Consider the following 57,671-nt stretch of genomic DNA (forward strand, 5'->3'; position numbering starts at 1 on the left):
CCCCGCCTCTGAAGGACTGATCCCTGTCACACGTTATGGGTCAGTCCTGATTTTGAGGCGGGGATTTTTTAGATGCTGCTCGCATTTTGAGGCCAATGACTCCCCTAAGCTAGACAGCGGCTACTCTAGGCTAATTGCAATAACTCCTGAATGCTGGATTTAATACTGTCGATAGAGTCGGTAGGCTCAAAGCGACGCACGACACGGCCCTGCTGATCGACGAGAAATTTAGTGAAATTCCATTTGATCGCATCGCCAACCAGCCATTGCGGTGCTTTTTCGGTTACCATCATTTTCAGCAGCTTGGCATTGATATCACTCTCATCGAACCCCTGAAACGGAGCCGCCTTTTTTAAATAATCAAACAAAGGATGCGCCTGCTCCCCGTTCACTTCTACCTTGGCAAATATCGGGAACTTCACGCCATAATTAATTTGGCAAAAAGACTCTGCTTCTTCGTTCGTACCCGGCTCCTGCTCCGCAAATTGATTGCAGGGAAAGCCGATTACCTTGAGCCCATCCGCTTGGTACTGCTCATATAGCTTCTGCATATCATCGAACTGGGGCGTGAACTTGCATTTGCTCGCCGTATTCATAATTAGAACCGGGCTGCCCTCGAAATCGTATAAAGGAAACCGCTCACCACTTGGCTTGAGTACGTTAAAATCATAGATAGTCAACATGGATTTCTAGTCACCTCGACAGTTATGTAGTACTTTTTCACCATATAATAGTTTCTGAGGAAATGCAACAAAGCCACCCAGGACGAGTGGTAGAAAGTAGACACTATTCCTCCAGCCGATTTTCATGATTTCCTAGACAATTTTGCATAAGCCCTCGGCGATTTACCGATCACCGCTTTGAAGTCTTTGCTAAAATGAGCCTGATCGAAATATCCGAGTTCCAAGGATAATTCGGTGATATCCGCTCCTTTCTCGATTGATTCGCAAGCCTCGTGCATACGATATCGATTAATCACCCATTTTGGACTGACGCCAATGTATTGTTTGAACATGCGCTGTAAGGTGCGCGAGCTCATATTATATTCTCTCACTAGATCATCGACTCTCGTGATGCGACGATCTTCGACAATTTGATCAATCATCTTGTTCAATAAGTCCACGTTTGGATCGGGCTCAGGCAGGTTACGAGTTAATAACACTTCCAAACACGCAAGCTTCTGATCCATTCCCCCTTGTGAAAAAATCTCATTTTCGGCCCAGCTCGCATCAAAAGGAAAGATGTCGGATATGCTTGCTGTTCGATCAATAAAGTCAGTCATAGGCAGCCCGCCATAACAATGAAAAGCACCTGGACGGAACAATACTCCAATAATTTGCCCTTCTCCTTGAAGCAGGTATGTCGATTTTTTGCTTTCAATACCATGAATATGGGAATGCCCCTGTTGAAAAATGATATTAACCCCGGGGTGCTGCAGAACTTCCTGCCGATGCGTAAGTCCGCCATTCAAATTCCATTCGACAATCCAGTAATGCCGGATAAGAAAACGCAAGTGTTCAGAGGGGATGTGACGCGCTATGGTAAAATTTTTTTTTGCCTCTTCCAATCGGAGAATCCCTTTATTCAATTGATTCAAATCACTCATCGTGGTCACCCCTTCAGAAAATGGTCGCATTTTTACAAGAAACCTCAAGATAGAATCATTATATTATAACTAGAGTTTTGTATTAACAATAGTAGGAGGAATGAAGAATGAAATTGGAATACACGTTCTATATCGGAGCTAGTCCTGAACAAGTCTGGGATGTACTTATCGATCCGGAAAAATCATTCCATGCTTTTATGGGAGGAGTCATCCGATCAAGTATGCAAGTAGGGGAACCAATAGAGTTTGTCGGCCCTGGGGCGGAAGGAGAGCAAACCGTACATATTTACGGTCGGTTGTTAGCTTTCGAGAAGCACAAACTATTGAGTTACACGGATCACCCGGGACCCACCCATCACGATAGACACGCGGAACTGGAAAGTACAGTGACCCTAAGGCTAGACCAAGTTGGAGGCTGTACCCGACTCCACCTCGTAAACGATCAATGGACAGACAATAACCCGCAATTCGAGAAAGCGAATCCCCTCTGGTGGATGATCCTTAGTAATATTAAAACAATTGCGGAAACCGGTAAACCGCTCGATTTCGGTTATGGAGTATAAGTCAGCGGTTGTCAATAGCTTCAACCTCATAACTTAGCAGCCCTACTAGCGCGTAATGCACAAAAAGCTCCTCTTTCCCAAAAACTAGGAAGAGGAGCATGGGGCGCTTGTTGCTGATCGGCGATTGCCTTCTCCACAACGCTTGCGGCTAACCGATCAGTTGCCGCAGCTTGTCTAGGCTTAGCTCGGCCGTCGAGGCGAGCAGCAGGTCAGCGGCGCCGAGCTGGGCGGCGCTTCCAATGCCGACCGCCTTCATGCCTGCGGCGTGAATGGCGGCCACGCCTGCCTCGGCATCCTCGACGCCGAGGCAGTTCGCCGGATCTACGCCAAGCATTTCTGCGGCCAGCAGAAATAGTTCCGGATCCGGCTTGCCTTTGCGGGCGCTGCCAGGGTCAGCCACCGCCTGGAACCAGGAGCTGGCTCCTAGCCGCTCCAGGATAAACGGCGCATTGTGGCTGGCCGACGCCAACCCGACCGCAATCCCCTGCTCTTGCAGGCTGACGAACAGCTCGCGAATGCCCGGCAGCAGATCGGCAGGCGTAATATGCTCGATCATTCGCTTGTAGCTCTCGTTCTTCCGCTTAGCCAGCTCCGCCTTCTCTTCCGCGGTATAGCTCCGCTCACTATCCTCGAGGACGATCTCCAGCGACTCCATCCGGCTTACACCTTTCAGGCGTTCATTCTTAACGCGGTCGAACGGCAGGCCAAGCTCCTCGGCGAGCTCTTTCCAGGCAAGATAATGGTATTCAGCCGTATCCGTAATGACACCATCGAGATCGAAAATAACGGCCTCCAATTTTTTCACGAAGGGGATGGTTACCGGCTCGCCCAGCACTAAATTCACCGTATGCCCTTTATGCCTGATCTCCAGGCCCTCCGTGCCGTCGCCGTCGAGAAGCGTATACACTACGGCCTCGCGATGGACTGATACGTCGACCAACTGCCCGTGGTTCATCACCTTAAAGCGATAGCTATCCCACTGCTCCGGCAGCTTCGGATCAAAGCTGAGCACTCCGTCATAGGCGCGCATACCGCCAAAACCGTTCACGATGGACATCCAGGAGCCCGCCATAGCCGCCGTATGGAGGCCATCCTTCGCATTGCGGTTCACATCGTCGAGATCCATCCGCACCGTGCGGTCGAAATAAGTATACGCGCTCGCCAAATTTCCTATTTCGGCGGAGATGATGCTGTGAATGCATGTGGATAACGAAGAGTCATGCGTCGTAAGCGGTTCATAATAGTTGAAGTTGCGGATTTTGTCCGCCAAGGAGAAGCGATTCCCCAACAGGAACATGGCCAGAACAAGGTCAGCCTGCTTCAGCACCTGATGCCGATAGATAACTAACGGATGGTAGTGCAGCAGCAATGGATATTTGTCTTCGGGCGTATTTTCGAAATCCCATTTCTTCTTCGTTAAAAACGTATCATCCTGCGCATAGATGCCCAGTTCCTTATCAAACGGAATGAACATCTTCTCCGCCGCAACCAGCCATCCTTCGATCTCATCCTCCGTGATCTCAAGCTTTCGGCACAGCTGTTCATAGTGCTGCGGATACTGCTCACGCAGCATCGCTGCCGTCTCGTAAGTATAGATCAACTGTTCCTGAACCATCAGATTCGTATACGCATTGTTGTTGACGATCGCTGTATATTCGTCCGGTCCGGTGACCGCATCAATGCAGAACGCACCCCCACGCGCCGGGTTGTAATGACCGAGATCCGCCCAGAACCGGGACGTCTCGAACAGAATCTCCGCCCCCTTCGCCACGAGGAATTCCGTATCCCCTGTCGCCTGCACGTACTGCTTAATCCCATAAGCGATATCTGCATTAATGTGTGCCTGAGCTGTTCCTGCTGGGAAGTAAGCCGAGTTCTCGGCACCGTCGATCGTGCGCCAAGGATAGAGCGCGCCCTTCTGCGACATAACGGCTGCCCGTTCCCGTGCTTTATCCAGCGTGTTATAACGGAACTCCAACAGGGCTCTGCCGATTTCAGGCTGGGTATACGTAAAGAACGGCAAAATATACATTTCCGTATCCCAGAAATAATGACCTTCATAACCTTCTCCGGTAAGACCCTTCGCACCGATATTCGTGATGCCGTCACGACCTACAGATTGCAGCAGAGCAAAGGCATTGAAGCGAATCCCCTGCTGCAGCGCCACATCCCCGTTGATCTCCACGTCGGCATGATGCCAGTATCGCTCCAAATAAGCGATTTGCTCCCTAGCGAGCAGCTCAAACCCGCTGTCGTACGCATAACGTAGCACCTCGCTGCTCCGGCTGACCAGCTCTGCCTCCGCATAATCCCGTGTCGTGTGATACGAGATGTATTTCGTCAGCCGGGCCGTCTCGCCGCTTTTAAGTCGCAGCTTATACTTGGCCGACGTCCGCTGCTCATTCTGCTGGACGGACATTTCGTATCCCCAAGGAGCTTCAATGCGATGACTCATCGCGGTGAGCAGCGCAAACTCCGTATACCGAGTGCGATGCCTCATCCATAGCATCGCTTTCTCGTGCCCGTTCTCCTCCAGCAGCAAATTCGGTTCGGATCGGGTACCGCCAAGTCGAGGATCATCCGTCGCTTCCGGCTCGGCAATTTTACCTTCCATCGCGGATATCAGAGCCACATCACCCTCAAAGTTTAGCGCGGTCACCTCATAGTGAATCGCTGCCAAATGCTTGTGCTGCAAAGCGACCATCCGCTGGATACGAATCATCACGCGGTGTCCCGCCGGAGATTCCCATTCGATCTCGCGTTCCAAGATTCCCTTTTGCATATTCAATTGCCGCTTGGAGCGATGCAGCTTGCCCGCATGGAAATGAAACGGATGGCCTTCGACTCTCAGCTCGACGAGTTGTGCGTTCGGAACATTGAGCATCGACTGATTGCGCGTTGGATACCCGTAGGCTCCCTCGGGATAGACGATCGGCTCGGAGTCATAAAAGCCGTTCAAATAGTTGCCGATGACCGATTTTCCCTTCTTGCCATAATATCCTTCCTCAAAGTTGCCGCGCATGCCAATATATCCATTGCCTAAAGCGAAGATACTCTCATTTCTTTGATTGTTCTCTTCGTCATAGGACTCCTCGGTAACGCACCACTCCTGATAAGGATACAGCGCCCTCGGATGCACGTATGGTTTCATTTTCATCTCTACCCGGCCCCTCCAATTCCGTAATCGTTCTCTTGTTGATTGTTGTTACAGTGCTTATACTTAGCCCTTGACCGATCCACCCATAAGCCCTTTGACGAAATATTTCTGCAAGAGGAAGAAAATCGTCAGCGGCATCAGCATCGAAATAAAAGCGGCCGAAGTCAGCAAATGCCAGTCATTGCCCCGTGATCCGACAAGATCGGCGATCTTCATGGACATAACCTGTACGCCCGGCTGGTTGCCAATGAAGATGAGCGATACGAGATAATCGTTCCATACCCACAGGAACTGGAAGATCGCGATCGACGCCAAGGCCGGCACGGACAGCGGCAGGATCAGACGGCTGAAAATCGTAAAATGGCTCGCACCGTCAATGAATGCCGACTCGAACAAATCTTTCGGCAGCTGGCTGATAAAATTGTACATGAAGTACGTGACAAGCGGCAGACCGAACGCGGTATGCGCTAGCCAAATGCCCAGGTAGCTGCCGTTCAGGCCTAGCGCCGTGTAATCCTTCAGAATCGGAATCAGCGCGACCTGAATCGGAATGACGAGCATGGCGATAATAATGACAAATAGCGTTTTGCGGCCCGGAAATCGCAGCCAAGCAAAGGCGTATGCCGCAAACGAAGCGATCAGCACCGGAATGATCGTCGCCGGTACGGCAATGGTCAGCGTGTTCCAGAAGGCCTGGGACAGGCCGGTTCCTTTTTGCACCGTTTCGCTGCCGTCCCCGAGCTTCAGCTTGTATTCCTTCCCAGACAATACGTTCTTGTAGTTGTCCAGCGTAAAATTAGGTTTCACTTCCCAGCCTCGCTCCTGCATGTTGAGCGTACGGGCTCTGCGGTTCTCCCACACCAGGCGATGATCACCCTCGGCCACACCGGCTTTCAACTGATCATCCGTATAGGTTTTGCCATTAACCTCAATCGGCTCGCGAAGATCGACCTCTTTAGATAGCTGCAGGGTCTCTCCAGACTTCCATTCCTGATGAGGGAACACCTTCCACCAGCCAGTCTGAAGAATATCCGCCGCAGGCCTGAATGAGGAGATGAATAATCCCAGCGTCGGGAGCACCCAGATGAAGCAGATGATGCCGAGTACGACATTGACTACCGTCTTGCTTCCTTTTCTCTTTTTACGGCCGACCATTTAGAATCCCCCCTGCTTGCGGAACTGGCGCAAATTGATAATGATGACAGGCAAGACGGCGATTAGCAGCACGATAGCCAGCGTGGAGCCGTAACCGAAGTTGCGGTACATGAAAAACTGCCGGTAGAACTGCGTTGCAACAACCTCTGTATCGTATTGACCTCCCGTCATCACCATGACGACGTCAAATATTTTCAAAGTGAATACAATAATGGTCGTGGTGACCGTCAAAATCGTACTAGAGATATATGGAATCATAATGCCGAAGAAAATCTTCACTTCGCCCGCCCCATCTACGCGCGCCGCCTCTAGAATATCCTCGGGGACGCCCTTGATCGCCGCGGAGAAAATAACCATCGCAAATCCCGTTTGCATCCAAATGAGTATCAAGATCAAGAAAAAGTTATTCCATGGCTGGAGCATACTCGTCCAGGCCTGCGGCTCGCCGCCAAAAAATGTAACGATCGCGTTCAAAATCCCGATCTGCTCATCGCCCGGCTGATAATAGTAAACAAATTTCCAAATGACGCCGGCGGCCACAAAGGAAATCGCCATCGGCATGAAGATGATCGACTTGGCGATCTTCTCGTAGCTGCTGCGGTCGGCCAGAATTGCAATCAGCAGCCCCAAGCTTACGCAGGCCAGCGTTCCGACGAATACCCACAGCAGGTTGTTGCGCAGCGCCGTCGCGAGCAGACGATCAGTAAAAATAGCCGCATAGTTGGCCAGCCCGACGAACTTATCCGAGGAAGCATTGAAGAAGCTTAAGTAAAGCGTCCGCAATGCAGGCAGAACAAGCAGCCAGCCCAGGACGAGCGTTGCCGGGCCGACGAAGATGAAGGGCAGAACTTTCCGGCGGACATGCTCCGGGTACTGCTCGACAGCCCAGTTAAACGTATAGTAGATGAGATACACGCCGACGACTCCCCATAGCACGGCGAATACAGCCGTCAGGAGCGGGTTTAGCGTCGAATCGCGGAAAAAAACGAATATGGAACCGTGTACGGCGATATTGGCCAATAGTACAAGCAAGGATAAGAGCACGGCTTTCATGCTAATTGTTGGTTTTGCTTGTGCACTCATAATAGCTCCTCCTATAAGTTTTGCGGAGCAAAACTATCTTCGTAAGCATACACTTGTTTTGCGAAGCAAAACTATCTTCGTAAGCATACGCTTGTTTTGCGGAGCAAAACTATCTTCGTAAGCCTTGAATTACTTCGTGATCAAAAGTGGATAAGACAGGAAAAGAGGAGCAGCTACCATTTGAACTACAGTGCCCCTCTTTCCTGTTCATACCGTGCTAATAGAGATGATTTCGACCGATGAGACCGATGATTTTACAATATGTGGATTAGTTGTCCCAACCGGACTGAATTTGCTTCAATGCGTCATCCAAAGTTGCCGTACCACTCACGTAGTCAGTCATGCCTTTCCAGAACGTACCTGCGCCGACCTTACCCGGCATCAAGTCAGATCCGTCGAAGCGGAGTGTTGATGCGTCCTGCACAAGCTTCGCCATGCGGCGGTCGGATTCGGAGCTGTACCAGTCGAGAGATGCGTCATTCATTGGCGCGATTACGCCGCCGGATTGTACCCATGTCTTAATGGATTCGCCCGTCGTGAAGAATTCCATCACCGCGCGAACTTCCGGACGGTCATTAAACATCGCGTAAATGTCGCCTGCTACAAGTACTGGCTTGCCGTATTCTTCATCAATAGATGGCAGGTAGAACCAATCGTAGTCTTCATCCACTTTAACCGTTTCGGGGAAGAAGCTGGTAATAAAGTTCCCTTGACGGTGGAACCAGGCTTTCGGAGGATCCGTAAACATCGGAGCCGGGGCATCGCCAAAAGCTGTAGTAACGATCGATTTCGTCCCGCCGTACACATAATCTTTATTCATCCAAATGTCAGACATGAGTTCCACAGCACGCTTCACTTCAGGTGATGTGAACGGCAGCTCGCCGCTCACCCATTTATCGTAATTCTCTGGGGAAGTTGTGCGAAGCATAATATCTTCAACCCAGTCTGTCGCCGTCCAGCCCGTTGCTGCGCCACTTTCGATACCGATGGACCAAGCAGGATCACCGTCTTTTGCAATTTGCTCGGTCAAGGCCATAAGTTCATCCCATGTCTCCGGAATTTCATAACCTGCCTCTTCAAACTGCTTCTTCGGATACCACACCAAGCTCTTTACGTTGCTGCGGTTCCAGATCCCGGCCAAGATTGTGCCGTCTTTGCCGTCCATTGTCCCCATGTCAAGCCAGCTTTGGTTGTAGTTCGCTTTCAATTTGTCCTGGTCAAGAATGTTGGTCAAGTCGATGACCTTCCCCGTCTTCGCGATCGAAGCCAGCAGACCCGGCTGCGGGAAGTCGGCAATATCAGGGGCATTTCCGCCGTCAACGCGAATATTGATCGTAGCTTCGAACTCTTTGGAGCCTTCATATTGAATATCGATTCCGGTCTTTTCCTCAAACTCTTTAATGCTGTTCTCGAATTTTACTTGGTCAGCATCCACGAACGGACCGAACATCGTTACCTTCGTCCCTTTATACTCCCCTTTCAACGCAAGCTCCAGAGGCGAAAGATTCTCGTTGCTTCCTTCATTCACTGCTCCTTGGTTGTTGCTGCCGGTCTGGTTATTTGCTGGCGGCTCATTCTTCGCCGTACTTCCTCCTCCACAGGCGCTGAGTACCATCGTGAAAGATAGCAACAGTACTAGAAGCAATGACATTTTGCGTCCTACAGCGTTCTTCATCTCATGAACATCCCCTTTATTTTTTAAAATTTTGCGTCCCTGTTCAAGGGTCTTGCCTGTCTTCTTGACGTTCTTGGTTTTCTTCCCTGTCCGGCTTCTGACTGGCCGCCAAACATTCCTCTCCAGGATCACCCCCTTAAAAACATAAATAGTCGTTCTTTAGCTAAAATAATATCATGGCGCACCAGATTGTATGCGTTTACATTTTGCTGATTGCCCATTCAAATTTTTACGCTTTCCGAGGCTTGAAAAGCTTTTCAGATTCGGCAGAAAAATAAGTAAAACTTACTTTTCTTTACACGATTCTCTGACAATAAGCTCATGATCCATTTTTTCCCGCAAAATATCGATGCTTCCCGTCGTAACCAGTTCATGCACCTTCTCCGCCGCTCGATAACCCAATTCGTAGATCGGCTGTGCAATTGTCGTCAGCTTCGGAATATACATGCTCGCGACCCGAAGATTATCGAAGCCTATAACGGATACTTGATCCGGAACCCTAATGTTCCGTTCGTTCAAGTAAGATATCGTCCCCATCGCGAATTCGTCGGCTACACAGAATACCGCCGTGATTTCCGGATGCTCGTTAAACAACTCGTCTGCTGCATCATAGGCATGCTCAAAACGGTGATTCGCATATTTGACTTTCTTGATGTTATGCTCCAGACCGCATTCTGCAAGGGCTTGCACAAACCCTTCGTAACGAGGCGGGCCGGATATGGAATTCTCATGATTGAATCCAATCATCCCGATGTCTGTGTGGCCTAGCTCGATCAAATACTTGACCGCATCATAGGCTGCCGCCTTGTCGTCAATCTCCACGCTCGGAATGTCATACTCATAGGAGTGAGACGAGACCAGCACAAAAGGGATCCGGCTTCCAACCAACTTCTCATAATACTCCGGAAAAATCATGTCACTTGCAAAAACAATCCCATCCACCTGCTTCTCATGAAACGCGTCGATATAGGACAGCAGGCGATCCTTGTCACGGTCTGTATTGCAAATCATCAGACTGTAGCCAAGCTTGATGCAAGCATCCTGCATCCCCCGAATCATGCTGGAATAGTAGATATTCTCAATATCAGGGATAAGCAGGCCCAGCGTAAAAGACTTCCTATAGATCAGGCCGCGCGCGAAAGAGTTCGGCTGGTACTGCAGCTCCTCAATCGCTTCCAATACGCGCCCCCGTTTACTCTCAACCACTGTATCCGGTGCGTTCATAACCCGGGAAACAGTGCTGATGGATACTCCTGCCATCTTGGCAACATCCCGAATTGTAGGTTTCATTTTGTCTACATCCTTCTTTTGAAAAGCTTTTCAAGCTCATTATAGCAAGGCAGTTTTGTTTTGACAAGAACTTTTTTGAATGCGCTTTCAACGAGATGGATAAGTACAGCTAGGTGCTCGGTATTATGATGTTGAATTCCCGTAATGGATTCCGTTATCAGACTAAACAACAGCTCCTGATTATGCAATGTGAACTGGTTATTTATTGGTAGATAGTTGATTAATATATGAGGTGCACTCGACTATTAAAACGATGTGGGCAAGTAGGCATAATGTTTCGACGATCTCTGTTAGCGCTGGTACTGCTGTGCTTTTGCTGCGTTTGCTGCGTTTGCTGCGTTTGCTGTGTTTGCTGTTTCTGCTGCTTGCTAAGGTCTAAACTAAGATACGTGTACCAAGCTGTCGTGCACTAAATGGAATCCATGTATCTAATTATGCTCTAAACGAATGTTTCAAGGGATTAGATGGATTCGCTGCACCTAAAATCAATGGGCAATTTCCCTTCTTTTAATGACATCAAATCCATTTAATTTTTACCTTTTGCCTTGCCACAGAAATTAACTGCCATAAATCCATTTATCTAAGTTAAACTATTGAAATTCCTGTTTACAGTTCGTTTCTTCATGAGAACAAAAGTATGATTAGTTGAGCGGACATGCCTTGTTTAAACATGGATAACAAAAGCCGCTAAATATAAAAGAAAAGGGATCGGCCGCTGCCGATCCCTTCGTACAGCAGCCGCTATATTAGCGGTCGGTTTAGAGCTAGTATATTAGCCGGATTATGGCTCGATACCCCAGACTAGAGTTCCGTTGTTGTACAGTGTTACTTTGCTCCAGTCGGTATACGAGGTCTTGGTGGCATCAAAGGAGTAATCATTGTTTTCGTTAAGATTCGACCAGTCCGATTTAGACATCCGCAGTTGAATATCGCCGGTCTGACCGCCTGCTGGAATGGAACCTGCCGCTGCCGAAAAACTGATTTCGACATAGGTGTCCGCATTCGTACCCGATGTGCTGCCGAAGGCTGTTTGTACGCTGCTGGTTCCAAGCTGGGCCCAATCGACCCAAGCATTCATGTCAGCGCCGTCTTTCGTGAAATAGTAGCGAATTTTCAAATTGCTTAGGTTGACGGCACTGGTTCCGGTATTTTTTATATTAAAATACGGTTTGATTTGATTATCGGTCGCGTTCGTATCGCCAGCACGATATTGCAGCACCAGCGAGCCGGTCGGCGCTGGAATACCCTGCGGAGTGACGCTAGCCTGAGCAGAATCAGAGCTTGCCCCAGCACTGTTCACCGCGCTTACTACGTAATAATACGCGGTGCCGTTCGTCAACCCCGTATCCGTATAGTTGGCAGCCATTACATTGCTCGCTACAGTCGTGTAGGGTCCGCCGCTGACGGTTGCTCTTTTTACCGTATAACTTGTTGCTCCTGAGGAAGCATTCCAGCTTAACACTGCTTGGGCATCACCTGCTATAGCTGTTAGTCCCGTTGGAGCCGCAGGTGCAGTTGTCCCTGGGGGATTTCCGCCGCCGTTCTCCGGTACCGGCTGGTAGCCAGGGGTCGTGTAAATTCCGCTCAGTTGCGATGTGGCCAGCGTGCCATAAGTGCTGTTGACTATCGTTTTGCCCCAATCTGTTAGGCTTCCTGCTGGGCCTGTTGCCAGATCCAAGTACTCGACGCCTCCGCCGTTGCCGTACCAGGACCAGGCAAGCCAGCCTACGCCTTTTTGCTGAGTATAGCTCAGGATCGTAGCTTCATCCACATCTCCGCTGGAATGCTTATGACCGAATTCCCCAATGATGACGGGAATATTCAAGGCTAGAGCATTGTCGATATTGCTCTTCACTGTCGCTGCATCTCCACCCGCGTATTCATACATATGGATGGAGAAGATCATATTTTTCAGCGGATCAGTGTTCGCAACAGCCAATCCCTTCTCAAAAATAGAGTTCGGATATTGTCCCCAGCCTGCTGCATCCACAACGAGCATATTCTTAATTCCCGCATTGCGCAGGGCCGGGATTGCCGCCTGATAACCGCTAGCCCATCCATCCGAGCTCCACGACCCGAACCACTCATTCGCAATGTTAACGATGACGCGATCTTCTTTTCCAATTAACGCATCTTTAATGCTGATCCAATAGTCCACCGCACGATTCAGCGTGGAGGCCGAATCCGAGCCTGTCGCATCATGCACTTCGAGCATGGTAATGAGATTATATTGATCACATAAGGCGATAATATTCTCGACGGAAGCGACATCGTCCCTTGTCCACTGTCCCCCGTCCGACAGTACAATTCTAACGGTGTTGGAGCCCGTTGCAGCAATGGCCGGTATCGCAGCCGCTAAATCATTCTTGTACCAAGTATGGGCATGATTGACCCCTCTCATCACAAAAGGCTTGTCCGTGGCATCATAAATTGTGGTACCGCTTACATAAAATCCTTTGACAGGCGTAGCTGCTGCGGATGCTTTTCCACCGGGAACAATGGCGGCAGCTGCGATAACGGTCACAGCAAGAAGCATCGTGGCAAAAGATTTCAACAGTTTTCTACTCATAAATAAAACCCTCCAATTCATAGTTTGGATGACGAGCAAGTTGAAACCAGGTTCATTTAGTTACGTGCATGAGAAACCAGCCTTTAGGTAAGCGCTTACCTGAATAGCGTTACTTTCCCCCTTTCTTTGAAATTTGACGGTTGTGCTCCTACCTGTGATGACACTGCTAGCATTTAGTCCAGCTACTTGTAACAGGGTGCATAAATCAGAAGCAGAGGCACTCCCACAATCATACATTATTTGTAAATATATTTCTATAGTTTATTATATTTTGTTAGCAATAATTATATAACAAACTTCATTGGCGATAAAAAGAGGCGTCCTCCACTTTGGTTAGCTGGGACACCTCATGCTTATGTATGTATGCACTTGTTGATTATTCTGCCGGTACGGGTTCCTCCCCCTTATCGCGATTGCTTGCCAATTTCACAGGCAGCTGCCATGCTGTAACTATGGCTAATAATACAAAGATGATATCCATCCCACTGAACAAAGTGGAGAAAAACTGCGGAAACATGCGCATGACTTCCATTTGGAACATCGACATAATCCCTTCCGCTTCACCGATCAAGAAGTAGCCGTAAACAAAGTATTTTCCAAGCAAGATACCTAGCAAACTCGCCACGACAGCTAATATCTGGTGAACTGGAGTAATCTTCTTCGCAGAGAAAGATACTGCTAAAGCGGCTAGCCCTCCTATTGCCCAAGCCACAATCCCCACTTCATACTCCGTTACCACAACAATCAGTGCCCAAACGACACCGCCAATGATTGCAGCAAGCAGCGCTGCTAACATCGGCATAACATTTTTACTCCCGTTCATCCTTCTACTCCCATCAAATCATATTAGCATTCCATAATTAGATATGCCGGTACATATTATTCTACAAAGAGTCATAAAATCCCTTTATTCGACAATATTATGTTAAAAAGGAATTATTACTCCTTGCTTGCATTACAGTTACACCATAGATCCGAATCCCCTGAATCTTTTTGAGCTGCAAGTTGTTATGCCTTATACTCTTTTCCCCAAACCTTCATCAGATTAATAATCGGAATGAGCGTTCTGCCGAATTCGGTCAAGGAGTATTCAACCTTACTTCAAAATTGCTGAGTTATGCACTAATATAATCTTATGCACGAAATATAGTAAAATCGTGTAATTCAAACCAATACTTAGGAGTAAGGAGAGTGCTCCATGGATACTTTGACAAATAACAAAAGTGAGATTCTGTCTGCTTATCAGTTCAGACATGCAACGAAAGAATTCGACAGCAGCAAAAAAATCAGTGCGGAAGATTTTCAATTTATTCTGGAAACCGGACGCCTATCACCCAGTTCATTTGGGTTTGAGCCGTGGCGATTTGTTGTCGTACAAAACTCGGGAATCCGGGAGAAGCTTCTCCCATATACCTGGGGAGCACAGAAGCAGCTTCCGACAGCCAGCCATTTTGTTCTCATTCTGTCCAGACAACCTAAAGATATGGCCGCAGACTCCGAATATATTCAAGCGATGATGAAGAACGTGCAGCAGTTGCCCCCACAAGTGATAGAAATGAAAACCAAGCTCTATGATAAATTTTTGAAATCTGATTTCAAGTTGCAGGACAATGAACGAGCCACGTTCGAGTGGGGAGCCCGCCAGACCTATTTGGCCCTCGGCAATATGATGACATCCGCTGCCCAAATCGGGGTCGATTCCTGCCCTATCGAGGGTTTCGACAAAGCTGAAGTCGAGCGCATCCTGGCAGAAGAAGGCATCCTGGATCTTGAACATTTCGGCATCGCCTGTATGGTCGCCTTCGGCTATCGTCTCAACGCTCCACGGGAGAAAACACGACGTAACACAGAGCAAGTGGTTCAGTGGGTAGAGTAGCATTTTTGGGATATAGAATTGTGAACAACTACTCAAAGTTCCTTTCGATCATGTAATGAAAAGAAGGCTATAGTCACCCTTTCGGTGCTATAGCCTTTTCAATATTACAACGGAATCGTATAGAAAACACGCTTGCCTTTTTGATCCGCAAACCAAACAATCTTATCTTCTATAATGATCGGATCGCAATCGGAGAGTACAAATTTAGGAATACTCTTGATTTCACCAACCATATTACCGCTGCCGTCAGCTTCTACGTACTTCACACCAAGCGGCATACGCTGCTGATCAAATTCCTGCCACAAAACTACAAAACGATCATCGTCCACTTTTACTAATTTGGGGACAGAGCCAATATGATCCGTACCTGATGTATATTTCGCTATAGTTACGTTATTAACTGCACTTCCGCTCAAATTAGAACGAGGTACTACAGCAAGCATAATATCGCGAACATCCTTATCGAGCCCGACCATCTCGAAATTTGTAAATGATCGCACCTTAGAGTGGTTCACTTTATTATAGGCAGTTAGATAGTGGGTAGAAGATATCTCCATTCCTCCAAGGGAAACCCCCGTCATATTGGCTCCAGTATTGCCCGGAATACGAAGCAAATCTACTTCTTTATACTGTGATCCGTTCCCCTTATGAAGCACAATCGATCGAGGATACGCGTCGCCATGATCCACCAGGACATGTTCTTTCCCATCGTATCTAACAAACTGGTCAAAGGAATGGCTGACATGGTTCTTTTGAAATTCTCCTGTATCGTTGGTTATGCTCATATTAGACGTATCCATGATTAAAGTAAGCTGGGACTGATGATTCTTACCATCTGATGTTGCATATCTCAATCGTGATGTATGCAATACAAGTTCATCGCCATTTTCAGCCATCCTGGGGGCTGCTGAACGAAACGGCTCAACTGTAAAACTCTTTCCACCCGTGAGTGAGACACTATCGATCCTATTAAAACTTTTATCGTAGCGTACAACTCGAATTACTTCCTTGCTGTCGTTCTCTTCCTTATTATCCTGTCCATAAGCAATAAAGTTGTATTTCTCCCCACTATAAAAAGCTCCATAGTATTGCAATTCAAGCGGAAGCTCTTTGCTTGATGTCACTTCATAGTTCTTATTGTATGAGACGATTCGTACATGCTCCTCATCGGCAGTTATACTGCTGAACGTACCGTCGCTATTGTTTATTAAATGAGAACGAATCGGGTCGCTCCATCTTGAGAAGTAAGACTCAACAATATTATCTTTGCCCACCCCTGTACCTATCGCTTGATATGCATCTTCAGGCAGGTACGGATTGACAACAATACTATTGGTTCCTGGATCAAACGAAACATCAAATTTCAATACTTGAGCCAGATCCCTGAGCTGAAAATAGGTGTTGTCCTCAATATTGTACGCTTGTATAGAATGAACCTCTCCGTCAATAATTATCTTTGCTGTCGATAGCTTGGCTTCATACAATTTTCCAGAACTATAGTAAGGGGTATGGAATGACTCCTTGGCTGAATAAGCCTTATCTGTAGTTATTTCAATCGCATTCTGGGCATTGTTCCAGGTAATATCGAATTGACTATCCGATCCTGATAAATGACTTGCCAAATCACGTAAACGAAAATAATTGTAATTCTGAATATTAAAGCCGTTGCTGCGAACAATCTTCCCATCAATGATGACTTGACTATCACTCACCGTGGCTTTGATATTTCCTTCTGCATAACTCGCTGATGCCTCTATGAATATAAAGAGACATAGCGCTAACAACAATGTACAAATCTTTCTCATCTTAGCCTCCACTTTTAAGCTGTCGTACTACTCACTATGTAATCAATCGCAGATTTTCTGCTCACCAGTTCTATATTCCCCCCCTCAGTCTCTTAGACCTATTCTGATTTAGTTCTATCATATCACTATGTTATGGATGAATCTGCTTATTTTCGACAAGTAAGCTCAAAAAAAAACCAAGTGTTAGTACACTTGGTCTTCTTTCACGTATTCGCTTAATGGTTATCATAGCTGCTACTAAATTCCTCTACAATATATACCTAAAGTTTTTAAACAATATAGATTTTCTAGCAACGTCCTTTGATTTCGAAAATACAGCGCAACAGCCTTAATCCCCTATTTTTCTATGCTCTCTCCGTTCAAAATGTACATGCAGCCGGAATTTACAAATATCCTCAGTCCATGTATGTAATATCACTTTGTCCTGTTCCCTCACCTCGAACGCAAGCGAGAACACACCGTTTTGGAACCGGGTCATACTCCCCTTGGCTCCAGCCCATTTACTCATAGGCATGTCAGCAATTAGCTTAGATAGCTTGTGCTGCGTTGTCTCATTATGTTCCCATAATTTACGTGAGTCTTTATCAGAGAAATCAATACGGCGTCGATATTCCTTTTCCATCAAATAACTGTAGAAGAAAGAAGCAACTTCCTCTGGTGTCACTGGATCACACCAACATATTACACCTTTTTCCAACATATAAAGCAGTACAATCATCTTATAACTCTTGGTCATAACCGTTTTCTCTACATCACGCAGCCATGATTCATAACGCTGATATATCTCAACTTCAGACTCGGACAATAGCTCTGCCCAATACAGAAATCCGATATACGAACCAAACTCGTTCCGATACGCGTGACTAGGAGATAAACCGAATAAGTGCAGCTCTAGATAGGATGGAATTCGACCAAGCTCACATTTCAGCTCCATAAAGTCGTACAGCAGCTTCTCTCGATGCGGAAGTCTTTTTCGACTCAACTCATTCAGAAGATTAATCACTTGCGTATCAAGCGTAATTTCACAACCCGCTGGCACACTTGGCACGACTTCCTTGGACTTACTCCGTGCGCCGTTCACATCATCTTCTGCAAAAAGCCGCAGCTTCACGTCTGCATTTCGATAGTTACCGATCAAATCAATAATAACGCAATGCGTCTTTCCCTCTGATAGCCGGAGTCCCCGTCCCACTTGTTGCGTGAACACGGTCAATGATTCTGTTGGACGGACAAACAACAAAGTATCTACACTTGGAATATCCGTCCCCTCATTGAACAGATCCACAGTAAAAATAACCTCAAGCCGCCCCGCCGAAAGACGACTAATAGCTTCAGCACGTGACATTTTCACTGTACGTGAGTGTAGGCTCAATACCGAAATTCCACGCCTGTGGAATGCATCAGCCAAATAATCAGCCTGCCGAATAGACGAACAGAACGCAATCGTCCTAGTTTGTTTATTCTTCATCCATGCCTCATAAATCCGCTCGGCCTGTGACTCCTGAAGCTGTGTTGATAATAATTGTTCTTCATCATAACGCGTACCTAGCCAGCGAATAGCCGAATAATCCGTATCATCGAACACGCCATAATATTGAAAGGGAGCTAGCCACTGCCGCCGTATCGCCTCAATAAAATGCATCTGGTAAGCCACGTTCCCATCACAAAGCGCATACACATCTTTGCCATCCATCCGATCTGGTGTCGCTGTAATCCCCAATAAGAACTTGGGTTGAAAATATTCAATCACCGACAAATAAGAAGCTGATGCCGCATGATGGAACTCGTCCACAATAATAAGGTCGAAAGCATCTCGTGTAAAGGACTCACGGTGCTTCCGCATTCCCAGCGTAAAAATTGAGGCGAATACACAATCCGCTTCTCCTTCTTTGTAATGCCCGTTGAAAATTCCAAATGAACGTTCAGGCATGACCCGCTGAAAGGATTGACGTGCCTGATGCAATATTTCCTCACGATGGGCAATAAATAGTATCTTAGAGAAACGCTCAGCAAAAAAGCCAGCCAAATAAGTTTTGCCAAGTCCTGTTGCCATAACGACCACTGCCTTGTCGTATTCTTCCTCCAATGTTCGCTCGAGGGCTTCCAACGCTTCCTCCTGGGCAAAGCGTGGACGAATTGACTCAGTTTCCTGTGTTTCTTCATCCAATCGAGGCTCAGTACTTAAGCCCAAATCAGCTTCAGATTTCTCCATCTCCGTAATACGTCGTATCAGCTCCGGATTCCTCTGATGATACTGGAGATACTCCTCTTCATACATGTGGATCGAATCAGGGTTTATCGGAAGCGTGGTCTCATGGTAGAAACTTTCCATAAACTTATCTAATGCCATTTGGAACGTATAAGGCTCGGCCTGAGCATTCATAGCCAGGTTCCATTCATATCCTGTACGAAGCGCTGAAAATGAGAAATTCGACGAACCTACAATAAGCAGACCTTCGCCTTCATCATAATCAAACAAATATGCTTTAGGATGAAATGAGGAGCCCATACTCCGCCACAATCTCGCCTCAATCCGTTCATCAATGCCAATCAATTCAAGCAATCCCTCTGGCTGAGTGATATACAAATAATCCCCTGCCAGCATTTTAACTTCCGCTCCCCGATCCAAGGCATTTTTTATATGCGGAGCCAACAGCCATACACCGGACTGCATGAGAAATGACGTCATAATATATATCCCAGAAGCGCTTTGAATGCCAGCAATCAGCTCATCTGCCAAATTATCGGTGATGAGCTTCACATTAAGCTTCGTCGACATCGATCAAGTACACCCTGTCTTGAAATCCGCCCCGTTTCTCGGCCTTATCCACCCGGATTTTCTCCAATACTGTTGGGCTAGATCCGTGAGCTTCCGCCAATGCCCGGATTACTTCCAGCATATCTGCAAGCTCTTCCAGAGCCTCTTTATCATTAGCAGCATTAAAATATTCTTCCGTTTCTTCACGCAGCTTAGTTCGCAGCTCTTGCAAATACTCCTCCTTATCCAGAATCCGTGATCGATATGCCTTTCCATCAGCGGCAATAATCTGTGGAATTTTGTCCCGAACTAATTTGTTATATACAGGCATAAATAGCACTCCTTCTCTTCTTCTTTAGAGAATTATATATGCCGTCATTATATCATTTTCTGGTAGAGAAGAACCGTTCATGGCGTTATTTCTAGGCTTAGAAAGCTATTCTTTAAAAATAGAGTTGTACATTTCTGTAGTTGAGCTAATAGCCCTAGGAGATAGTTTGCATAATAGTTCATCCACCTTTCGGATAAGCATTTGCAAGTGAGGCTTGCTGCATTTCAATACTACGTTATTAGAACTTGTTGAGTTCGCAAGAAACTTAATAGACTGAATTAAGCATAGAGCCTCTAAATCAACATCAGATTCATAGCGAAAGAGATCAAGCAGGTCTTCAAATGTTAAGATGAATGGCGACAAGATGCTTTCGCGCTCCTGAACGTATATCGCTTTGAGCATGCTTTCTAGGGCCAAGTCGCAGAGAATAAAGCAAGGCTTGGGAAGACAATGATTCAAGAACATTGTGGTGAGGTTCATGTAGGTTTGAGGATGAGTGTGTTTATTATGCTCTACAGACATTTCACTAACCATACAATACTAACCTCCATAAGGTTTCTCAAACACCAATATTATACACATATATAATATCTATAGATATTATTTTTGATATATATAAGTATTAACCTTATATTTAATACTTATATGATGATGTTTGTATTAAGATATCTTGTCTACACTTTTGAATAAAGAGGTGTAGATATGAACGATAAGGAAATTCTCAAATTAGTTGGTGCAAGAGTAAAAACTTTAAGGAAGCAGCAAGGCTACTCCCAAGAATCACTAGGAGAAAAAGGTGGTTTTCATTTTTCTTATATCGGGCAGGTTGAACGTGGAGAAAAGAATATTTCGTTATTAAACCTCTCCAAAATAGCTAAAGCGTTAGATGTCAATGTCGCTCAATTATTTACATATGTTCATGAACATAGTGAACTTACCGAGGAAGATGTTGAAGTGAAGGAAATCGTAATGATGCTTAGAGGATCAAATCCGGAGAAGCTGCGTCTAGCGAAGAATGTGTTGAGAGAGATTGTGCGGGGAATAGAGTAGCGTAAATAATGAAAAAAATCGCCGTGCTTAGTGCATCGACGATTCTTTATGATTAAACTAAATTAAATAAAATAATTAATAAACTAATCTACTTTCTCAACTTTTCTCCGGTTACATAAGAAGTCCTTTCCTCAGCCACGGCATATTCTCTTTCCTCATATAACGGATATGTAATACTCTTTTGACTTGAAAGCCTTTCAAGAAAGTACTCCCTCAACAACGGATCAACACAGTATATATAGCAGCCCTTCATCCCTCTTGTAAGGAGTGTACGGTAAGTATTTTTTATAATTTGATCCGCTATTCGCAGGGCCTTATTTTTGTCCTTTTTATATAAGCTTTTAAATCCCGATAAGGATTTATCCGTTTTGGCGCGTTTAAATGGATCCGTCACAACTTTTCCATCCATATATCGAAGGTCTTCGCCGATAATAACTCCTACATAATCAAACTCCAGCCCTTGCGAAGTGTGAATACAGCCGACTTGCTCCACTGATTCAGGGTCAATTGCCCATGTTTGAGTATTATTCAAATTCCAGCTGGCAGAAAACTGGTGTTCCTCCAAGTAAATATCATGAACCTCTGGATTACTTTTTCCATCTCTTATCCAATCCCAACAATAACCTGCTAGCATCCTGGCTTTATTATTGTGATTCTTTTTAAAAATCTCATTACGTAATTCATTAGGATCATCAAAAACTCTAAAATCATATTGAATATCAAATCCGTCTGAGTTTGCCGTTTCTCGAATTGCTAGCATATCATCCAACCAAGCCAAGTATCCATCCGAACCATTACAACGAAATTGCGATTCGAGTTCTATTTCTACGACCTCTGCATCGTAGAGTTTTGCAAATTGTTTAATTTGTTCTTTATTCCCAACGTCCTGCATAGAAACTTTTTGATACTCATCAATAAAAAATATTGAGCATTTAGCAGCTCGGATGATCTCCATCATCTGATTTTCACCTTTGTTTTTAAATAAGCCTGACTTCTCATTTAGTCGGTGAGCCTCATCCACGATCAGAGCATCAAATTCATTGGGCAATGCTTCATAATAGACTCCTGAGCTTTTAAATAAATTATTAATGACAGTTTTCTTATAACCTCTCTGAAGCCGCTTAGTATATACCTCTCTAGGAGCGCTATTCTTGGTTACATATTGACAGACCATCTCCTGTGCGGTTAATTGAACTAACAAATTAATGGCCAGTACCGATTTCCCTGTACCAGGCCCTCCCTCCACAATCAAGACCTGCTTGCGATCAGTAGTTTGAGCCTTTTTTGCCATTAGAATAGCCACCTCATAGGCAACCTTCTGCTCATCAATCATTAAAAACTCCTCATTGCCCTCTAACATCTTAAGAAGTGAATCCTGTAATGATTTAGACGGTTTTATTTTCCCATGTTCAATCAGATATAGAGACTTTTTTCGATCGGATTTTTTAATGTAAGTAGAAATAAATCCCCTCAGCTTCAATGCATCGCCCTTGGTAAAGACCGGGGCCTCCGATATCCAATTTTCATATATATCATCCGTAAGGGGATCATCATCCTCCCTGATATAGTTATGCAAATAAGCGCAGGGATAAAGAGATATCAATTCATTTTGAACAGATTCATTATAGTCCGATATTAACTTCGCATATGTATAAGCTTGGTATGATGGGTGTGTATGCTTGCCTAATCTTTTATTTATAACCGTCTCAACAAGCCCATCTAGGCTCTCAACTTTATTCAGGGCGGACCATTGCTTTAATTCTACAATGACAACGGAATATCGATCCTTCTCATCCAACCCCGTTAACATAAAGTCTATCCTTCTAGAGGTTGTGGGCACCTTATACTCAATAGCAACGCCAACATCATCAGGAATGATCGGAGTGTTCAGAACCTTATACATATAATTCATAGAATTATTCCAGGAGTTAATCTCACCGAGCGAAACCTTACCAATTTTCTGCAAATAGGACTCGTGAATTTTGACGGCTATACTATCGTCAGTAACATCATTCATGAACTCTTCCTTGGTAGCTTCGTAAATAATCAAAGATGTCTCACCCCGTTATTCTGCTTCTGTATACTTTTTGGATGTCCCCTTGAACTTTTCTATAGGATACTTTTTATCATTCTTTTCTAGTTTGTCTAAAATAGCACCTTTGACATCAATACCCAAGTCATGTGCAAGCATCAGTGAATAGATCAATACATCCGCCAACTCATCTCGAATATCGTCAAAGTTAGTATCGACCGCTTGATCACTACTCTTCCATTGAAAGTTTTCAAGCAATTCACTTGCTTCTAATGTTAAAGAAATCGCCAAATCCTTAGGGTTATGGAACTGCTTCCAGTCCCTCGCGTCCCGAAATTTAATGATTTTATTTATAACATCATCCATGTAAGCACTCCTTGGTAGTAGATTATGAGTCTATTATAGGCTTTATATTTAAATAGACAAATATGGATGCATAGGATTGTAGAAAACATTTTTAATTGGTCGGATCAATAACCGCTGTCATGAACAAAAAAATTTCAAACAAAAAACACAGCACCCTCCCGCAGGAAAATGCTGTGCCTTACCTTTCTTACTCTAAGCTAACCCTAAACCAACTTCACCAAATGATACTTTTTCTTCCCTTTGCGGACGATGATGAAGCGGCCTTCGATCGCCAGATCGACCGTGATCTCGAACTCCAGCTCATTTACTCGCTCGCCGTTCAGGGAGATTGCGCCGCTGGTAAGATCCTCGCGTGCTTGGCGTTTTGAAGGTTCGATACCTACGTCAACGAGCCAATCGACGATGTTCTTGGATTCTTTAGCTGCTTCGAAGGTCGGCATTTCTTTGAAGCCTTGTTCGATTTCATCGGCAGTCAAAGACTTAATATCCCCGCTGAACAGAGCTGCTGTGATTCTCTTGGCTTGAGCCAAGGCTTCCTCGCTGTGCACGAATCGGGTCATTTCTTCGGCCAGCGTAATTTGCGCCTCGCGCTTATGCGGCTCGGTCTGTACCTTCTCGGCCAGCGCGTCGATCGCCTCCTTATCCAGGAACGTGAAGTATTTCAGGTACTTGATGACATCGCGGTCATCGGTATTCGCCCAGAATTGGTAGAACTCGTATGGCGTCGTTTTCTTCGGATCGAGCCAAATCGCGCCGCCAGCCGTCTTACCAAACTTCGTACCGTCGGCCTTCAGCATAAGCGGAATCGTTAAGCCAAACGCTTTGGCTTCCGGGCCTACTTTTCTGCGGATGAGATCCAGCCCGCTTGTAATGTTCCCCCATTGATCGGAACCGCCAATTTGCAGCTGCACATCCTCTTCCTGATATAGATGCAGGTAATCCATCGACTGCAGAATTTGATACGAGAATTCCGTGAACGAAATCCCGGTATCCAAGCGGCTTGCTACAATATCTTTGGCCAGCATCGCGTTGATGCTGAAATTCTTCCCATAATCCCGCAGAAAATCTATTACGTTCAATTGATGCGTCCAATCGTAGTTGTTCACCAGCCGCAGTTGATTGTCCCCGTCAGTCATGAACAGCTTCTTCATTTGCGCGGTTAACGCTTCTACGTTAGCCTGAACTTGCTCCAGCGTCTGCAGACTGCGCTCGGATTGACGCCCGCTAGGGTCGCCGATCGTTCCGGTCGCACCGCCGATGAGAATGACAGGCTTATGCCCTGCCAACTGAAATCTTTTCAGCATGATAAAAGGAATCAAATGCCCGATATGCATGCTGTCACCCGTCGGGTCAACCCCACAGTACAAGGAAATTGCCTTCTCCTCGGTCAGCTTGCGGAGTCCCTCCGCATCCGTCTGTTGATTAATGGCCTCGCGCCATTCCAATTCATCAATAATATTCAACCTGTTCAGCTCCCTATATTCCATAAAATAAAAAATCGTCCCCTAGTCTATATCAGACTACAGGGACGATTGAATTAACCGTGTTACCACCCAAATTGTACGATGATACTAAAGCCGGCCGGCTTCATCATACCACTCTCAGCTCATTATCGTGAGCCAACCCGCTTGGCATTACCCAAGATACTCCGGAGTGTAATTCGCAAGGGATCAGTAATGCTGCCAGGTTCCATCAACCCCTGGCTTTCTGGTAAGCAGTGACTGCCCGCTACTTCGTTCCTTCATCGTAATTGACATATAAGTTTACAGAAAGTATAGTGAATTGATTTTCAATTGTCAAATGGTTTGTTAAGACTGCTTGCCGTCAATCGCACATAACAATACGCTTGCAGCAAGTCCAAGGCGGCGATCAAGCATATGAGACGGGTCGCTGGAGAAATCCACATCGATTTTCGTGACAAAAGGATTGAAATTTTGCTTAAAAGTAACCGTGCTGCCGTTCATTTCTACGTTATAAGTCTGCGGGATCAAGTCGCTAAGGAACCGGCGCAGGAACGCAAAAAGCCGGCTATCCTCCTTAATCCGCCCGACTTCAGCCTCGGCAGCATTTTGAATGATCCACTCATCCTTCAATATGGATTTCATGCCTTTTCTCCGCAGGCTTCAGACATGCTCACCCGTAAGCGCATCATGAACATCGTAGGTTGCAGAGAAGTCAATCACATTACGCGCCTTGATCGTCAATAATTCCTGGCTCATGCCCTCGTCATTGTACAGCCGAATATCCTCCTTGAGCTTAAAGGCCTTCATTTGCGAGAACATAACCAGCTCTTCATTGGCGTTATAAATGTGAAATTGGGCTCCCAGTAAGGAGAGTATCTTTTTTCTTACTAAATATTGGTCGTAACCGAAATGATCCACTTTGCCCGATGGCCTCCCATGAATTTTATTATTTTTTATAATACGGCAAGCTGGGGGCATTGTATATAGCGTCTTCCTTTTAATTCGGGAGTGTAAGATCAAATTTCGTTCTTCACTGGTGGACTTTTTCACCTGATTGTTTTTCAAATGGTGGACACCACATATATATCTGCACCGCCCATGAATATCTACATTTAGAAGCTTATAAGGATGCACAACACTATATGCAGTTCATTGCAAGCGTGGATAAGAGCCTCTTTAGTGTCCACATTTGGATGGACATTTATTGCATTTCGTCCACGACAGGCATACAACAACTATACAGCCATGAACCATTCATAATGAACATGTTCCCATCACGCAGCATCGAAGCCATAAACGCAGAGTTAATTCAACGCAATGTAAATGTGGATTTCGGCATTGTCCATATTTCCGCCACTTTGGTATTCTTCAAAATCACTGCTGAATTTTCTATCCAGCTCCATCGACCACAGCTTCGTCCAAAATTCAGCCACTGCCTGCTGTACATGACCTCGCACAATAAATTTGGCATATTTCCCCGCTGGAATCGTCTTTTCCTCTAACTCTAACTCTGCATCTGCTCCTGCACCTCTTCCCACCTCTGTTCCTGCATCTGTTTCTGCTTTTACTTCTTCTTTTACCTCTGCCTCCACTGAGCCTTCAACCTCACAGCAAACTATCACATCATATGCGTCGTTATCCCCCATCTGATAGTCGGTGTACAAGCCAATGCTTTTATCATTATGTTTGCCAGGTATGGAATCATAAATGCCTTCCTGATAAAACCGCTGCCAAAGCTCGCCTATGCTTCGACTCATATAAGGATCACTGTTGCTGGTTCTGATCCGCAATCCCACGACTGTTTTTTCTTCTACATACACTATTTCATAATTCATATACCCTACCTCTTTTCATTTGATATCGAGGTCAGTATAGCAATACTAATTAGACAACAGCATGTCATATTATACGAGCAAGCTTATAAATATTTTCGTAAACTCGCTTCCAGCTTTCTCTGTATAATATCCCGAACATGTTCGGGCTCTATGACCTCTGCGTTATTCCCAAAGGACAATATGTACCCATACACCCATTCATCCTCAATGTAACTAACCTTAACGACAAAGCTGCCATCTGGATTTTTAGTGATGCCGTTCTGATCAAATTCGTCATAAACCCTGTAAGCCATACTAGCCTCAATTTTCAAAACAAGCTTCACCACTCTACGGTTAAAGTCCGGAGGATCATTCCAAATATCCATCGGCATCTCTCTTATGAAAGTCTCTTCCGAGCAAGTTGGATTTTTGATTCGGGTCACTTTAAACATTCTGAAATCATTCTTTAACCGGCAAAATCCATAGATATACCAGTTCTGCCCTTTAAAAATCAGCTTTACAGGCTCTACGATTCTCTCGGTCTTTTCTCCGTAGGAACTATAATAATCAAAGTTCACTACATTCCGATTTAAAATCGCTGTTTTCAGCAAGTTGAACTTCTTCTGCTCCGTAGAATCAGAGCCCCACCTGGAGAAATCGACATCAATCCAGCTCGTAGCATTTTTATTGAAAATAGCAGCAAGCTTATTCAGCACGGGCTCAACATCTGGAACATTCAGCGCATTCAGCCCTTGAAGGGAAGAGAGAATATCCATCTGCTCCTTGTCAGACAGCATCGATTTGCCCAGCACAAACTGATCAAGCAAGCGAATGCCGCCGCCTTTTCCCTTATTCGTATACACGGGTATTCCCGCCGCGCTCAGCGTGTCAATATCCCGATAAATTGTTCGCTGCGATACCTCGAACTGCTCGGCTAATTGTTTCGCTGTTACCTGCTTTTTATCCAATAAAATATAGACGATTTCGAGCAGCCTGTTAATTTGCACCTCTACCACCCCTTCGCATCTTACTTACTTCACCATTTTGTAACCTCAAAAATACTATAACGTATATAGATTAAACATACTCTGTCAACAACCATAGAAATTGAGGGACTACATGAATGAATGATGATATTACGGTTCAACAAGCCGATACATGGTATCAGAAGGCCGAACAGAAGGCCGTGCAGTATTTGACATCTCTTCAACAGCGGGTTAGGGATCAAACGGATCTGCAAACCCTGACAGCCGATATTCAATTGTGGAAAAAAAATCATGTTCACCACTTCTGGCGTTCTTTGCTTCCACATCGCAACAAAACACCGGATGCACTGGGCTATCGCAAATATATTGGCTGGCTGAACCGTACGGGGAAACTGGACAATTATTTGGATCGAAGCATTTCTTATATTTATATGCGCGATTTGGGCAAGGCGCTCGATTCTCCCGAAGCCCAAGCCCGTATAAAGCGAACCATGTCGGATGTGAAAAAACTCTTGCTTCGCTCCACCGGCACCGGTCAAGGAGAGCAGCCAGAATTTATGAACTTAGCCGGGCTGTATCGGTGGGCTCAGAAGGAAAACATTGAGGACGCTATTATTTGGCTCATTGGCAAGCTGAACCATGTATCCTCCCAAATTCCCGAAGGAATGGATGCGGAGCATGCTCAGAGAAAACTGATGAAGATCATCATTGGCGTAGTTCTTCATGTTATGGATGAGATGGATGACCGTATTTTGCCGGATGAGCGCTCCAGGCGGCTGGATGAAGCGATTCGGCTCGGTTACTCCTATGGGTTGACCTATCCTTTTATCGACGATCTTCTGGATTCCGAAATTTTGAATGATAAGGAGAAGGGCCAATACTCTCAGATGATAAGAAGCGCACTGCTTACTGGCTCTGTTCCGGAATCAGGAGAGTGGAACGGGGAACACAGCGATTTCATCCATTACGCATATGCGGAGCTTCGAGAGGCCTTTGAGTATATTAAGAGCTATCAGCGGCCAGAAGCCATAAGTACTTTTTTTGAACAATCTTATGTATTTTTTCATGCTCAGGATCTGGATCGGGTTAAGGAGCTCTCGCATTCCGCCTACACCAACGAGGAACTCTACCTGCCTGTAATTTTGAAATCCTCCTCCTCTCGATTGATTGTCCGTTCTGTCATCAGTGCGCCTGAGGATGAGGGCTTTGAGCAGCGAACATTTTATTACGGGATCTACAACCAGCTTGCCGATGATTTTGCGGATATGTTCGAGGATATGAGAACCGGAGCGGTAACGCCTTATACGTATTATTTAAAATACCGTAGGCTGCGTCCCGATCTGATTAATCCCTATGAATTATACTGGACGGTCATATCCTACCTGATTCATAGCGTGTATCATTCCGATGCCAAGGCCCGTGAGATCATCCTAAACCGTGCGATTAACGGATTAAAACGCTGTAAGAAACGCCTTGGGGTTGATAAATACACCGAAGTCATGGACATTTTCGCCTCGGGAAACCCCGAGTTCAATCGGCTCGTCCAACGTATGGTTCAGCAAGCGGATGATGTAGATTTTCTTGACAAGCTGCTTCGGGATCAGGTCGTCACCGTTCTGAGGAACAGCCGCAACGACAAGGAGAGCTTCATCGATACGCTCCAATCCGTCCGCGATCAGCTCAATGAACAATTGCAAATTCGCAAATCGGACGGAATTCCTCTGGTTACAGAATCGCTAATTGAGACTGCAAACTACAGTCTCCGAGGAGATGGCAAACGTCTTCGGCCCATCTTAACCTGGGCCATGGGTGTGAACGAATATGGGCTGGAGGCTTCGGCAATCATGCCGCTGCTGAAATCCTTGGAATATATGCATACGGCATCTTTGATTTTCGATGATCTGCCTTCACAGGACAATGCCTCTACCCGTCGGGGACGCCCGACGCTGCATCAGGTGCATGATAGTGCCACCGCAGAATTGACCGGTCTTTATTTAATTCAAAAAGCCGTTGAAGAGCAAACGTCTTTGAGCGGATTCGATGCCGAATCTGTGCTTGCCTTAATTCGATATTCATCCCAAAAAGCAGGCGAAATCTGCCTGGGCCAGGCGATGGATTTAGAGTCTCGTGGAAAGGCACTAACGCTGGAGCAACTGAATACGATCTGCTTTTACAAAACGGGGATCGCTTTTGAAGCTTGTCTCGTCATGCCTGCCATCCTTGCTCAGGCTGCAGAAAAGGAAGTTGCGTCTCTACAAAAATATGCCTACCATGCAGGCATTGCTTTTCAAATCAAAGACGACTTGCTGGACTCTGAAGGCGAAACGAGCTTATTGGGAAAACCCGTCCGTCAAGACGTGGAAAACAACAACTCGACGTTTGTTACCCTGCTTGGCCATGAAGGAGCCCGAAGAGCGATGTGGGAGCACTACTGCCAGGCCATGGAAACCTTGAATGAACTGCCGCGAAGCAATGTTTTTCTTAAGCATTTATTGAACTATATGGTAAGTAGAGAAAAATAAAAAAAAGCACACCTTTTAACTCGGCTCAAGCCGACTAAAAAGGTGTGCCTCACCATGTATTTGCAGAACTTTCTCCTTGTTTAGTATATAGAGTGTCCGCTAAGTTGTAAAGCCACCGTCATCGCCAGATATTTCCGGAATTAACTCGAATACTCTACTGTTCTTGCCCTCCTCTTATGAAGCTCTGGGAGCATGACTCCGAGCAGGACGATAATAACGCCTCCCCATTGCAGCGGTGTCACCTGCTCATGAAGAACAAACGATGAGAGCAACACGGCGACAGGAAGTTCCGCCGCTCCCAAAATGCCTGCCATCCCCTCACCGATATGAGGAACGCCAACCGCGAACAAGACTGGAGGTATAAATGCCCCGAACAAGCCCAGCAGGAAACCAAATAATAGCAGCTGACTCCACAGCATACCGTTAAATAAAAATTGCGGTGGAAATAGAATAAATACCAGCACGAGTCCGCCTGTAATCATCCAAGCGCTGCGATAGGCCGGATGAATCGCCGGTAACGCTTTGCCGCTAAACAGAATAAATAAAGTGTAGCTCACAGCCGACAACAGTCCAAGGGCAATGCCGATCATTGGAAAGTTCCCATCCCTTTGCTCCATAAGCCCTGCTGCGAACAACGTACCTCCGAGCAGAAGTCCGAGCGTTATTAGGGTAATCCCATTTGGGCGTTGCCGTTTGCTAACGGCTTGAACCAGCACACTGATCCACGTAAACTGAAACAGCAGCACAATTGCTAGCGATGCGGGAATATAACGCAGTGAGTGATAATAGAGCAAGCCGGTAATGGCAGTCGGTGTTCCGGCTAACATTAACAGAAATCTATGCTTCCAGCTTAGCCTTGCCGAGCGATTCGAGGATGCCTTCGTTAGCGCATTTACGCTCTTCTCTTCTTTGCGACGTTCCTTCCAACCGGTATATATAGCCAATAGCCAAGCTAGGATACACCCCGTCAACAGCTGCGTACCCACCACTTCGCCTAGCTGATAGCCTTGCCCATATGCGAGGACAACAATGGTCGACAGCACACCATAGCTGCTCGCTCCAATTAACACGGATAATAAATATTTCATTTTCATTTCCTTACAGTTCCTCCTCGAAATAAACAAACTAGGCCAAAAACGCAAAAAATCCTAACTACGAAATAAGAATAAGTTACCATTCTCATTCTCGTAGTTAGGAAGATACGGCTTCCAGTAGAAACCCCCGCTCCGTTATATTACTATAGCTCCGCGAGGTTATACGAAGAAATATGCGATTCAATCAAAACACATATTACATGACAAGTAAGCTATCTGTCAATCCCTCAGATTATTACGTAACATTTCCCCACTCTTTGCTTTTCTTACATACTCGGTTTGAATTCCCGCAACCATTCAGTTAATCGCAGCAATTCAATTCCCGCAAGCATAACAATTCCGATACCATGCGTATCGTTCAGTTGTGGAAGCAGATCATGCTTATAATAATGGCTGGAATGCGAGTATCCCGACCCCCGACATACACCATGCAGGTTCCCTTTCGCATCAATGCTATGGCGGGTCAAGCCTTCCCAAGCACGAACAGCGCTATTTGTGTATGCGGTTCGGTTCGTTAACCATCCATTCCGGATGCCGCGCGCATAAGCGTAGATGAACATCGCGGTGCAGGAGGTCTCTAAGTAAGCATCAGGCTCATTAATGACCTGGCGCCATAAGCCTTCTTCACTTTGATGGACGAGATATCCAGCGCTAAGTGTCCGAAACATCTCCAGCAATTGCTCCCGATGCGGATGCTGCTTCGGCAAGACCGTCAACAGCTCGGATAAGGAGAACAGCACCCAGCCATTGCCCCTCCCCCATGGGACTCCTGTCGCCAATCCTTGCTCAAAGTCGTAAACATGAGACATCAGCTTCTCCTCAGGGATGAATAAATACTTTCTAAATAGCAGAAACTGTCTGGCGGCATCATCAATATACTGCTCATCCCCTGTTAATCGATAATATCGGCATAGAAAAGGAACACTCATATACAGATCATCTGCCCACATAGTATGCTCATCCTGGAAATGCTTGCGATAAAAAGCTCCATCGGGCAATCTCTCCTGAACATCCCTAATATAATTCCCGATTTCGCATGCCAGTGATTCCACACCTGTCATTTCGAGATTGTCCCGATATACCTCAAGCATGGTCGACCCGAATGAGCCGCAATCATCCAGACTGTCGATATCTGCAATAGATTGATTAATCCCTGTGGCCTTATATTGCTTATAATCCCATTGTGTATATGGATACCACTTCACGGTCTGCGCGACATGCGCCGCCGCATAAGCAACAAGATCTGGCCGGGACAGTTCCCTTCCTGTCTCCACCAAGCCGTACAGCGTCACACCTACAGGGTAATTCCATTTCCCGAACAACGGAGCTTCCAAGTACGGACGTATCCATGTTCCAGGCAAATCAACACGCCAATATGTTCCTTCCCCACCGTCTGCATGAACCCGGGACAGATCTGTCAGATCACCGAGATCAGGGATGCACTCCTCAGCAAATGGGCCTAAAAACAACCAGGCTCCCAAGTACCCCTGAACAGCGACTGGAGGCATAAACGGAACAACTTCATCTCCCAACCCTACTGTTACTTTTGTTCCCCATGACGGGCCAAGCGTATCACGAATCATCAATTGATGCGGCCCAAATGACAATTCCACAGTAACTCCAAATTCTCCGGCTTGTTCGGAATGATATATCGCTGTACCATCAATCCAAATTGTTGTAGGGCCGAAACTATGTCCAGTAATCCGGTAAGCCTGAGCTTCCACCCCGTTAGCGTGAAACTGCGTCCATGCGAAGGCGCTTTGCCCCTTGGCTGCACCAAACAGCCGCTCCATTGGCGTCAAAAGATACTGCTCTTTAGTCCAATCGGGACGTGGACACCATTCCAATATTCCATCAAATTCAGTTTGCCCCGCACGCGGCAGCTCTGCCACCGCTCTAGCCAGCGGCTTACTAAACAGCCAGCCTTCCTGGCCGCTTCTCTCTTTAGAAGCTACGATGGCATTGAAAATCACCCACTTGCTGCTCGTAGTACCAAAGTGTCCACCGAATCCGGCGCGCGTCTTCGTAAATTTAAGCACGATATCATTCCAGCCTGCTCTTAGTATAGAACGGCATTCCCGGTTCACTTTTGGACGTTCCTCTTGAGGCTGCGAACGGTAAATACTGCGGCCGTTCACGAACACCTCCATCGGCCCCCATGCCGTAGCAAGCCAGGTCATTTCTGTTTCCGGCTCATCGCTCCAAACCATGCTCCATGCGTAGGATACTTGCCCTACTTCCGCCTCGGGAAACCGTTCTGCCAAATCGAAGACATATCGAAAGTCATTCGCGCGCTGAATACCTTCCCGATTAAAAGCGCGATAACTGAACGGCTCCGCTGGATGATCAGCTACATAGCGATTTGCAAGCGATCGCAATGCAGCTTTAATATCGGTTCCTGTTTTGTCATAAATACTGTTCTCATGTTGTTTTAACATCGTACTCATTCTCCTAATTCAGCTGGACTGCCACGCTGGCAGCCTGCTTTTGAATTTGTCAAACCCTGTACAGAGGTCAAATTCCGACAAGTAAACCTTTATCGAAATCGTAGCATAGGCTGATGTACGCGTGAATGAGAATGATGCCCGAATGTATTCAATTTTTACTGAAAAAGAGTATTGAGAGGATCAATTACGATATAAAAATCCCCCTAGCCTCCACCTGCTGAATCTGGATCAGATTCGTCGTTCCCGCCTGTCCAAGCGGTAATCCTGCAGACAGTACGACGGTATCGCCAAGGCCCACATATCCTGTCTTTAATGCCCGCCGGATCGCCTTATCAAACATTTCATCCGTAGTCGATACCTGTTCGCCTTGGAAGGGAAAGACGCCGGAGAGCAAACAGATCGCAGACAGCACGTGCCGATCATGGGTAATCGCCAAAATTGGCGCCTTCGGCCGATATTTCGATACCATGCGAGCGGTAAAGCCGCTCTCAGTTGAAGTGATGATCGCTTTAGCCTCAAGTTCCAGTGAAGCGCTCACCACCCCTTGGCTGATAACCTCGGTAATATTGGTTACATGCTGGACTCTTTTTCGATTAAATTGCTCCCGATAGTCGATGGTAGACTCGGCCTGTTGCGCCACTCTAGCCATGGTCTGAACGGACGGTATCGGATATTTGCCGGCAGCGGATTCCCCAGAGAGCATGACGACATCCGCCCCTTGGATCACTGCATTGTAAACATCGCTGACTTCAGCACGCGTTGGCCGCGGATTGACCTGCATCGATTCCAGCATATGCGTTGCAACGATGACCGGCTTGCCGGCCAGATTGCATTTATCGATCATTTCTTTCTGCATCGCCGGGACATTTTCGACAGGAACCTCCACACCCAGATCTCCCCGGGCCACCATAATACCGTCCGAAGCCTCGATAATGTCGTCGAGTTCCCGAACGCCTTCATCGTTCTCAATTTTAGAAATAATCTGCACATGCCCGGCACCCCGCTCCTCCAGAAGCCGCCGGACTTCGCGAATGTCATCCCCCTTGCGTACAAACGATACTGCGATCATTTCGATCCCCTGTTCCAGACCGAAGTCGATATGACGAATATCCCGTTCGGTTACACCCGGAAGCGTCGTCCGGATTCCCGGTAAATTTACGCCCTTGCGAGGTTTAAGCGTGCCGCCGCTCTTGATATGACAGCGAATCTCCGTACCCTCAACCTCAATGACATCTAGCTCAATCAGGCCGTCATCGATTAAGATGCGATCATTTTTCTTCACCACCGCAGGCATTTCGGCATAATTGACGGAAATCCGGCGCGAATCGCCTTCTATATTTTCAGTCGTCAAGATCAGCTCCTCGCCCGCCTTTAATTGGCTGGACGCCTCCTTCAGCTTGCCGATTCGTACCTCGGGCCCCTTAATATCCATCATGACCGGAATATATGCATCGACCTCCTTCGCAGCCTCACGAAGGCGGCTGATCCGCTCTGCATGCTCCTCTGGCTCCCCGTGAGCCATATTCAGGCGTCCCACCGTCATTCCGGCTTTGATCATTTCTTTTAAAATTTCTACTGTGTCGCAAGCCGGCCCAAGTGTACAAATGATTTTTGTCCGCAGCATGAAATTCCTCCTCGATTTGAAATTGCTTAACAAGACTCCTTATGAAGAACAGTGTTCCCTGGAAGGATTCGCCTTATGTCGCATCTCAAAAATAACTAACCGTAGATGATATACTTTGAACTAGCTAAGCTAATCAAATAGCGAAATATTTTTGAATAAATGAACTTTTCCTATGGGTTGCGACTCTTATAGGGGAGTGAGGTGAAGCAATGAATGCGGTTCGATACGTGAAAAAAGCAAAAAGGGGAAATAAAGATGCGCTCCTTCAATTGATTCTGGCCGAGAAAGACAGCTATTACAGGCTGGCGCTCACCTATATGGGCAATTCGCATGACGCGATGGATGCCATGGAAGAGATGATCGTAAAATTATACGAGAATATCGGCCAGCTCAACAAGGAGGAAGCCTTCTACAGTTGGAGCAAGACTATTCTAGCGAACTGCTGCAAAGCCTTGCTTCGCAAAAGGGATAAGCTGGTGCTGATAGACGATGTCAGCAGGGACGGCGATCTGGCCGCGGATTATGATCCCCAGTTCGGCGACCCTTATCGACGCAGCGATCAGCAGATAGATATCCAGAAGCTGCTGCTCCATTTGAACGAGCAGCAGCAAGAAGCGATTCAATTGAAGTATTGGCATGACTTCGATTACCAAACGATCGCGGAGATCACGAATGTACCTATAGGTACCGTGAAATCCCGGATTTTTCAAGGACTGAAGAAGCTCAGAGAACTCTACGGGGAGGATATGTATGAATCACGTTGAAAAACGATTAGCGGAAGAGAAAATGCGTATAGATTCCGTAACTGCACCCGAGGAGTTGGAGACACGATTAAGAGATGCGCTGAACAAGACGGATTCTCAAAGAACGAAAAGACGGATTCCCTCGGTCTGGAAGGCTGCGGCGGTCGCTTTGTTCTTCCTCGTGGTCTTCGGGTATCATTACAATGCCTTCGCTTATTACGGCAAGAAGCTGCTTGGATTCGATGAGTTAATTGGCGGTTCACAGCTGCAGGAACTCAATGAGCAAGGCATGGGGCAAATCGTTGATAAAAAGACGAACCTAAGCGATGGAACGGAACTCACGATTAACGGCATCATGACAGATGCAAACCAACTGATCATGTACTATACCCTGACGAATCCCGAGGGCATTGAGGATAACGGCATCGACCTGTTCCGGCCATCGAAATTCACCGGCTTCTTAACGAACTCCAACCTAGAGAGCGGCACGTCGTTGCAAAATGAGGAACAGACGGAGGTGAAGGGAACGATGTCCTTTCAGCCCGTGAGCCCTTTTGCCAAGAAGCTGAACTTGCATTATTGGGATCGGACGGAAAATAACCAACTCATCGAACACACCATCTCCTTCCCCTATGATCCAAACCAGGCGATGCAGACCGAGGTGAGGAAGTCGCTCCGCAAGACGGTAAAAGTCGACAAAGGCACGTTAAACTTTCAATCCATTACCGCCACGCCAACGATGACCATGATCGAAGGCTCGCTAAACGTCGATAACTTCGATCGCCTTCCTTCCGCATTAAGCGGAATAGAGCTAATTGCGAACGGCACGCCTGTAGAATTGATAGGAAGCGGACATGGATCTTCCCTGGGCGGCAGAAAGTTCGATCTTCGTTACGGGGCACTGCCCAAGCCTTTGACATCCCTGGAGCTCGTTATGAAAGAGTTTGTCGGCTACCAGCAGTTGGATCAGAGACTGCCTCTCTCTTCGGCTGGCAACGAGCCTTTCTCTCTGGATGGCAAAAAACTTTGGGTGAAAAAAGCAGCCGTCACGTCCCAAGGCGTGGAGATTACAATCGCTACGGATGACGATATCCTGCTTGATGGCGTATCTATTGAAACGCAGAACGAGACAACTGCTCTAAAAACGACCGTAAATCAAATCGAAACCAAGCTGGACGATGGGGGAATTTTGAAGGAGCGCACTTTACTGTTCGATACTTCAGTCATGCCGGAATACTTGCATATCAAAGGGATACATTATATGAAGGCATACAATAAAGTGATTGAAATCCCTGTGAAGTAGAAGAGATATATTCGTGAAGCAAGATACGCAATAAATTATCATCCGCCGCTTTTGGCGGATTTTTCTTTAGTGCGGAATAAGGAAGTTCCAGTCTTTCACAACATGAAAAGGAGAGAGCAACGCTGCCCCCTCCTAATAAAAAAACCGTCGATAGCTTGTTTCCTTTACATATCAGCTTTTCCTTTATCCGACCTTATCCGAGCATAACCTTCCGACCACTCTTCGCACTCTCGATCGCACCGAGTACCATGGCCATGCTGTGGATGTTATCGCGGCTGTCAGTCTCGGCTGGACGGCCCTCCTTGAGGGCCTGGAACATTTCGTCCAGACAACCCTCATGCCCTGGCTTGCCGCTCCAATTCAGAGGCACTTCAATCCGCACCATATCGCGAATGAACTTCTTCTCCGCCGCATCGTCAGCCGCCAGTTCGCTAGCCAGTACTTCCGCATAAGGCGCATGAATCCCGTCCCAAATGGCCGTTCCCTTCTCGCCGACGATCCGCCAATCGCCCTCCCAGGACGTGGGAACGCCTTCTGCACACCAGGAGCCGCGGTAGCTGAATACGGAGCCGTCCGACATTTCATAGATACAAACAGCGGATGCATTCCCTTTGTACCACGATCCCGGGGGATTAAATTCATGGCAGTAGACCGACACCGGGTCTGCGCCGACGATGAACCGAGCTTGGTCAAAGGTATGGATCGCCATGTCCAGAATCAGCGGACTCTCCATCACATCGCGGAACCCGCCGAAATGCGGCCCAAGGAAAAAATCTGCATTGATCATGCCGAGCCTGCCGATTGTGCCGGATGATATCAGCTCGCGAAGCCCGCGGATATTGACATCGTACCGGCGGTTCTGCATAACCGACAACGACCTGCCCGTGGCATCCGCCGTTTCGATGATCTTCCTCGCTTCCCGCATCGTAGCCGCCATCGGCTTTTCGCCAAAGACATGGCAGCCATGCTTCATGGCTGTCGTACTGATCTCATAATGGCTGTCAGGAATCGTCACGTCGATAACTAAGTCCGCCCCCGTATCGACAATGGCCTGCTCCAGCCCGGTGTATACGCCGCATTCCAGTCCATATGCATCCCGTACTTTCTCAGCCTGGCCAATATAGACATCAACAAGGCCAACAATCACGGCATCATCCCGCTTCAGCAGCTCCTTGATCCACACGTTCGACATTTCGCCGCAGCCGGCAACCACAATCCTATGCTGCTTACTCATTCTCTCCACCACCTCTTGCAGCTATATAAAGTTTCACACTCTTGCAAGACATAAAGTCTGAAATTTCAACCTATTTCAACCTATATAGTTGCGTCTATCCAACCTTACAGCGGGTTCGGCACGAAGGCTCCGCCGCGGCACTGCTTCAAGTAATTCAGCGCATGCACCTGCCCGGTCATCTCCAGTTCATCGCGATAAACCGGGTCATGCCAGCCTTCGATATCGATCGTTCCCTTGTACCCCGCTTGACGTAAAATCGTAATAATATCCGTCCAGTTCGTGTCGCCAAATCCCGGCGTCCGGTGCCAGACAAATTCCTTCGGCCCGTGGATGCCGTATTCCTTTACGATATCCCAAGCGATCGTCGCGTCCTTGCCATGAACATGGAACACCTTGTCCACCCATTTCCGAAGCTGCGGAATCGGATCGATCAGGCTGACCATCTGATGGCAGGGCTCCCATTCGAGTCCGAGATTATCGGCCGGAACCTCGTTGAACATCATCTCCCAAGCCTGTGGATTGTGAGCGATATTCCAGTCTCCCTTCCACCAGGTACCGCCCATGTCGCAGTTCTCGAACGCGATCCGTACGCCCCGATCAGCCGCACGCTTGGCCAGTTCTCCGAACACTTCCTTGAAGCGCGGCAGCGATTCATCGATCGGACGATCCGTCAGGCGTCCGGTGAAGCCGCTGACGATATCCGCCCCGAACAGATGCGCATGGTCGATGGCCCGCTCCCAGCTAGCCAACGTATCCGCATTGTCCCCTTCGCCTGTCAGCGGGTTGCCGAATACGCCGATGCTGGAGATGACTACGCCATGCTCATCGGTCATTTTGCGCACCTGCTTGGCAAGCTCCGCCAAATCGATGCCGCCCGTCGTTTGCCAAAAGGTCAGGCTAAAGGACTCAAAGCCATGCGGCAAAATTTGCGGAATGACCCGCACCGCATCCTGTCCGCCTACCAGTGTGCCTATACGTAACAAATGATTGCCGTGTTGCATTTGCCAACCACTCCTATATTGAGTATATTGTGAAGCATAAACCCATTGTATAGCACTTGCTTGATTATATCTCTATACAATCTTGTGCTTTTTCAGTTCAATATTGCGCTAGAGGAGCTGTGGCTGAAATGACGCAACCCCAGGAATTGCGGGAGCATACGTATTTTAACGATCCATCCTATCCCTTTAATATATTTCGTCTTTGCCAGGAGCAGCAGCAGAAGGGCACCCCTTCATTCCATTTGCATTGGCATGATCATTTCGAGATTCTGCTTGTATCCAGGGGAAAGGCCGTATTCTATATTGACAGCAACCCCTATGAAGCACAGGCCGGCGATATCATCATCGTTCCCTCTGGCGCTCTACATGCGGGTTATGCAGCAGACGACAGCGCGCTGGAATATTGCGCCATCGTGTTTAACGTGGCGCTGCTCCGGCATGGCAAAGCCCCCGACCCGAAGCATGCACTCTATATAACGCCCTACTTGGACGGGGCTCTGCTTTTTCCTGTCAAGCTCAGTCATCAAGACACGGCAACTCTGCGGTTCAAGCATATTCTGGAGGAGATCATCAGCGAATTCGAAGGCAAGCAGCCCGGATACGAGCTAATGGTCAAGAGCCTGCTGTACATGCTGTTTACCCTGCTGTCCCGCCGTTTCATGCCCGGGGAACAGCAGGGGCGGGCGAATCTGGCCCATACGCGCAATGCGGATCGCTTCAAGCAACTGCTGCTCCATATCGATGCGCATTATACGGAGCCGATTACCGTGACCAAGGCGGCAGCGATGATGAATCTCAACCCGTATCATTTTTGCAAAATATTCAAGAAAACCACCGGCTCCACATTCATCGAATACGTCAATTTCATTCGCATCAACGAGGCGATGAGGCTGCTTGGCAGCAGCGATCTCACCATTACGGAAATCGCCGAGCAGATCGGATGCGGCAACCCGAATTATTTCACCAAGCTGTTTAAGCAATATAAAGGCATCACGCCTTCCCAGTGGCGGAAGGAGTATGGGGGATCCTACTAATAAAGGAAAATCCGGCCCGGCGTTTACAACCGCTGCCCGGCATATTTTTTAACGAGTAACTTTATCTGCAGTGAAAATAGAAAAAGAGGCAAACCCCAGCTCCAGGGATTTGCCTACTCCTTCTGCTCCTTAATCAACTCCAAAAACTCTAATATAATATCCGAAACGGCATCTTCCTCCGACGTGTGAATAAACTTGCTTACCCTGAGTATGTCCCCTTTGTAGAGCTCAATGAGCTTAAGAGTGGATTCAACATCATTCTGTCTCGCTTTATAGAGCAGGTTCAAGAACTCATCATCCGGGACAATTCTTTGATCATCTTTCGTTTCCATTTGTTCACCCCTTGCTGACTCATGTTCAACTCACGGGCAACCTCCTGCTCTGTCTTGTCTTGAATATAGATTTTGAAGATAATAGATCTGCCCGTATCCGACGGGAGGGCATTGATCAGCTGCCTTACAACGATTTTATTATCAGAAGATGAGGCGAAACTGGTTGTGGCAGGTTCCATTCCACCAAACGAACACTCCCGCTTCCGCACGACTTTTGCTCGATACTGAATCCGCCAGGCGATCCGATAGACTTCTTTCCGATATTGCTCGTACACGGTTTGTTGTTGTTCCAAAGCTACCTCCCCCTTTCAATTTCATCTTCTACCTTTAGGGAAAAATTCTTATAAATTTAACAACTAAAAAATCAACTCATTTATTGAAATTATAACATTTTTTTCTATATTCCAGGTTGTAATTCCCTCTCTTTAATTTCTCTATAGTAGTGAAAGGAGATTTAGCAGAAAGGAGGGAGCGGTGATGCAGGTTGCTGATATGGTTACTCTGATCACGAACGTCGGTTTTCCCGTTACTCTAAGCTTTATTCTAATCAAATACGTGCTGCAAACGATGGGCGATAAGCTGGATAAAATGGACGACACGATACATCTCTTAAGCCAGCAGGTAAAAAGCATAGAAGCTCACAAGGAAGCTACAAAAGCTGCAGATCAAGCTGACACGAAAGCTAAATGAGGCAAACAGCATATGAATCAGAATTAGATCAACGAATCTGCTGCACGGAGGCAATCCCTATCCAGCATCGCTCCAGTCGGGTTGCTTCCTTACCTTTCATCTTGCCTATAACCTTCTTAATCTTTAAAAATGTCATAGGATATCGGCGGCCATATGGTTGTACCGAAAAAAAGGGCATCTGTTTAGATAGCTTATGCGCGTATAGAATAAATCATTACTCCAATATATACGGGTTAAAAGATTAAACGTATATTTCCAGTTTTTGTTTCTAAGACTTAGTTCCCGAATTATCATGACGTGGATATCATCACCAGATGATTTCATGGCGAACAGGAGGTAAGCCGCAATCCATAACATCGAGCAGCATGTCAATACAGAGACAGGCCGCAGATTCCTATACGAATCTGCGGCCTGCTTCGCGGTACTGCTCTCAACCTTTTTCACTTCTGAAATCTTTCTGCTTCTGAACCGCCTGTTCGACGAGCGACTTCACGGCCTCACGCACGTTATCCGCCCGCGTGACTGCGGAGATGACGGCTATGCCGTCCGCACCTGCTCGGATCACTTCACCGGCACGCGAGGCCGTAATTCCTCCAATTCCGACGATCGGCAATTTAATCCCTTGCTCCCGCATCTCCTTGATCATCCGGGTGCCCTGCACCGGGCGTGCATCATCCTTGGAGATGGTCGGGTAAATCGGGCCGACGCCGATGTAGTCGGCGCCATGCACAAGCGCCGTCCGCGCTTCCTTGACCGTATGCGCGGACACGCCGAGGATGCGGTTGCCGATTCGGGCGCGAACAGCACCCGCAGATTCATCGTCCTGCCCGACGTGAATGCCATCCGCCCCGATCCGGGCGGCGAGCTCCACGTCATCGTTGACGATGAACGGCACCCCGGCGCGTCGGCAAGCCGCCTGCAGCTCCAGCGCGAGCGCCAGCTTGGCCTCCCCGGTTAATGCACCAGGCCCCTTCTCGCGGAACTGGATCATCGTTGCGCCTCCGCTCAACGCCTCCTCCACGACGCGAAGCGGCTCCTCATGGCAGTTCACACTGCCGATGACGAGATACATCCGCAAGTAGCGGCGCATTTGTTCTGGAGAGATGCTGCCGCTCATCAGCCCTTCTCCCTTCTGCGGCGATAAGCCCAATGGTTCGTTGGGCCATGCCCCCCGCCCAGCGCCAGGCTGTCCTCGATCGCCGCCTGAATATACGCCCGAGCCGTCTGCACCGCCTCCAGCACCGTTAACCCCTTCGCCAATCCGGCAGCAATCGCGGCGGAATAAGTGCAGCCCGTTCCATGCGTATGCACGGTATGAATCCGGCGGCCCGTAAGCTCCAAGAATGAGTCGCCGTCATAGAGCAGATCCACAACCTGCTCGCCGCCTTCATCGTGCCCGCCCTTAATCACGGCGACTGCCGGGCCGTAAGCACAAATGCGCTTCGCCGCCTCGCGCCGATCCTCCATCGAGCGGATGCTTATCCCGGCCAAGGCCTCCGCTTCCGGGATATTCGGCGTGATGATGAGCGCAAGCGGAAGCAGTCGCTCTTTCAGTGCCTTCACGGCCTCTGGCAGCAGCAAGTCCGCTCCGCCCTTGGCGATCATCACCGGATCGACGACGACATTGCGCCAGCCGTGCTCTCGTATGCGGCCAGCCACCGCATCAATAATATCGGCGCTGAACAGCATCCCCGTCTTCAAAGCGTCCACGCCAAGATCAGTACTGACCGCGTCGATCTGCTCTGCGGCGGCTTCCGGCGGCAGCGGATATACGCCCTGAACCCCCAGCGTATTCTGCACTGTGATGGCCGTAATCGCCGACATGCCGAAGACGTCCAACTCTTGGAACGTCTTGAGGTCAGCCTGTATGCCCGCTCCTCCGCCGCTATCCGAACCAGCAATCGTAAGCGCTCTGGCTATACTCATGTCAACGCCTCCCCGGTGGCGGACAACTGTATTTCACGCACAGCCGCATGCCCCTTGAGCGAATGCGGGTGCAGCTTGGCGAGCTCATCAAGAAAAGCGATCTGGAAGCTGCCTGGGCCGATGCCGGATGTACGCTCGGCTGCACGGGAGGCAGCCGCACCGTAGAAGGCCAGCCCAGCCGTGCCCGCCAACAGCAAATCTTTCTCCACCGCGGCAAAAGCGCCCAACACCGATGTCAGCAAGCAGCCCGCGCCTGTTACCTGAGTGAGCAGCGCGTCTCCCCCGCTAATTACCCGGCATAGGCTGCCATCCGTAATGACATCTTCCTTTCCCGTAATGGCTACGGTCGCATTCAGCTCGCGGGCTGCACGCAGTCCAAGCTGGACATTGCCAGTGCCTGCGCTGTCTCCGGCATCAACGCCTTTGATCTCGCGCGCTTCGCCGATAAGATTCGCAATCTCCGCCGCATTCCCGCGCACCAGCGATACCTTCACCTCGCGGAGGATTCGCAGCGCCGACTCCGTGCGGAACTTCGTTGCTCCCGCGCCGACCGGATCGAGCAATACAGGCACGCCATGCTTGTTCGCGGATAATCCGGCGATGATCATCGCCTCTACATGCGCGGTCGATAAGGTGCCGATATTAAGCACGAGCGCCCCGGCGATTTTAGCCATATCCGCTACTTCCTCGGGAGCGTAGGCCATAACGGGCGATGCTCCCAGCGCATGCAGCCCGTTTGCCGTAAAATTAGTAACTACCACATTGGTTATATTATGAATGAGCGGTTTGGATCTCTGAACTTTCGTAAGAAGAGATGTAATATCATGTTCAAGCGTACTCATTATGAACCTGCCTCACTTTTTTATTAGGATGATAGAGTCGATCAGTTTCTTACAAGGCATACTCCACAGGCTTCATCGGAACCGGCCAATCCTGTACATTGTAGGCCATATCCCAGAACATGTACTCCAGCTGGCAGCTGAGCAAATAATGCTCCGTCATCTTACGACGCTCAAGCTCGGTCGTGATTTCCGCCCACTTGTCCAGACGCTCACAGAACTTGGCGGTTGTATTCGTGCGTGTCGCATAGAAATGAATCCATTCATAGAATGGATGAGCTTCTGTCGGCTGAACTTCCTTCATCAACTTCTCACCAATCTCCAGATAAGTCCACGGACACGGCAGCAGCACAGCCATGATTTCAGCTAAGCTTCCTTCATGCGCGACAGTCAGCATATGGCGGATATAATGGTGTGCTCCCGGTGCCAGCGCAAAGCCCTGCATTTGATCATAAGTAACACCGGCGACCGAACAGAAGTTATTATGCGGATGGACTTCACTGTTGAGAATAAATGAAATTTGCTGATTAAACATCTCAATCTCGTCCCGATCCGAGCATTTGGATATAGCAATGCCGTAAATTCGCATGTAGGCCGTAAGATACTCATGATCCTGTTTGACATAATGAATCAACTGCTCCTTCTTCAAATCGCCGTTAGCGATTCCTTTCACAAAAGGGTGTTCAAAAATAGCCTGAAAAATTCCGTCCGCCTTCTGACGGAGCTCCTGCGTAAAACTCATTGTTCTCCACCTCCAAAAATAATGTGAACATGATCAGGAAGCCATTAGGGATGACCCACGATAAAAGCATGCGCCGGCCAATCGCTACTTGCTGCGAAACAGTCGGCATACACCAAAAAAGCCGCTCCATATATGGAGCGGCTTCATCAACGTTACCCTTACACAGCTAGGAAAAATCCAACAAGTGTCCGTGTCAGGGATGAAATCCGACTCCACTTTCCTACGCTAGTACGAACTAGATCAGGTTCAAAGGGTCCAAGATTCGATCTTGTCTCAGCCGCTGGCGGCTCCCCTAGTGGACTTCCTATTCATTTTCACTACTACTGTATATGTCTTCGCAAGAGTTGTCAAATTATTGATATACCATTGCAATTCATTTCTATGACTTGCCGCAGCATCTTTTATACTTAAAACCGCTGCCGCATGGGCATGGCTCGTTGCGGCCGATTTTGGTGACGGAAACCTGGCTTTTATTCAAAGGACTTAGCTGGCGATGCGCTGCTCTCAGCTCCACGTTGCCTGAAATCCGGTTCATTTCGAATGGTGTATGTCCTCTGTGAATCCACTGTCTTGTATGATTGTAGACATCGTTCATTAGTGCCACAACAATGTCCGCTTGTTCCATGCTCTGGAACTTCAACTCTCTTCTCTCAAACTCATGAATCAGGTCTCCCGATGTCGCTTGCATCGTGCAGGCTAGCTGGATATCGTCGATAAGATGGTCAACCATTTCTGCATCCCGAGAGATTTCCTTCATCACATACGCTTTCAGCTTCGTCAGCTGTGGCGTCATTTCGAAGTAGTCTTCATCAGCGTATTTCAGCAGTTCTTCCCGCCTCGGAATGAAATATGGCTTGTCTTTAATTTGCAACAGCAGTTCTTCAAGTTCATCCTGCGATTCCTCTAGGGATAAATATCCATCAACGATGAAGCCTTTCTCCATCGCGTAATTCTGTTCTCTGCTTGTTAGCTCTCCGAACAGCTTCGTGAACCGTTCCCGATCGAGGGGCTCGCTGTTGTTCTGCCGATTATAAATTTCAACGAACTTGTCCGGCCCAACTGCACCGTATAAATGCGTCATTGCTAATATATACTCATGAACGAGCTCTACAGCCGCCCGTTGACGATGGAATTCCCCGTGATCCAGCATAGCGTAAGCTTCTCGAATCTCATTCGGCATAACGATATAAAGCTGGCCTCCGCTGAAATAAGTAAATACGAGCCCACGGCTCATTAAATACCAATAGCGCTCAACTAAAATAAGATTGTTCTGTTGAACAGGCTGACGAAGAAGCGATTCAAATAACTGCCACTCCAGGCGACTGGCAGTACGTAGAGCGGAGTGCAGATGTTCTGCATCGGTCATGTAGGCTGTCAGCGCTTCTATTAATTCCTGCTTTTTCATCTTAGAACGTCCAGGCAAATTGCAGGCGGAAGCAAGCGAAGACAAACGAACCTTCGTCAGGTCTTGAAGAATGTCGGGCAGGCTTGTCGTCACGTCTCCGATAATCGCATGCTGGATATTCATTTGTTCAAGCATTTCATTATACTCTTCCAAGTTCAGTTCTCCTCTTTCAATTCCTTGTTTCCTTATTCTTTCTCTTGCGTTACATCAACATTATACCACTTGGCATTTTGGCATTCGGCGCTTCCCCTATTCGGACTCAACTACATATACTACCACACAAATAAGTTCAAGGAGAGGGCTTGTCTTCAATTTTCACAAAATAATTATGTAAGCTTCTATTCAATGAACTGTCTGCAAGCATCGATTTAGGCTTTGAAGTCGGTGATCCAAACCCATCTTCGAACGATAATCTACACAAAGCTTTAAGCGGCAACTATTCTAGCCTGCTGATTCCAGCACATATTTATGGAATACCGATTAACGCTATAGCCCTTCCTGTCAAAGCTATCAATTCAGCACATTAACTAAATTTTTCGTTCGGATTATATTTACTAGGGGTAGTTTATAGCATATAATCCCTTTACACTTAGGATACTCACTTCCATTTTATGGACTTGAACGTTTTGTAACCATTCGTTATCGTCAAATTATTGAACGTGGTTCCGTACCAAACGCTCTACTATTTTAGTAAAGTCAGAGGTGATTCAAACTTGGATAAAGACAAAAAGATCAGTGAACTGGAGGAAGAGTTACGTAAACTAACCCAAAAATTATCTGAGCTAAAAAATGACACCGGACATACTTCGGGTTCTCCAAATCCAAATTCATCGGAAATGCAAGATGCTCACGGTTCTAACCAAGCGCAGATGCAGAACGAACAACAACAGGGGCAGCCAGCAGGGCCACCGGCGTGGAACCCGCAAGCTCTGCCTCAGCAGCAGCAACAACAGGTGACACCCGAGTGGAAGCCGCAAGGTGCACCACTAGACTACAATCAGCAGCAGCAGCAGCCTCAACGCCAAGGCGGGCACACCAACACTCAGCAGCACTACCAACAGCAGCAAGGAGCGACGATGTGGAACCCGCAAGGTATGCCTCAACAGCAGCAGCAACAGGTGACATTCGAGTGGAAGCCGCAAGGAGCGCCACTAGACTACAATCAGCAGCAGCAGCCAAACTCCGCCCACCCCGCTTCTAATATGAGGCCGACGACGAAGCCAAGCTCATCCCGGGACTGGGAATATGCAATTTCACGGGTATGGTTGCCGCGCGTATTTATCGTCGTACTATTGCTTGGCGTATTGTGGTTGTTCATGGCGGCCGTAAATGCCGGATACTTAAGCGAGCCGGTTCGCTGCTTGCTAGGGGTTGTATTGGCCGCAGCAATGTACTGGTTCGGAGATAAGCAGGTTCGCGCACAACGTGAGGCTCTTGGACAGGTCGTACTAGGCGGAGCTAACGCGGTGCTGGTATTAACTCTTTTTGCCGCACATATGCTCTATGGCTTATTACCGCTTGGCATTGCTTTTGTTCTATACATAATGTCCATCGCCTTCGGCGTATTTATTGCGGTACATCATCGTTCACAAACATTGATTATCATTGCTATGCTATCGGGCTACCTGATCCCGTTTCTCGCTAAATCCCCGGCTGACCCGTGGATGTTCATATTGTACGAAGCTATTTTTTCTATAGCCATGATACTGGTATCCACCCGCTTCAACTTTCGTGCGGCCTATATCGTTGCCATCGCAGTCCTGCATATACCGCTCTTGATTTTGTACGCACAGGGATACTACAACAAGAGCAACTGGCTCTTCTTAACAGCCGTACTATTGCAGCACCTGGTGTTATTCGGTATTACAGTAACCCGGCAATATCGCCACAAGTTGGATCAGATGATTTTACTGCCGATCGGTTTTTTCCTGCTTTCCCTTTGGTTGATCGAGCTTTACGGCTATGAGGAGGGTTATACGTTTACAATCGTTATAGCTCTACTGTCCATCCTGTATAGCATTGCAGCCGTAATGAGCCACAAGCAAAAGCAAATGTCGGAATTATTCGCCTCCATCGCTACATACGGGTGGGTTGTATTCATAGTCGACAGCGTAGGGAATGACTACAAAATCAGCGTACTACTCGTGCTAGGCATGCTGTCGCTCATTCTCGGCATCAAACTAAGGAGCTTATTACAGCAAATTGTTGGTTTGACCTTGTATTTGTTCAGTGCCTTTCTGACTTTGTTCAGCTTTATTCCTGAATTTTTTTCTACAGAGACACTGGCTTGGCTCTTACTGTTAATTAGCTTTCCAATTCCCTACTTTATTACAAAAAGACAGCAAGAACCCAAGTGGATACTCTCTTTATGGGACGTCTTCAACTGGGCTGAAGCCGTACTTGGTCTTATTTTCTTGACGCAAATCGCCCATGTGCTAACCAAATCATTAAGCAGCGATATCCATCATTTGAGCTTATCTGCGGTATGGATTTTGTATGCGGCCGGTTTAATTATATTCGGGCTCGCCTCGAACAGATCTCGCGTGAGACTCGCTGGAGTTATCTTCTTATTCGTCATCCTGCTTAAAGTTATTATTATCGACCTGCCTTGGGTGTCCATTGGCGTGCGGGCCGTCTTGTTCATCTCCCTTGGCTTGGCTGGCATATTTACTTCGAGAATACTCTATCAGAAAAAACAGGACGATGATCAGCCGTTGTCCCCGGATGCTTAATCTTATAGGCAAGCCACTAAATAAAGTCTGAGACCGTGGAACATCAGCAGTTTTTCCGGTAAACTTTGAAACCGTCTTTCCGACGGTTTCTTTTTTTCTCCATTAGACCTGCTCCGCATATAACTTTCCAATTGGATTATGATATAATCACGGCACAATGAAATAATCGTAACTAGGGAGGCTGTACATGCTCACGTTCCAACAGAAACTTCATATTTTTGAGTCGTTCCCTCAACTTGAGCGCAGGGACGTATCGCTTGGCCGCGTTAATTTCCACTATGAGGACAGCGTTCATGACAAAAAAACGGTCGGTTATCATCTGCATCCGAATGGCAATGGCTTTGTTTATGCCGGGCTGCTGGATCGCTCCGACATCAACGCCAAAGGCTTGATTAATATTCGCGATTTCTCAGAAGCCGAGCTCCGGCAAATCATTCAACAATCCATTGACTCCCTATCGGCTTCTGACATGAATCATGCAGACCCCTCTGCCTCAGAGGTTGTCGGCTCTGAAGCTGACCCTAGAGAATCACCAGCATCAGCAGCCACCAGCAGCAAAATACCCAACAAAACGGTAGAAGAGATTTGGCATGACTCTGATGCCGGTTCCCTGCTATTGAAGAATGAGGACGATTTATGGTACATATATGCCGGTTCCAGCATTGAAATGGTTTTCGAAACGCGTGAGGAAGCAGAGGATTACTTGCGCGAAGAAGGCTTTACCCCTTAATTGGAAAACCCCTATTGAGAACATCAATTTCCTTTCCATAATATGCATTAACACAACTTAAACACAGTATCGATCCTGCTGCATCGACACTGTGTTTTTTGTGTTAAATCACCATTTGTCAAGATAAAATAAAAAAGTGTTTGATTTTAGACACAAAATGTTTAATAATATGTAATAGGTAAGACACAATTTGTTCACAAATCATGATTTCAGCAAAGATAAGGAGCTGATACACATGGAAAAACCAAAAACAGAGTATAAAAATGAAAGTAACATTTTTGCCTGGTTTATTGCGTTAGGTACATTTTACACTCTTTTCTATACTACATTTACGATCCTTGCCATCCACGGGTAATCGGTCAGAAACGGCGTCTCTCATCTAACGGAGAGACGCCGTTCTAATATGTCCTTACATGCTGTTGGCTGCCGCCCATTCGTGGAGCGATAATGCCAGAGAGCCCGATGGGAAGCCCTTTCTGTAATGTCTCCCACCGTCTTCTTCCATCTGTATGAGTTTCAACAGAGAATCCTTCGACGAAGCAGCCCCCCGGATAACGGAGGAATGTAAGAGACAGCCCTTGCAGCAAACCGACAAGATCAGGCCGCAAGCCATTTTTCCGCTTCTTAAACGTTTCTTCTGGGAAAAGAGAGACGAAATCAATTCAGAATGTTCCATCCCCCTTCGGAGAGATCACCAGCCGTGCGTTGGAACCTGTCTCCTGACCGACAAGAGTCAGCTCAATCTTCTTCAATTCTCCGAGACAATACGAACTGCTTGGCTGGAATAAATGGATGTGCGGGATAAATTTTCGAGTAATATTTCCAACAAGCCGTTGAAGCCTGGATCTTTCCTGACATAGAATGACAGATTATACCTAGCTCCGGCTTGTACTGGAATTCCCCAAAAGCCAGCTTGTTCAGTATCCATGTTACAGAAAAACGCTGCCGAACTCTCTCAATATTACGACTTCCTATTTTCGATATATCAACTTATATAAGAATGTTTAAACAAAAAAAACGCCGAACCCGTAGGTTCGGCAGTTAGTTGTCTCGCTAATGCAACAATTAGCCTTGAATTGCAGTGTCGATGACTTCCTGTGGCACTTTGATTTCTTCCAATTCATTCTGCTTGGAGATCGTGCTCTTCATGACCATAACCATGGATATGGATTGGCCTTCGACATCCATGTCCATTTCCATATACACATCGCTTTTTGTTGGAAGGTATGTTTCTTTATTAATAGTGTTGCTGATCTTGATGTTCTTGATATTCATCATTTCCATCATAGCAGCCGTTTCTTCTGCACTGCCGCCCCCGGATTGACTCATCAGATTTTTCGCCAGCTCTTTAAGCCCTTCTCCTGACAGGTCGGCAGACATTATGTATTCGTCGCCTTCTTCAGTTACCTTGCTATCCTCAGCAATCGCTTTGAATTGCTCCAATTGAGCTTCTGGATTTGCAGCTGCCTCCATTTGAGCAACCATATCTGCCATCATTTCGTTTGGAAGCTTGACCCACGTACCATCAGCCAAAGTATATATCCCATCATTCGTAACGTACTGTTTAACTTCAGTCTTGCCCGCTTCACCCATATCCATCGTCATCTCTTGATATATAGCGATTGGATCCTGCTGAACGTCCATAGTCATAGCAATGTTAATGTCTTGCTTCATCTCTTGATCGCCTTGCACAATCGTCATTTTCTGTTCGATATCCGCATCCATCTTAAAGCTCTTCAAATCCTTGCTTGCTTCTGAAGATTTAGTAATAAGCTCATCTATTGTTGGTAGTGCATCTTCAGCCTGAGCTGATGGTGCTTCATTAGCACTTGCGTTAGCATTCGTTGGCGCCGGTGTGTTGGCGTTCGCATTTGCCGCTTCTTTTTCCTTTCCGCAAGCCGTGATGCCCACTAGTAAAACTGCCCCCAATAATACTGCTGTTAATTTCTTCAAGATGATTTCCTCCTATTTTGTGTAAGTCTCCTTAATCATATTAACCAAATTACACCATTAGTCAACGAGGTATATAGACCCATTTAATAGCATTTCCAGACTTTTATACCCAGGATTTTAGAACTATTGTTTCGTTCAGGTGGCTATCTATCCAGAGCTAATCTATTATTATAGGTAGCCTTTCTATTTCAACCATTTTTGCGAAGGAGTATAGCATTGAAGAACTTATTTGTTACCGGCTACCGTGCTCATGAGCTTGGTATATTTAACAACAAGCATCAAGGAATTCCTTATATACAACAGGCGATCCGCAATAAACTTATCCCTCTTCTGGAAGATGGACTGGAGTGGATAATTACCCCAGGGCAATACGGCGTTGATCTTTGGGCATGCGAAACCGCCATCTCACTCAAAGCACAATATCCGCAATTGAAATGCTCCATCATTACAGCCTTCAGCAATCCGGAAGAAAAGTGGAGTGACGAGAAAAAAATCTATTACGAAGAGTTGCTGCGTAACATCGATTATCATGCGGCCGTTAGCAAAGAACCCTATCAGGGCAAATGGCAGTTCGTAGCCAGAGATGATTTACTGCTGAGAAAAACAGACGGAATTCTTCTCGTCTATGACGAAGAAATGGGCGAGGGCAGTCCAAAATTCATTAAACAGCGGGCCTTGCGCAAACAATCGGAGGATGGTTATTCAGTCCTCACTATTAGCGCCGAGGAAATCCAGTCCATTGCTGATGATGATGCGGAAACTCAGTTTTTTGCAGATGAACAGGCTTATGAAATGCTTGATCCCGGGCAGGAGCCATCATCATAACCACCTAGCCACGGCTCTAACGATGGGTAACCTTACTCAACCGGCCTGTTTATTGCTTTTTCACCGTGACTCATTAGTCAATCAGTGGGAGCCTTTGCTCTGTCAAAGCGAACCCTCACTTGTTCAGTGGAGCCATTGTCTCTGCCAATGCGAATCCTTGCTCGATCAGTTAGAGTCAGTGCTATCGACGAGATCTACAGCTTGGATTTATTGCTTATTTCTCTGACAATTGAATTCACTTGGATTTCGTGTATTTATTCAGTTCTAATCAGACCATATTGAGAAAATAGATGGATTCCTTGTATCTAAAAACGCTGGAGCGACTTTGCCCCACTCTAAGCTCATCTTTAGTGACACGAAATCCAGTTAATTGCGAACTTTACGCCCCTTTATATGTTTTAAATACGAGTAATCCATTATCTCATTCGATCAAACGCCATGGAGCGCTATTAGGCGGCACAAATCCCCGTTGTTTGACTTCTTACATTTTCTTGTAAAAAAGACTATAGCCCAGCCCTTACCGAATACGAAGCTTAGTGATTGATTCTCGCAAAAAAACCATCTCCAGCCCATTCCGGCAAGTAAGATGGTTTTAATTAGTGGATTACAATAGGTCAGTGCAGATCACACGGAGCGCTCCTGCAGCTCTTTCCACACTTTCTTGTTGCTATACTCCTTATTTGTGCTAATGTCCAGACCGAACCAGTCTGGCGGAGTGAATCCTATTGCCTCCTCTTCGGATGCAAACTCAACCTCCAGCACCATTAAATCAATTTGGTCATACAGATCAATCTCAATGATTCGTCCATCCCAATCCGCAGTTACTCGATTCTTCGTTAGAGGTACAGCCTGATGTATCCCTGTGACCTGTTCGTAGATCCCTTCTGAAATCTCATACTCTACTTCTTCCCGAAGCAATCCATGCCCCTTCTTAAAGGTATGTGTATATGTAACCTCGCTCGTAGCCAAGTCCTTGATTTTACGCACACGCAGCTCCTGATCTCCAGCGAGCGCAAGGTAGGTCTGTTCGATTCGGTGCTCCGATTGCAGTTGCAGTTGCCCTTTTTCGATTAAAGATTGGGGAATCTCCTGAAGTAAAAATTTACGTTCAATTTCTAATGACATTTGTGAATCCATCTCCTTCTCTATGATGACGTACCATACGTGTTCCCTTACAGATTTACAGCCTGCAGCGTACAGCTTCCCGCGATAGTCTACAGCCTACTGCGCACTGCTTATTTAAACCATCCCTTCTCTTTAAAACGGGTAATCGCCTCAATTCGATTGCTTACTCCCAGCTTGTCTAGGATGACAGAAATATAATTGCGAACCGTTCCCGCAGTAATAAATAGCTCGCTTGCAATTTCCTTTGTATTTTTCCCGTTTGCGACGAGCTGCAGCACTTCCTTCTCCCGTTCGGTCAAAGGGTTCTCTTCTCCATAAGCCTCGTCGACAAGCTCAGATGCATAAATTCTCCGGCCAGCCATAATACTCCGAATCGAGGTTGCCAGTTCCTCACTTGGACTGTCCTTCAGCAAATAGCCGCTGGCCCCGGCCTTGATCGCACGCTCAAAATAACCGGAGCGGGCAAAGGTCGTCAGGATCATCACTTTACAGCCGGAGCCCTTGAGCTCCTCCGCTGCATCCAGACCGTTCTTCACGGGCATCTCAATATCCATAATACAAATATCTGGTTTATGCTGATGAACTAGGCGGATTGCATCTTCTCCATTACTCGCTTTACCGACCACCGTCATATCTTCCTCCAAATCCAGGATCGAAGCAAGTGCTCCGAGCAGCATACGCTGGTCTTCGGCAATAACTATACGAATCATATCGGGGCCTCCTCTACCGGTTGTTTTAATGAACTGGGCATTTTAATCGTAAGCAATGTCCCCTTGTTTGAAGCGATATCCATACTCCCGTTAACAAATTCTAGGCGTTCCTTCATTCCCCGTAGACCATTCCCTTTATAATAGACCGATTCTACTGGAACACCTACGCCATTGTCTTTTATTCTAACGATTAATTCACCGCGAGCGGGCTCCATTACAATCGAGCAAGCCGTGGCACTGCTATGCTTCACGATGTTCGTCACCGCTTCCTTCAAGCACATTCCAAGCACATTCTCATTCATAAGCGAAATGTCCAGCTGATCACTGTCTCCCACCAAAGTAAACTCGATTTGAGCAGCCTTCAAAATTTGCTTAATCCGGAACATCTCATCTTGCAACCTGGTCCCTCTCATCTCGGTAACTAATTCGCGAACTTCTTTTAATGCCGTTCGGGCGGTCTGGCGCACATCATCTAGCTCCATCTGAGCGCGCGCAGGCTCTTCACGAATTAACCGCCCTGCAAGATCGCTCTTCAAACCGATTAAGGATAGCTTCTGACCAAGCGTATCGTGCAAATCCCGAGCAATCCGTTGGCGCTCCTCCAGCTTCACTAGCTCCGAAATTCGCTTATTCGCATCCTCCAGCTGCCCCTGCAGATGATCACTCTTATTGCGGTTATACGTAGTAACTGGAAGTAGAATAACGCCGATCAAGCTGACGAGAACGAATGGCAGCTGCGTAATGAACCACGGGGTTTTCGTCACGAATCCCCAGTTAATGGCCACGACCGTCGTTAGCAGATGTATCGTATATAGCGTAATAAAACCAACCTTGTTTTTAATATTTCCAATAAAGAAGGCGAGAAACAAGGAGAAGTACACATAACCAAATAATAATGTCATCGTAATTGAAATGGCAATCTGTAAACTAGTCCAAAAGTACACCTGCCAGCCTCTAGATACAAATGACAGAACATAACAAGCGAAGAATGCAACGATCAACAAGCTTCCTAACACGATCTGATAAGGTGCAGAAGAGCGGAATATGAAGTAAAAGGGCAAAATGTAGAAAACTACCCAGATGTATGGACTCAAACCGGTATTCCTTTGAAAAATCTGGTACCATTTCTGCACCATTTCCCGCCCCCTTGTTAAAACTATTAGATTACTTTTTAATACCTCAATTATGCAGTTAGTATAAACAAACAACAAGCCCATTACTATCAAAGTAAGGGCTTGATCTCCTTTATTTCGCTTGAACGCTTGGCAACGAGCCAGGACTATGACCGACACTAGATTTGCGCTGAGTTTCCTTAAGCTCCTTAAAAGATATAAACGTCTTATTCTGCTCGTCCCACAGACGGAAACGCAGCGATCTAAGACTCGTTCTGATCGTAATCGTCGTTGCTTTCTGCAGCGGCGGCGTAGCGTCATGAGCCTTTTCCAAATTATAGTTCGGCACCTTCGGGCTCAAATGATGAACATGATGGAACCCGATGTTCCCGGTAATCCATTGCAATAGTTTAGGCAGCTTATAATAAGAGCTTCCTTCAACCGCTGCGTTCACATATTCCCATTCTTCATCATGCTCGAAGTAAGAGTGCTCGAACTGATGCTGAACATAGAACAACCATATGCCCAGCATACCCGATATGAAGAAAATCGGAAGCTGCACTAGTACGAAAGCCTGCCAGCCGATCGCCCATATCAATAACGAATATAAAACGACTAGAGCCACGTTAGTCACGTAAGTGCTGATTTTTTCCTTTTTCCGCGCATCCTTGCGATTAAACCGATAAGCCACGAGAAAAATATAAATCGGCCCGATAACGAGCATCATGAAGGGATTGCGATACATCCGATAGACGAACTTCGTCCAGGCCGAGGCGGCCGTATACTCCTCAATCGTAAGCAGCCACATGTCCCCAACACCGCGTTTATCAAGATTACTGCTCGTTGCGTGGTGGATCGAATGGGTATTTTTCCATTGCTGATAAGGACACAGCGTGAGAACGCCAGTTATCGTCCCTAGTATTTCGTTCGCCAGACGGCTCTTAAAAAAAGACTGGTGACAGCAATCATGAAATATAATGAAGGTTCTGACTAGAAAACCACCGGCTATAATAGTGATCGGAAGGGTCAGCCAATAGGATACCGATAAGCTTAGATAGGCACAATACCAGAGCAGCACGAGGGGCAGCAAGGTATTGACCAACTGACGGACACTTGATTTCGTATCAATCTCCTCGTAGGGTGCTACATTTTTCTTCAAATCTGACAGACGGCTGGACTTATTCATCTACAATTTTCCTCCCCGGGCCTAACGCACCAATATTAAGCTGGAACGACTGGAACGTCGAATTCTTTGATGTATATTTCAATTATAGAAAATCCGGCCTAGTTCAGACAGATACATCCGTCAGCACTTGAATATGATAAATGTCATATACCATTCCAATTATTTCCGGTGATTCCCTTTTTAATTGGAAATACATACAGGGAATAACAAATCGATAGCTAGAAAACGGAAAATACAAGACAACAAACGCTTGCCTTCCGGCAAGCGTTGCTGATAAGACTTTCATGAGGATTGCCTAAGAGGCAATCTCAGCAATTTTTCGATTCGCTGTATAGCTTCCTGCAGCTGCGGCAGCCCTGTAGCATATGAGCAGCGGATATAGCCTTCTCCTCCTGCACCGAACACATGACCGGGCACAGCGGCTACTCCCGCCTCTTTCAACAGGCGCAGCGCGAACTCCTCCGAACTGAGCCCCGTGTGGACAATCGACGGGAATACATAGAAGGCTCCCGCTGGTTCATGACATGGTAGACCTATGTGTCGCAAAGCGGAAACCAGCCATTGTCTGCGTTGATTGTAGGACTCGATCATCTGATGCATTTCGCTTATTCCGTTCCGAAGCGATGCGATCGCCGCCACTTGCCCCAGAACTGGCGCGCACATCGCCGTGTATTGATGGATTTTCAACATCGCTGCGATCAATTCGTTATTCCCGCACACATAGCCGACCCTCCAGCCCGTCATCGCAAAAGCCTTGGAGAAGCCGCTAATGACGAGCGTACG

Annotated in this window: 49 protein-coding genes, 1 pseudogene and 2 riboswitches (1 of these 52 only partly in view); of the genes and pseudogenes, 11 read left to right on the forward strand and 39 right to left on the reverse strand. The window is 47.0% G+C overall.

Annotated features, from left to right (window positions below):
- Positions 1-125 precede the first annotated feature (125 nt).
- Entirely contained in the window at positions 126-683 is a 558-nt protein-coding gene (locus CZ379_RS24090) for a glutathione peroxidase (RefSeq protein WP_324616505.1), read from the reverse strand.
- A 122-nt stretch (positions 684-805) separates the two neighbouring features.
- Positions 806-1,606, reverse strand: a complete 801-nt coding sequence (locus tag CZ379_RS24095) for a helix-turn-helix domain-containing protein (RefSeq protein ID WP_110933936.1) — start codon at positions 1,604-1,606, stop codon at positions 806-808.
- A 107-nt stretch (positions 1,607-1,713) separates the two neighbouring features.
- Here CZ379_RS24095 and CZ379_RS24100 point away from each other — a divergent pair, with 107 nt between their 5' ends.
- Entirely contained in the window at positions 1,714-2,169 is a 456-nt protein-coding gene (locus CZ379_RS24100) for an SRPBCC domain-containing protein (protein WP_110933937.1), read from the forward strand.
- 148 nt (positions 2,170-2,317) lie between these two features.
- Here the strand turns inward: CZ379_RS24100 and pgmB are convergent, their stop codons facing one another.
- The 8 genes and pseudogenes from pgmB to CZ379_RS24140 form a co-directional block, all read right to left on the reverse strand.
- Positions 2,318-5,326: a beta-phosphoglucomutase gene (gene pgmB, locus CZ379_RS24105; protein ID WP_110933938.1), complete on the reverse strand. Its 3,009-nt coding sequence runs from the start codon at positions 5,324-5,326 to the stop codon at positions 2,318-2,320.
- 63 nt (positions 5,327-5,389) lie between these two features.
- Complete coding sequence (locus tag CZ379_RS24110) at positions 5,390-6,481, reverse strand: carbohydrate ABC transporter permease (protein ID WP_110933939.1); 1,092 nt, start codon at positions 6,479-6,481, stop codon at positions 5,390-5,392.
- A complete protein-coding gene (locus tag CZ379_RS24115) occupies positions 6,482-7,564 on the reverse strand; it encodes a carbohydrate ABC transporter permease (protein WP_110933940.1) in 1,083 nt (360 codons plus the stop codon).
- 268 nt (positions 7,565-7,832) lie between these two features.
- Entirely contained in the window at positions 7,833-9,239 is a 1,407-nt protein-coding gene (locus CZ379_RS24120; protein WP_110934545.1) for an ABC transporter substrate-binding protein, read from the reverse strand.
- Between the two features lie 285 nt (positions 9,240-9,524).
- Positions 9,525-10,529 carry a LacI family DNA-binding transcriptional regulator gene (locus tag CZ379_RS24125; RefSeq protein ID WP_110933941.1) on the reverse strand — a complete coding sequence of 335 codons (1,005 nt, stop codon included), beginning with the start codon at positions 10,527-10,529 and terminating at the stop codon, positions 9,525-9,527.
- A 781-nt stretch (positions 10,530-11,310) separates the two neighbouring features.
- On the reverse strand, positions 11,311-13,098 hold the full coding sequence (locus CZ379_RS24130; protein ID WP_110933942.1) for a cellulase family glycosylhydrolase: 1,788 nt from the start codon (positions 13,096-13,098) through the stop codon (positions 11,311-11,313).
- Between the two features lie 376 nt (positions 13,099-13,474).
- Positions 13,475-13,921 (reverse strand): hypothetical protein, encoded by a 447-nt coding sequence (locus CZ379_RS24135; protein ID WP_110933943.1) that lies wholly within the window; start codon positions 13,919-13,921, stop codon positions 13,475-13,477.
- Between the two features lie 185 nt (positions 13,922-14,106).
- Positions 14,107-14,196, reverse strand: a pseudogene (locus CZ379_RS24140) (winged helix-turn-helix transcriptional regulator); the annotation flags it as partial.
- 100 nt (positions 14,197-14,296) lie between these two features.
- Here CZ379_RS24140 and CZ379_RS24145 point away from each other — a divergent pair.
- Positions 14,297-14,974: an NAD(P)H-dependent oxidoreductase gene (locus CZ379_RS24145; protein ID WP_110933944.1), complete on the forward strand. Its 678-nt coding sequence runs from the start codon at positions 14,297-14,299 to the stop codon at positions 14,972-14,974.
- A gap of 104 nt (positions 14,975-15,078) precedes the next feature.
- Here CZ379_RS24145 and CZ379_RS24150 read toward each other — a convergent pair whose 3' ends face one another.
- From CZ379_RS24150 to CZ379_RS24165, 4 genes are all read right to left on the reverse strand, one after another.
- Complete coding sequence (locus CZ379_RS24150; RefSeq protein WP_110933945.1) at positions 15,079-16,779, reverse strand: hypothetical protein; 1,701 nt, start codon at positions 16,777-16,779, stop codon at positions 15,079-15,081.
- A 328-nt stretch (positions 16,780-17,107) separates the two neighbouring features.
- Positions 17,108-19,558 carry a DEAD/DEAH box helicase family protein gene (locus CZ379_RS24155; RefSeq protein ID WP_110933946.1) on the reverse strand — a complete coding sequence of 817 codons (2,451 nt, stop codon included), beginning with the start codon at positions 19,556-19,558 and terminating at the stop codon, positions 17,108-17,110.
- Complete coding sequence (locus CZ379_RS24160; RefSeq protein ID WP_110933947.1) at positions 19,542-19,868, reverse strand: nucleoside triphosphate pyrophosphohydrolase; 327 nt, start codon at positions 19,866-19,868, stop codon at positions 19,542-19,544. The genes CZ379_RS24155 and CZ379_RS24160 overlap by 17 nt, the downstream gene beginning before the upstream one ends.
- 105 nt (positions 19,869-19,973) lie before the next feature.
- Positions 19,974-20,402: a hypothetical protein gene (locus tag CZ379_RS24165; RefSeq protein WP_110933948.1), complete on the reverse strand. Its 429-nt coding sequence runs from the start codon at positions 20,400-20,402 to the stop codon at positions 19,974-19,976.
- 168 nt (positions 20,403-20,570) lie between these two features.
- Between CZ379_RS24165 and CZ379_RS24170 the strand changes: the two genes are divergently transcribed.
- Positions 20,571-20,918 (forward strand): helix-turn-helix domain-containing protein, encoded by a 348-nt coding sequence (locus tag CZ379_RS24170; RefSeq protein WP_110933949.1) that lies wholly within the window; start codon positions 20,571-20,573, stop codon positions 20,916-20,918.
- Between the two features lie 88 nt (positions 20,919-21,006).
- Here CZ379_RS24170 and CZ379_RS24175 read toward each other — a convergent pair whose 3' ends face one another.
- The 7 genes from CZ379_RS24175 to CZ379_RS24200 all read right to left on the reverse strand — a co-directional run bounded on the left by CZ379_RS24175 (position 21,007) and on the right by CZ379_RS24200 (position 27,600).
- Positions 21,007-22,968 (reverse strand): DUF2075 domain-containing protein, encoded by a 1,962-nt coding sequence (locus tag CZ379_RS24175; RefSeq protein ID WP_110933950.1) that lies wholly within the window; start codon positions 22,966-22,968, stop codon positions 21,007-21,009.
- Positions 22,969-22,983: 15 nt separating this feature from the next.
- Positions 22,984-23,316 (reverse strand): nucleotide pyrophosphohydrolase, encoded by a 333-nt coding sequence (locus CZ379_RS24180; protein ID WP_110933951.1) that lies wholly within the window; start codon positions 23,314-23,316, stop codon positions 22,984-22,986.
- Positions 23,317-23,519: 203 nt separating this feature from the next.
- Positions 23,520-24,779, reverse strand: a complete 1,260-nt coding sequence (gene tyrS / locus CZ379_RS24185; protein WP_110934546.1) for a tyrosine--tRNA ligase — start codon at positions 24,777-24,779, stop codon at positions 23,520-23,522.
- 345 nt (positions 24,780-25,124) lie between these two features.
- A complete protein-coding gene (locus tag CZ379_RS26875; protein ID WP_234405005.1) occupies positions 25,125-25,421 on the reverse strand; it encodes a hypothetical protein in 297 nt (98 codons plus the stop codon).
- A gap of 18 nt (positions 25,422-25,439) precedes the next feature.
- The gene (locus CZ379_RS26880) at positions 25,440-25,697 is read right to left on the reverse strand and encodes a hypothetical protein (protein ID WP_234405006.1); all 258 of its coding nucleotides are present in this window, start codon (positions 25,695-25,697) and stop codon (positions 25,440-25,442) included.
- 386 nt (positions 25,698-26,083) lie between these two features.
- Positions 26,084-26,614, reverse strand: coding sequence for a GyrI-like domain-containing protein (locus CZ379_RS24195; protein ID WP_110933952.1), 531 nt, complete (start codon positions 26,612-26,614; stop codon positions 26,084-26,086).
- A gap of 83 nt (positions 26,615-26,697) precedes the next feature.
- A complete protein-coding gene (locus CZ379_RS24200; RefSeq protein WP_110933953.1) occupies positions 26,698-27,600 on the reverse strand; it encodes a helix-turn-helix transcriptional regulator in 903 nt (300 codons plus the stop codon).
- Positions 27,601-27,716: 116 nt separating this feature from the next.
- Here CZ379_RS24200 and CZ379_RS24205 point away from each other — a divergent pair, with 116 nt between their 5' ends.
- Positions 27,717-30,101 (forward strand): polyprenyl synthetase family protein, encoded by a 2,385-nt coding sequence (locus CZ379_RS24205; RefSeq protein ID WP_110933954.1) that lies wholly within the window; start codon positions 27,717-27,719, stop codon positions 30,099-30,101.
- 140 nt (positions 30,102-30,241) lie between these two features.
- On the opposite strand, the gene CZ379_RS24210 is transcribed toward CZ379_RS24205, so the two are convergent.
- From CZ379_RS24210 to pyk, 3 genes are all read right to left on the reverse strand, one after another.
- Positions 30,242-31,189 (reverse strand): EamA family transporter, encoded by a 948-nt coding sequence (locus tag CZ379_RS24210; protein WP_110934547.1) that lies wholly within the window; start codon positions 31,187-31,189, stop codon positions 30,242-30,244.
- A gap of 80 nt (positions 31,190-31,269) precedes the next feature.
- Positions 31,270-31,382, reverse strand: a riboswitch (purine riboswitch).
- 79 nt (positions 31,383-31,461) lie between these two features.
- Positions 31,462-33,633: a glycoside hydrolase family 88/105 protein gene (locus tag CZ379_RS24215; RefSeq protein ID WP_199925756.1), complete on the reverse strand. Its 2,172-nt coding sequence runs from the start codon at positions 33,631-33,633 to the stop codon at positions 31,462-31,464.
- 193 nt (positions 33,634-33,826) lie between these two features.
- Positions 33,827-35,266: a pyruvate kinase gene (gene pyk, locus CZ379_RS24220; RefSeq protein WP_110933956.1), complete on the reverse strand. Its 1,440-nt coding sequence runs from the start codon at positions 35,264-35,266 to the stop codon at positions 33,827-33,829.
- Positions 35,267-35,475: 209 nt separating this feature from the next.
- On the opposite strand from pyk, the gene CZ379_RS24225 reads away from it, so the two are divergent.
- Both CZ379_RS24225 and CZ379_RS24230 read left to right on the forward strand, forming a co-directional pair.
- On the forward strand, positions 35,476-36,030 hold the full coding sequence (locus CZ379_RS24225; protein ID WP_110933957.1) for a sigma-70 family RNA polymerase sigma factor: 555 nt from the start codon (positions 35,476-35,478) through the stop codon (positions 36,028-36,030).
- Positions 36,017-37,312 carry a DUF4179 domain-containing protein gene (locus CZ379_RS24230; RefSeq protein WP_110933958.1) on the forward strand — a complete coding sequence of 432 codons (1,296 nt, stop codon included), beginning with the start codon at positions 36,017-36,019 and terminating at the stop codon, positions 37,310-37,312. The genes CZ379_RS24225 and CZ379_RS24230 overlap by 14 nt, the downstream gene beginning before the upstream one ends.
- 193 nt (positions 37,313-37,505) lie before the next feature.
- Here the strand turns inward: CZ379_RS24230 and CZ379_RS24235 are convergent, their stop codons facing one another.
- Positions 37,506-38,546, reverse strand: a complete 1,041-nt coding sequence (locus CZ379_RS24235) for a Gfo/Idh/MocA family protein (RefSeq protein ID WP_110933959.1) — start codon at positions 38,544-38,546, stop codon at positions 37,506-37,508.
- A gap of 104 nt (positions 38,547-38,650) precedes the next feature.
- On the reverse strand, positions 38,651-39,547 hold the full coding sequence (locus tag CZ379_RS24240; RefSeq protein ID WP_110933960.1) for a sugar phosphate isomerase/epimerase family protein: 897 nt from the start codon (positions 39,545-39,547) through the stop codon (positions 38,651-38,653).
- A 128-nt stretch (positions 39,548-39,675) separates the two neighbouring features.
- On the opposite strand from CZ379_RS24240, the gene CZ379_RS24245 reads away from it, so the two are divergent.
- Positions 39,676-40,581, forward strand: coding sequence for a helix-turn-helix domain-containing protein (locus CZ379_RS24245; protein ID WP_110933961.1), 906 nt, complete (start codon positions 39,676-39,678; stop codon positions 40,579-40,581).
- Between the two features lie 113 nt (positions 40,582-40,694).
- On the opposite strand, the gene CZ379_RS24250 is transcribed toward CZ379_RS24245, so the two are convergent.
- Complete coding sequence (locus CZ379_RS24250) at positions 40,695-40,913, reverse strand: hypothetical protein (protein ID WP_110933962.1); 219 nt, start codon at positions 40,911-40,913, stop codon at positions 40,695-40,697.
- On the reverse strand, positions 40,865-41,206 hold the full coding sequence (locus CZ379_RS24255; RefSeq protein WP_110933963.1) for a DUF1492 domain-containing protein: 342 nt from the start codon (positions 41,204-41,206) through the stop codon (positions 40,865-40,867). Before CZ379_RS24255 ends, CZ379_RS24250 begins: the two co-directional genes overlap by 49 nt.
- A gap of 184 nt (positions 41,207-41,390) precedes the next feature.
- On the opposite strand from CZ379_RS24255, the gene CZ379_RS24260 reads away from it, so the two are divergent.
- Positions 41,391-41,603: a hypothetical protein gene (locus CZ379_RS24260; RefSeq protein ID WP_110933964.1), complete on the forward strand. Its 213-nt coding sequence runs from the start codon at positions 41,391-41,393 to the stop codon at positions 41,601-41,603.
- 430 nt (positions 41,604-42,033) lie between these two features.
- Here the strand turns inward: CZ379_RS24260 and thiE are convergent, their stop codons facing one another.
- The 5 genes from thiE to CZ379_RS24285 all read right to left on the reverse strand — a co-directional run bounded on the left by thiE (position 42,034) and on the right by CZ379_RS24285 (position 46,668).
- Positions 42,034-42,720, reverse strand: coding sequence for a thiamine phosphate synthase (thiE, locus tag CZ379_RS24265; RefSeq protein ID WP_110933965.1), 687 nt, complete (start codon positions 42,718-42,720; stop codon positions 42,034-42,036).
- Positions 42,720-43,529 (reverse strand): bifunctional hydroxymethylpyrimidine kinase/phosphomethylpyrimidine kinase, encoded by an 810-nt coding sequence (gene thiD, locus CZ379_RS24270; protein WP_110933966.1) that lies wholly within the window; start codon positions 43,527-43,529, stop codon positions 42,720-42,722. The genes thiE and thiD overlap by 1 nt, the downstream gene beginning before the upstream one ends.
- Complete coding sequence (gene thiM, locus CZ379_RS24275) at positions 43,526-44,371, reverse strand: hydroxyethylthiazole kinase (protein ID WP_110933967.1); 846 nt, start codon at positions 44,369-44,371, stop codon at positions 43,526-43,528. The genes thiD and thiM overlap by 4 nt, the downstream gene beginning before the upstream one ends.
- 49 nt (positions 44,372-44,420) lie before the next feature.
- Positions 44,421-45,110, reverse strand: coding sequence for a thiaminase II (gene tenA, locus CZ379_RS24280; protein WP_110933968.1), 690 nt, complete (start codon positions 45,108-45,110; stop codon positions 44,421-44,423).
- A gap of 200 nt (positions 45,111-45,310) precedes the next feature.
- A riboswitch (TPP riboswitch) is annotated at positions 45,311-45,414 on the reverse strand.
- 75 nt (positions 45,415-45,489) lie between these two features.
- On the reverse strand, positions 45,490-46,668 hold the full coding sequence (locus CZ379_RS24285; RefSeq protein WP_110933969.1) for a Rho termination factor N-terminal domain-containing protein: 1,179 nt from the start codon (positions 46,666-46,668) through the stop codon (positions 45,490-45,492).
- 560 nt (positions 46,669-47,228) lie between these two features.
- Between CZ379_RS24285 and CZ379_RS24290 the strand changes: the two genes are divergently transcribed.
- Positions 47,229-49,247 (forward strand): DUF2339 domain-containing protein, encoded by a 2,019-nt coding sequence (locus tag CZ379_RS24290; RefSeq protein ID WP_110933970.1) that lies wholly within the window; start codon positions 47,229-47,231, stop codon positions 49,245-49,247.
- A gap of 187 nt (positions 49,248-49,434) precedes the next feature.
- Entirely contained in the window at positions 49,435-49,977 is a 543-nt protein-coding gene (locus CZ379_RS24295) for a hypothetical protein (RefSeq protein WP_110933971.1), read from the forward strand.
- A gap of 1,065 nt (positions 49,978-51,042) precedes the next feature.
- Here CZ379_RS24295 and CZ379_RS24300 read toward each other — a convergent pair.
- Positions 51,043-51,930 (reverse strand): DUF6612 family protein, encoded by an 888-nt coding sequence (locus CZ379_RS24300; protein WP_110933972.1) that lies wholly within the window; start codon positions 51,928-51,930, stop codon positions 51,043-51,045.
- Positions 51,931-52,146: 216 nt separating this feature from the next.
- On the opposite strand from CZ379_RS24300, the gene CZ379_RS24305 reads away from it, so the two are divergent.
- Entirely contained in the window at positions 52,147-52,755 is a 609-nt protein-coding gene (locus CZ379_RS24305) for an SLOG family protein (protein WP_110933973.1), read from the forward strand.
- Between the two features lie 624 nt (positions 52,756-53,379).
- Here CZ379_RS24305 and CZ379_RS24310 read toward each other — a convergent pair.
- The 5 genes from CZ379_RS24310 to CZ379_RS24335 form a co-directional block, all read right to left on the reverse strand.
- The gene (locus CZ379_RS24310; RefSeq protein WP_110933974.1) at positions 53,380-53,880 is read right to left on the reverse strand and encodes a CYTH domain-containing protein; all 501 of its coding nucleotides are present in this window, start codon (positions 53,878-53,880) and stop codon (positions 53,380-53,382) included.
- 110 nt (positions 53,881-53,990) lie between these two features.
- Entirely contained in the window at positions 53,991-54,590 is a 600-nt protein-coding gene (locus CZ379_RS24315; protein WP_110933975.1) for a response regulator transcription factor, read from the reverse strand.
- Complete coding sequence (locus tag CZ379_RS24320) at positions 54,587-55,723, reverse strand: sensor histidine kinase (RefSeq protein WP_110934548.1); 1,137 nt, start codon at positions 55,721-55,723, stop codon at positions 54,587-54,589. Before CZ379_RS24320 ends, CZ379_RS24315 begins: the two co-directional genes overlap by 4 nt.
- Before the next feature lie 112 nt (positions 55,724-55,835).
- The gene (locus CZ379_RS24325; RefSeq protein ID WP_110933976.1) at positions 55,836-56,888 is read right to left on the reverse strand and encodes a Delta(5) desaturase DesA; all 1,053 of its coding nucleotides are present in this window, start codon (positions 56,886-56,888) and stop codon (positions 55,836-55,838) included.
- Positions 56,889-57,170: 282 nt separating this feature from the next.
- A protein-coding gene (locus tag CZ379_RS24335) for an aminotransferase class I/II-fold pyridoxal phosphate-dependent enzyme (RefSeq protein WP_110933978.1) crosses the window boundary here: on the reverse strand, positions 57,171-57,671 show its 3' portion. The gene runs 669 nt beyond the window's last position; only the last 501 of its 1,170 coding nucleotides appear in the window; the start codon falls outside the window, past its right edge; the stop codon is at positions 57,171-57,173.

This window comes from Paenibacillus bouchesdurhonensis, assembly GCF_900155685.1.
Classification (GTDB): Bacteria; Bacillota; Bacilli; order Paenibacillales; family Paenibacillaceae; genus Fontibacillus; species Fontibacillus bouchesdurhonensis.

Excerpts from the sequence above, each read along its gene's own strand:
- CZ379_RS24090 (WP_324616505.1), bottom strand. The coding sequence starts at position 683 with ATGTTGACTATCTATGATTTTAACGTACTCAAGCCAAGTGGTGAGCGG.
- CZ379_RS24095 (WP_110933936.1), bottom strand. The coding sequence starts at position 1,606 with ATGAGTGATTTGAATCAATTGAATAAAGGGATTCTCCGATTGGAAGAG.
- CZ379_RS24100 (WP_110933937.1), top strand. The coding sequence starts at position 1,714 with ATGAAATTGGAATACACGTTCTATATCGGAGCTAGTCCTGAACAAGTC.
- pgmB (WP_110933938.1), bottom strand. The coding sequence starts at position 5,326 with ATGAAAATGAAACCATACGTGCATCCGAGGGCGCTGTATCCTTATCAG.
- CZ379_RS24110 (WP_110933939.1), bottom strand. The coding sequence starts at position 6,481 with ATGGTCGGCCGTAAAAAGAGAAAAGGAAGCAAGACGGTAGTCAATGTC.
- CZ379_RS24115 (WP_110933940.1), bottom strand. The coding sequence starts at position 7,564 with ATGAGTGCACAAGCAAAACCAACAATTAGCATGAAAGCCGTGCTCTTA.
- CZ379_RS24120 (WP_110934545.1), bottom strand. The coding sequence starts at position 9,239 with ATGAAGAACGCTGTAGGACGCAAAATGTCATTGCTTCTAGTACTGTTG.
- CZ379_RS24125 (WP_110933941.1), bottom strand. The coding sequence starts at position 10,529 with ATGAAACCTACAATTCGGGATGTTGCCAAGATGGCAGGAGTATCCATC.
- CZ379_RS24130 (WP_110933942.1), bottom strand. The coding sequence starts at position 13,098 with ATGAGTAGAAAACTGTTGAAATCTTTTGCCACGATGCTTCTTGCTGTG.
- CZ379_RS24135 (WP_110933943.1), bottom strand. The coding sequence starts at position 13,921 with ATGAACGGGAGTAAAAATGTTATGCCGATGTTAGCAGCGCTGCTTGCT.
- CZ379_RS24145 (WP_110933944.1), top strand. The coding sequence starts at position 14,297 with ATGGATACTTTGACAAATAACAAAAGTGAGATTCTGTCTGCTTATCAG.
- CZ379_RS24150 (WP_110933945.1), bottom strand. The coding sequence starts at position 16,779 with ATGAGAAAGATTTGTACATTGTTGTTAGCGCTATGTCTCTTTATATTC.
- CZ379_RS24155 (WP_110933946.1), bottom strand. The coding sequence starts at position 19,558 with ATGTCGACGAAGCTTAATGTGAAGCTCATCACCGATAATTTGGCAGAT.
- CZ379_RS24160 (WP_110933947.1), bottom strand. The coding sequence starts at position 19,868 with ATGCCTGTATATAACAAATTAGTTCGGGACAAAATTCCACAGATTATT.
- CZ379_RS24165 (WP_110933948.1), bottom strand. The coding sequence starts at position 20,402 with ATGGTTAGTGAAATGTCTGTAGAGCATAATAAACACACTCATCCTCAA.
- CZ379_RS24170 (WP_110933949.1), top strand. The coding sequence starts at position 20,571 with ATGAACGATAAGGAAATTCTCAAATTAGTTGGTGCAAGAGTAAAAACT.
- CZ379_RS24180 (WP_110933951.1), bottom strand. The coding sequence starts at position 23,316 with ATGGATGATGTTATAAATAAAATCATTAAATTTCGGGACGCGAGGGAC.
- CZ379_RS26875 (WP_234405005.1), bottom strand. The coding sequence starts at position 25,421 with ATGAAATCCATATTGAAGGATGAGTGGATCATTCAAAATGCTGCCGAG.
- CZ379_RS24195 (WP_110933952.1), bottom strand. The coding sequence starts at position 26,614 with ATGAATTATGAAATAGTGTATGTAGAAGAAAAAACAGTCGTGGGATTG.
- CZ379_RS24205 (WP_110933954.1), top strand. The coding sequence starts at position 27,717 with ATGAATGATGATATTACGGTTCAACAAGCCGATACATGGTATCAGAAG.
- CZ379_RS24210 (WP_110934547.1), bottom strand. The coding sequence starts at position 31,189 with ATGAAATATTTATTATCCGTGTTAATTGGAGCGAGCAGCTATGGTGTG.
- CZ379_RS24215 (WP_199925756.1), bottom strand. The coding sequence starts at position 33,633 with ATGTTAAAACAACATGAGAACAGTATTTATGACAAAACAGGAACCGAT.
- pyk (WP_110933956.1), bottom strand. The coding sequence starts at position 35,266 with ATGCTGCGGACAAAAATCATTTGTACACTTGGGCCGGCTTGCGACACA.
- CZ379_RS24225 (WP_110933957.1), top strand. The coding sequence starts at position 35,476 with ATGAATGCGGTTCGATACGTGAAAAAAGCAAAAAGGGGAAATAAAGAT.
- CZ379_RS24230 (WP_110933958.1), top strand. The coding sequence starts at position 36,017 with ATGAATCACGTTGAAAAACGATTAGCGGAAGAGAAAATGCGTATAGAT.
- CZ379_RS24235 (WP_110933959.1), bottom strand. The coding sequence starts at position 38,546 with ATGAGTAAGCAGCATAGGATTGTGGTTGCCGGCTGCGGCGAAATGTCG.
- CZ379_RS24240 (WP_110933960.1), bottom strand. The coding sequence starts at position 39,547 with ATGCAACACGGCAATCATTTGTTACGTATAGGCACACTGGTAGGCGGA.
- CZ379_RS24245 (WP_110933961.1), top strand. The coding sequence starts at position 39,676 with ATGACGCAACCCCAGGAATTGCGGGAGCATACGTATTTTAACGATCCA.
- CZ379_RS24250 (WP_110933962.1), bottom strand. The coding sequence starts at position 40,913 with ATGGAAACGAAAGATGATCAAAGAATTGTCCCGGATGATGAGTTCTTG.
- CZ379_RS24260 (WP_110933964.1), top strand. The coding sequence starts at position 41,391 with ATGCAGGTTGCTGATATGGTTACTCTGATCACGAACGTCGGTTTTCCC.
- thiE (WP_110933965.1), bottom strand. The coding sequence starts at position 42,720 with ATGAGCGGCAGCATCTCTCCAGAACAAATGCGCCGCTACTTGCGGATG.
- thiD (WP_110933966.1), bottom strand. The coding sequence starts at position 43,529 with ATGAGTATAGCCAGAGCGCTTACGATTGCTGGTTCGGATAGCGGCGGA.
- thiM (WP_110933967.1), bottom strand. The coding sequence starts at position 44,371 with ATGAGTACGCTTGAACATGATATTACATCTCTTCTTACGAAAGTTCAG.
- tenA (WP_110933968.1), bottom strand. The coding sequence starts at position 45,110 with ATGAGTTTTACGCAGGAGCTCCGTCAGAAGGCGGACGGAATTTTTCAG.
- CZ379_RS24295 (WP_110933971.1), top strand. The coding sequence starts at position 49,435 with ATGCTCACGTTCCAACAGAAACTTCATATTTTTGAGTCGTTCCCTCAA.
- CZ379_RS24310 (WP_110933974.1), bottom strand. The coding sequence starts at position 53,880 with ATGTCATTAGAAATTGAACGTAAATTTTTACTTCAGGAGATTCCCCAA.
- CZ379_RS24315 (WP_110933975.1), bottom strand. The coding sequence starts at position 54,590 with ATGATTCGTATAGTTATTGCCGAAGACCAGCGTATGCTGCTCGGAGCA.
- CZ379_RS24325 (WP_110933976.1), bottom strand. The coding sequence starts at position 56,888 with ATGAATAAGTCCAGCCGTCTGTCAGATTTGAAGAAAAATGTAGCACCC.